The following is a 50,276-nucleotide window of genomic DNA, read 5'->3' as shown; positions in this document are numbered from 1 at the left end:
GCCGGGGGATTGGATGCCGCGGCAACGCCCCCTGGGAGGGGTTCAGGGGGTCTCCCGCGAACCCACCCCGCCCGGCCAAGCACGGCTTTTGCTTTACGCGACCAACCGCCCACCCACGAGGGGCTGCGCCGTTCGCCGGAACCTACGCCGAAGGCGCCGGCTTCTGCCGAAGCAGACTGACCGCCAGGCCGCCCACTACCAGCACACCCAGACCCAGCAACGCCCACAGCAACCAGGACTTCCAATCGTGCTGCGGTTTCAGCGCCGCGTCGCCGGCCAGCGGCTCCGGGCTGCCTTCCAGGCGCGCCAGCGTCGGCTGCCACGACGGGTCGTTGCGCAACCGCAGTTCCTCGATCAGCACGCCAATCGGCGCCTCCGTGCGGCGCGCGGTCGAGCTGCCCACCGCCAACGCGTAGGGCGCCGCGCCCTGGCTCAGGAATACCAGTACTTCGGGCTGGTAACCCAGGCGCAGAGTCGGTGCGGTGGCCGTTTCGGCGGGGTTCGCCACCAGCTTCCAATAGCGATCCCGATGCACCCCGCCCAGCGGCTGCGCGGCCGATTGCTGCCGTTGGCCCTGCGCACCCTGCTGCAGCTGATAGGCAATCCACGGTGCACTGCGGCGCTGCCATTCCGCGCTCTGGTCATCACGGCTGAACAATGTCCACTGCACCAGGCTGTTGTCGGTGCTGGCCACGTCGGCACGTGCCGCCGGGAAGCGGCCATCCATCTCGAAGGTGTATTCGCCCTTGCCCTTCGAGGTCGGTTCCAGCGACAACCATTCCCACGGCAGCGTCGCCGGTGCCGGCGGCAGCTCGGCCAGTACGCTGCGCAGCGTCGGCAGACGCGCATCGCCTTGCGCCAGCACGCGCAGATAGCGCGCTTCACCATCCACCTGCAGGCGGCGCTGCAGCAGGCGCTTGCCGGCGCGCTGCAGATCCACCAGCGGAATGTCGCGGCCAATCGCACGCCAGTGCTGCAGGTCGTCGCTGGCGTCCAGCTGCACCTGAGCCTGCAACGGCTGGCCACTGTCAGCCCAATCCAGCACCAGCGCCGCCAGCGGCTGCTGGCCCAGCACACTGGCGTCGATCAGCCAGCCACCCTGCCCGCTTGCCGCCGCACCCCCACTCACGCGGGCTTCCACGCGACGCACACGGCCATCGGTATCGCGCTCGGTCAGCAACTGCAGGTCGTTGCGCTGTGCTTCGGCCAGTGGCGGCAACGCGAACCACGGCAGCTCACGCTGCACCGGCGGCTGTGCCAGCGGCTGATCCGGCGCCAGCAATGCCGACGGCAACGATTGGCCGGCGGCATTGAACACCTGCACGTCACCCAGGTCTGCGCTACCGGAGCGACGGTAGATCGCCGGTTCCAGCACGACACGGTAGGCACCCGATTGTGCGCTGGACAACGTCAGCGGCCACTGTTCGGCGTACTGGGTACGGTAATCGGCAGCCTGTGCGGTGATGGCGGCCAGCATGCCGAACATCGCCGGCAGCAGCGCCCTGCTCCACGTCTTCATTTTTTTTCCTCCACGGTCGGCGCCGCGCTGGGCGGTGCCGGTGCCAGATAACCCACGACCGTGCACAGCAGGCCGTAGGCGATGAACGATGCGATGCCCAGCAGGTTGCCCAGGTGCTGGCGATCGACAAGCACCAGCTTGGCCAACACCACGCCCATCAGCACCGCTCCCACCATCCACAACACGCGCTGGCCACGGCGCGAACCCCAGACCCAGGCGATCACGCCGAGCACGCTCCACAGCACGGTCAGGCTGGTCTGCGCCAGGCTGGAACGCAACATCGACGAACTCCACGATAGGCCGCCCCACTGATGCACGCCATGCAGCACCAGGCTGGTCAGCGCGACGAAGATGGCCAATGCCAACAGCGGCAGCCGGATCTTCACCAGTGCCTGCGGCGCCTGTCCGCTGTACAGCCACCGCGCCAGCAGCGCCAGGCTCAACCACTGCCCCAGCTCGGCCGGGTTCAACACCGGCAGCCACGGCAGCGGCGCTGCGTCACCCGGCAGCAACTGGCCGAACAGCCAGCCTGCGGACAGCAGGACGAACAGCACGCACTGCAACGGTAGGCGCACGCTGTCGAAGGCAGCCCCCAGGGGCCACCGCAGTGCGTCCCAGCGCCACAACGACAGCGCCGCCATCAGCAGCCACGGCAGCGTGAACAACAGCAGCGTCCAGCCCTGTGCCAGCCCGGCCTCGCCACCGCCCCACAGGGCCAGCAACGAAAGCAGCGACGGCCACAGCAGCCACCACAGGAACTGCGCGATACGTGCCACGGTGTTGCCGCCCTGGCGCAGGCACAGCAACGTACGGACGCCCAGCGCCGCGAACACCGCCCAGGCCAGCGCGCCATAGCCGGCGAACGGCTGCTGGTGCGCATCGCTCTGCATCAGCGCCAGCGGGAAGCCCAGGGCCAGCATCGCCAGCGCGGTGACGCCCAGCGCGCGTGCCGGCTGGCGGCGCTGCATTTCAGCCGCCAGCCAGGCCGTGGCTGCGACCAGCACAAGCAGCGCGTCGGCCTGGGTACGGTGCGGGAAGAAGCGGAAGATCTCGTGCACCAGCCCCCCCAGCCACCACAGCAGGCCCCACAGGTAGTAAACCAGTGCGATCTCATGGCGCACCCTGCGCTGGTAGCTCCACGCCGAGGCGAACCCGGCCAGGGCCAGCAGCAACGCACCGATGGCGGTCGGGTTGAGCAGGAAGCGGGCGTCGTCGAGCCAGTGGTCGGCGCCGGCCACAAAGGCGAACGCAGCACCGATCTGCAGCAACGCGCCGGACACCTGCGGCAGCCAGCGCTTCTGGCGCAGGCCCAGCCAGGCCAGGCCCGCACCTTCCAGTGCGAACACCGCGCCGGTGGCACGCGCAGACAATGCCAGCGGCACCGCCAGCGTGGCGAAGCCCACCGCCAGCACCGCATGCGACTGCGCCAGCACGGTGTAAGACGCGCGCGCGATCAGTGCCCGCGCCAGTACGGCGTAGATCGCCGCCAGGCCCAGCGCGCACAGCGCCAGCGTCATCGGCTGCTCGTGCAGCATGCCCGCCTGCATCGAGAAGGCAACCAGGGGCGTGCCGAACACCAGGCTGCCGTCGACCAGGTCACGTCGCCCGGCGGGCTGCCGGCGCGCGTACAGCAGCGGGATCAACAGGTAGAAGGCGAAGAACAGCAGCAGGAACGGCTCGGTGCTGCTGAACTTGTCCGGCGCGTACTGCAACACGCCCCAGAACGTACCGATGCCGAAGGTAAAAGCGAAGCCAAGCAGGTTCAGCGCACGCCACGGACGGAACCAGGCGATGGCGAAGATGCCAGCGTTGAGGACCGCGTAGTAGCTGAACAGCCCCACGTGGTTGCCACTGCCGGTGGACAGCCACAGCGGTGCCATGAAGCCGGCGAGGATGCCCAGCACCGCCAACGTGCGCGAGTTCTGCACCACCGCCAGCACGCACAGGCCGGCCACCAGCGCGACCGAACTGGCGAAGGCAAACCCGGGGTTGAGCAGCTCGAACCGTTTGAAGGCGGCGAAGATGGTCAGCAGCAGCACGCCGATGGCACCGCCCTGCAGCGCCAGCGCGAACAGGCGCCGGCGCTCGCGCTGATGCCAGCCGAACGCCAACAGGCCCAGCGCACCCACCGTGACGCCGGCCAGGCGCAGCTCGATCGGCAACACCAGCCAGCCTTGGTCGCTGACGTACTTCAACAGCGCAGCAACACCGGCCAGCAGTACCAGCATGCCGATCTTGACCGGCACGTTGCCCTCGGTGAACCAGCGCTTGACCGCGCCGATGCCGCGCTCGATGAAGTTGGGCAGTGCCGGTTCGGGGGGCAACGGCGGCTGCACCGGCGCGAGTGGCACCGGCGGTGGTGCGACCGGGCGCGGCGCCTCCACTGCCGCAGACACCGCTTCGCGCACCGGCGGTGGCGTTGGCTGGGGCGGAGGCGGTGCGGCAGCCGCCACCTGCCGCAGGAACGGCGGATCGGCGCCGGCCACAGGCAGGGGCGCAGACCGTTCCGGCGCAGGCTCGGCTGCAACCGGCCGGGCGGCCGGCGCGGCAGCCATGGCGGCTTCCAGCGCGGCCACACGGCGGCGCAGGCCAGCAATCATCACCAGCGCCACCACCAGCAGCAGCGGGATGGCCAGCAGAACCAGTACCACCAGGGCTATCAATGCTTCCATTGCATGCTTCCATTGCAATCCCGCGCCCCAGCGGCAGCGGTCGACCGGGCCATGCTACGACAGGGCCGGCCCCATAAACGACGAACCCCGGCCAGGCCGGGGTCCGCGTGCGATCTTCGCCGGCCTTACTTGGCGGCGACGACCTTGGCCATTTCCAGGCACTTGTTCGAGTAGCCCCACTCGTTGTCGTACCAGGTGACCAGCTTGACGAAGGTGCCGTCCAGGGCGATGCCGGCCTCGGCGTCGAACACCGAGGTGCAGGTCTCGCCGCGGAAATCGGTGGCCACCACCTTGTCTTCGGTGTAGCCGAGGATGCCCTTCAGCGGGCCTTCGCTCTGTGCCTTCACTTCGGCGCAGATCTCGGCGTAGGTGGCTTCCTTTTCCAGCTCGACGGTCAGGTCGACCACCGACACGTCCGAGGTCGGGACACGGAAGCTCATGCCGGTCAGCTTCTTGTTCAGTTCCGGAATGACCACGCCGACAGCCTTGGCCGCACCGGTGGACGACGGAATGATGTTTTCCAGGATGCCACGGCCACCGCGCCAGTCCTTGTTGGACGGGCCATCGACGGTCTTCTGGGTGGCAGTAGCCGCATGCACGGTGGTCATCAGGCCACGCTTGATGCCCCACTTGTCATTGATGACCTTGGCCAGCGGGGCCAGGCAGTTGGTGGTGCACGAAGCATTGGAGACGATCGCCTGGCCGGCGTAGGTCTTGTCGTTCACGCCGTAGACGAACATCGGCGTATCGTCCTTCGACGGGGCCGACATGATGACCTTCCTGGCGCCGGCATCGATGTGCTTCTGCGCGGTTTCCTTGGTCAGGAACAGGCCGGTGGACTCGATCACCACGTCCACGTCCACTTCGTTCCACTTCAGGTTGGCCGGGTCGCGTTCCTGGGTCAGGCGGATCTTCTTGCCGTTGACCAGCAGGTCGTTGCCCTGCACCGCCACGTCGGCCTTGAAACGACCGTGCACGGAGTCGTACTTGAGCATGTACGCCAGATAGTCCGGCTCCAGCAGATCGTTGATGGCCACGATTTCGATGTCGTCGCCGAAGTTCAGCACCGCCGAGCGCAGGACGTTACGCCCGATGCGACCGAAACCGTTGATACCAACCTTGATTGCCATGTTCTCAAGCTCCTGCGGCCGCGACGGGTGCGGCGGGATGGATAGGGCCCACAAGTCTAGCAAACCGGGGCTGGCCACCGCGGGCCAGCCCCGGCGGGCAGCGGGCCGGCAGACAGGATTTGATCCGGATCAAAGCGTTAGCGCGATGTGAGGCCGAAACTGGCCACATCCACCCAGCAACGAGATCACCCCCATGCGCAAGACCTCCCCCCTGATCGTGGCCAGCCTGGCCGCCGCCCTGTCGCTCGCCGCCGCCCCGGCCATGGCCCAGTCCAAGGGCGACTGGACCCTTTCCGCCGGCGTGCACCAGGTGGCCCCGAAGTCGAACAACGGCTGGCTGGCCGGCCACACCCTGAAGGTCGACGTCGACAACGACGTCAAGCCGACCATCACCGGTGAGTACTTCATCGCCGACAACCTGGGCATCGAAGTGCTGGCCGCGCTGCCGTTCAAGCACGACATCAACATCAATGGCCTGGGCCGCGTGGGCAGCACCAAGCAGCTGCCGCCGGTGGTGACCGTTCAGTACCACTTCAACAGCAAGGGCAAGGTGTCGCCGTTCATCGGTGCCGGCGTGAACTACACGACCTTCTTCAGCGAAGACACCACCGGTGCGCTGAAGGACAGCCGCCTGAAGCTGCAGGATTCGTGGGGCCTGGCCGCGCATGCGGGCGTGGACTTCGCGATCGGCGAGAAGGGCGCGCTGCGCGTGGACATGCGCTGGATCGACATCGACAGCAAGGTGAAGTTGAACGGCGAGAAGATCGGCACGGTCAACATCGATCCGCTGGTCTATGGCGCTTCGTACGTCTTCAAGTTCTAAAGCGGTGTGTTGAGCGCGGGGGCTTCGCCCCCGCGCCCCCGCCGCACGCAAAACCCTCGCAGCATGTTGCCCCGGTGATTGCCGGGGCTTTTTTGTGCGTGGGACTGAAGCGGTTCCGGAGCTGGGGCAAGGCGGGGAGCGGAGCCGGGACACGCCGTAAACCCATTCCTCTGCGCTCCCACTTCGGAACAGGAACGCGCCGCTCTTCAATCCACCTACCCCGCTAGAATGTGCGCATGAAAGCCCTGCACTCCCTGTTCCTCGCCGCCGCCCTGGCGCCGGCCCTGCTGTCCGTCTCCGCCCCCGCACAGGCCTGGGGCGCGCAAGGCCACCGCCTTGTCGCCGAAGTCGCCGACGCCCGCCTCAACCCCACCGCCCGCGCCGAAGTGGACCGCCTGCTGGCCACCGAACCGGACGCCACGCTGGCCAGCATCGCGCCGTGGGCCGACCAGCTGCGCGCCAAGGACCCGGGCCTGGGCCGCCGCTCGGCCGGCTGGCACTACGTCAACATCGCCGAAGACAACTGCCACTACGAAGCACCGAAGCACTGCAAAAACGGCAACTGCATCGTCGAGGCCCTGAAGGCACAGAGCGCCATCCTCGGCGATCGCAGCCTGACCGACGGCGAGCGCCTGCAGGCGCTGAAGTTCGTGGTGCATCTGGTCGGCGACATCCACCAGCCGATGCACGCCGGTTACGCCCACGACAAGGGCGGCAACGATTTCCAGCTGCAGTTCGGCAACCGCGGTACCAACCTGCACTCGCTGTGGGACAGCGGCATGCTCAATACCCGCAAGCTGGACGATGCGGGCTATCTGCCGCTGCTGCAGAGCCAGCGCGCGCCGAAGCTGGCGCGCCAGTCCAACCCGCAGCGCGACCCGCAGACGTGGGCCGAGGCCAGCTGCCGCATCTCCATGCAAGCTGGCGTTTATCCGGCCACGCGTAAAATCGGTGACGAATACACCGAACGCTACCGGCCGCTGGCCGAAGCGCAGCTGCGACTGGCCGGTGAGAACCTGGCGCAGTTGCTGAACCGCGTGCTCGGCACGCGCTGAGGAGAGTTCCGATGTCGGTCCAGGTGCAGTCGTTCTTCCACCGTGACAGCAACACCTTCAGCTACTTGGTCAGCGACCCGGCCAGCGGCGAGGCGGCGCTGATCGACCCGGTCCTGGACTACGACCCGGATACCGATGCCAGCAGTGAAGCGCCGTTGCAGGCCGCGTTGCAGGCCATCGAACAACAGGGCCTGCAGCTGCGCTGGCTGCTGGAAACCCATGCCCACGCCGACCATGTGTCGGCCGGGCGCCGGCTCAAGCAGCGCTTCCCGCAGGCCACGCTGGCCATCGGTGAAGGCATCCGCGCGGTGCAGGCCACGTTCGCACCGCGCTATGGCCTGCAGCTTCCCGCGGCCGATGAGATCTTCGACCACCTGTTCAGCGATGGCGAGACCTTCGCTTTGGGTGAACTGCGCTGCCAGGTGATCGCCGTGCCCGGCCACACCAGCGACAGCATCGCCTATCTGATCGACGATGCGCTGTTCACCGGCGACTCGCTGTTCATGCCCGACGGCGGCACTGCCCGCTGCGACTTCCCGGGCGGCGATGCCGCGCAGTTGTACCGCTCGATCCAGCGCCTGCTGGCCCTGCCCGATGCGACGCGCGTGTTTGTCTGCCACGACTACGGCCCCGGTGGCCGCGGGTTCGCCAACGAAACCACCATCGGCCAACAGCGCGCGCACAACATCCACGTGCACGACGGCGTAGCCGAGGCAGAGTTCGTCAGCGTGCGCCAGGCCCGCGATGCGACGCTGGAAGAACCGAAGCTGATGCAGCCCGCAGTGAAGGCCAACATCCAGGGCGGGGCCTGATCCACGCCGCTGCGCCCGCCGGGCATGGCCCGGCGCTACCCCGGTCATCGCGAGCGATCATTTTCCCTGCGTGCGCACCACGTGCTGGCCCTTCACGATCTCGAAGGTAAAGGCATATTGCAGGGTGACGGCCACCGGTTCGACACGCTCGGCGCCGCGGCAGTCACCGCGATTGGCAGGCACCTTGCCGGCCGCGAAGTGGCATACCGCTGCGGACGAGTACTTCCACATCGCCACGGCTTCCTGCGCAGCCTGCAGCAGGGGCGCATTCTCGCCCGCAGCACCTGCCGCGCACTCCGGGCGATCGGTCAATGGCAGGCTGCGCTCGACGTCGCCGTTGGCATCAACCACCACCTGCAGGCAGATGGTGGTCGGCGCCAGTTCCGCACGCGGGTCGCGATCACCGACCTCCGGGTCCGGTGCCGCGTACAGTTGCGGCATCCGGTAGCCCTCGGTCGCACCCAGCGAATACACCTGCAGCTGCCCACTGCCGCCGCCCGCCTGCGGCTGCAGGCGCTGGTGACCGACATTCTCGCTGCGGGTATCGACGGTGGTCAGGCGATCCTGGGTTGCACACCCCACCAGCAGCGCCGCCATCATCAACAGCGGCGCGGACTTCACTTCGCGTCCTCGGTGTCATCCATGGCGTAGGTGATCGGAATGCGTACGGCACCGGCCACCGGCTTGCCGTTCTTCACCGCGGGACGATAGGTCCAGCTGCGCGCGGCGGCGACGGAGACGGCGTCGAACACCCCCGGATTGGTCGCACTGAGTACCCGCACATCGGTCGGATGGCCCTGTGCGTCCACTTCGATGCGCAGATTGACCACGCCTACCTGGCGTTGCTCGAAGGCGGACTTCGGATAGGACGGCGGCGGCATCTTGTCCACCTGGATCGGCCGGTCCAACCCCGCCTTGGCCGCATCGTCCTGCGCATGTTCGAACGGCTCGACACCGATCCGGGTGCCACCGGCCGCACCGCTTTGGCTGGCCCATGCCACCGCCCCCATGCCCACACACAACCCGACCACCAGCACCTGCCCGGACACCCACGGCAATGCCTTCCGCTTGGACTGCTTCAACATGGCGATACGCTCCTTCAACACGGGTTGGCTGCGCCAATGGCAGACCGCGGGCGCAACCGGGTGGACCAGCTGCGCCTTCAGCAGCGTGCTGGCATAGAGGCCGCGCAGCGCAGGCTGCGGACCGATGGTGCGGGCATCGCAGGCCAATTCCTGATCGCGCAGGAAGCGGCGTGCCGCCCATGGCAGCAGCGGGTGGAACCAGAACACCGCGCGCGCCAGCAGCAGAGCGCCGTTGGCCCAGTGATCGCCATGGCGGCGATGGCTGCGCTCGTGCTGCAGGATCAGCCCCTGTTCCTGTGCGCTGAACTGCTGGTCGAATGCCGGACCGACCACGATGCGCGGCCGCCACAGGCCAACCAGGGCCGGCAGGCCGGGGTCGCCGCTGGCCTGCCAGCTGCCATCGGCGCGCGGCTTCAGTGGGCCCATCCGCCGTTCGAAACGACGCTGTGCGCGCAGGTCGCGCAGCAGGCACAGGCCCGTGCCCAATGCCCACAGCACCAGCAACAGCCCGGCCCATGGCAACGACGGCCCGTTCAGGGCATCGATGGCACCGGGCATCACTTTCAGCGGCAGCGTGGGCACCTGCTGCAACAACGCAACCTGCGGCAATGGCAGCATCAGTGCCACCAGCAGCATCGGCAGCAGCCACCAACTGCGGTAGGCCAGCCCCGCGCCGCCCATCCGCACCAGCAGCGGTCGCATTACTGCCAGCAGGACCGCGCCCACCGCCAGCCACAGGCTGGCCTGCCACAATCCGTCGAGCAGCTCAGTCATGGTCCAGCTCCTGGATCAGCTTCTTCAGTTCGGCGATGTCCTGCGCGCTCAACTGGCCGCGCTCGCTGAAGTGCGCGACCAGCGGCGCCACGCGCCCCTCGAAAACACGCCCGATGAAGTCCTGGCTCTGCGCCTCCACCCATGCCTGGCGCTGCAGCAGCGGCCGGTACAGGTAGCGCCGTCCATCACGTTCGGCGGCGATCGCGCCCTTGGTCAGCAGGCGGTTGAGCAGGGTCTTGATGGTCGGCTCGGCCCAGTCGCGGTGGGCCAGCGCGGCGACCACTTCGTCGGCGCTACGCGGTGCCTGCTGCCACAGCACCTCCATCACAACGGCTTCGGCTTCGCTGATCGGGGTCATGGTTTACATCCGTAATCGACAGCCCGATTACGCGCGTAATCGAATCATCTGTCAAGCCCCTCGACTCCGGGTTCATCCCGGCTGCGCCAGCATCGATTCCTCCCGCCCCAGGCCCCGGATGAAAGCGCTGTCCAAGAAGGATTTCCCGGTCCAGCAGGCGCGCCGCTTCCTCGAACCCGGCCCGATCGTGCTGGTCAGTACCGCGTGGCAGGGCCAGCGCAACCTGATGACGATGGGCTGGCACATGGTGATGGGCTTTTCGCCGTCGTTGGTCGCCACCTACCTGTGGAATGAAAACCACAGCCATGCACTGGCCGTCAGTAGTGGCGAGTGCGTGATCAACGTACCCGGCGTGGAGCTGCTCGATACCGTGGTCGACATCGGCAACTGCAGCGGCCGCGAGGTAGACAAGTTTGCGCGTTTCGGGCTGGATGCAGTACCTGCGCGCGAGGTTGGCGCGCCGCTGGTCGGGCAATGCCATTCGTGCTTCGAATGCCGTCTTTACGACGACAGCCAGGTGCAATCGAGCAACCTGTTCATCTGGGAAATCGTGCACGCACACGTCGCGCCACGGCCGAAGCTGCCGCGCACGGTGCATTACCGAGGCGATGGGCAGTTCATGGTGTCCGGCGCGGAAGTCTCGCGTCGACGGCGGTTCAAGCCCGACATGCTGTAATGCCAGCACTCCCCCACACGCAGGACCGCCCCGCATGACCGAACACGTCACCGACCTGGACGCCGCCGTCGACTGGTTGTTTGCGCGCGTGGACGGGCCGTTGCGGATCGGAGCACCGCTGGCGCTGGGCAAGCCGCACCGGCTGCTCAATGCCCTCTACGCACGCGTCGAGCACGACCCTTCGCGGCCGCTGCAGCTGTATACCGCGCTGTCGCTGAACCCGCCGAAGGCCCGCGGAAACGGCCTGGAAGCGCGCTTCATGGCACCGTTCGCGCAGCGCCATTTCGGCGACGATTTCCCGCGCCTGGCCTATGCCGATGCGATCGCGCGCGACGCGTTGCCGGCACATGTGCAGGTGGAAGAGTTCTACATGCAGTCCGGCGCCCTGCTCGGTTCGCGGCAGGCGCAGTCCAGCTACACCAGCCTGAACTACACCCACGCCGCCGATGCGGTCGCCCAGCGCGCGCCGCAGGTGATCGTGCAGAAGGTGGCGATGCGGCCGGATGACCGCCGGCTGTCGTTGTCGTGCAACAACGACATCACCCAGGACACCCTGGATGCGATGACCGCGCGCGGCCTGCCGCGCCCATTGATGATCGCCGAGATCGATCCGCAGCTGCCCTATCTGGGCGGCTCGGCGACGGTCGATGTGTCGTTCTTCGATCTGGTGATCACTCCGCCACCGCCGTACCCGGCGCTGTTCGGGCTGCCGCGGCAGCCGGTCGGCGATGCCGACTACGCCATCGGCCTGTACGCCAGCACGCTGGTGCGCGACGGCGGCACCCTGCAGATCGGTATCGGCACGCTGGCCGATGCACTCAGCCACGCACTGGTGCTGCGCCATACCGACAACGCCCGCTACCGCCGCGTGCTGCACGCGCTGGATCCGCAGCTGGCCAGCCACCCGCTGGTGCAGGAGATCGGCGGGCTCGATCCGTTCGAAGTGGGCCTGTACGGCTGCAGCGAGATGCTCAACGAGGGCTTCCGGCGGCTGGTGCAGACCGGGGTGATCAAGCGCAAGGTGCATGACGACCTGGCGCTGATGCAGCGCATCGAAAATGGCAGCACGCTGTCCATCGACCACGCCACCTTGGCCGCCGAGGGCGAGTACCTGCACGGCGCGTTCTACCTGGGCTCGCCGGAGTTCTACGAGTGGTTGCGCACGCTGCCGGAAGATGAGTGTCGTGCGATCGGCATGCGCCGCATCAGCGAGATCAACCAGCTGTACGGTGGCAACGAAACGCTGGAACGCCTGCAGCGCCGGCACGCGCGCTTCTTCAATTCCTGCATGATGGCCACCGCGCTGGGTGCAGCGGTGTCGGACGCGCTGGACGATGGCCGCGTGGTGTCCGGCGTGGGTGGCCAGTACAACTTCGTGGCGATGGCACATGCCCTACCGGAAGCGCGCAGCGTGCTGATGTTCCGTGCCGCGCGCGATGACAAGGGCCGGCGCGAGTCCAACGTGCGCTGGAACTACGGGCACACCACCATCCCGCGCCACCTGCGCGATATCTACCTGAACGAGTACGGCATCGCCGACCTGCGAGGTCTGACCGACGAGGACTGCGTGCATGCGATGACCGCGATCACCGAAGCCCCGTTCCAGGGCGATCTGCTGCAGCAGGCACATGCCGCGCGCAAGCTGCTGGCGACCGCGCAACCGCACCCGGCGCGCCTGCAGCGCAATACGCCGCAGGCATTGGCGGCAGCGCTGGCACCATTCCGCGCCGATGGCAGCCTGCCGGACTATCCGCTGGGCAGCGACTTCAACGAGATCGAGCAGGTGCTGGTGAAAGCGCTGGGTTGGTTGAAGGCCAACACGCAGACCCGTGGCGACAAGCTGCGTACCGTCTGGGCAGCGTTGCGGCAACCGGCCGGCGACGGCGATGCGGTGTACCTGCAGCGCATGGGTCTGCAGGCTCCGACGGATTTCGCAGAGCGCCTGGACGCGCGACTGCTGCGCCTGGCGCTGGCACGCACTGCCTGAGAAAGGGGGACGGAGGGGATCAAGTCGTTCATGCACAGACGACTTGATCCCCTCCGTCCCCTTCTTTATTCATGCATGGCGCGGATCTACTGTCCGATCCTCACTGCATCCTCAAGATACAGGCGGGCAATGGGCGGATGCTCTCGATGCTCGACCTGCCACAGGTCATAGGCCGCCTGCATCGCCAGCCACATACGAGCACTGCCGAGGCCCGCAAGTTCAAGACGGTACGCGAGTTCAGCAGAGATGCCGGCGTGCCCGTTGATGATGGTCGACAGCTGTCCACGGGAATAACCAAGGTGCTGCGCCAGCGCACTGATGGACATGCTGATCGCCGGCAGGATGTCTTCGCGCAGCGATTCTCCTGGATGCGGCGGATCATGCAACGGCATCGAGCAGACTCCTAGTGGTAATCAAGGTAATCGACCAGTTCGACGTCGAGCCCACGAAAGCGGAACACCAATCGCCAACTCGCCGAGACATTCACAGCCCAGTAGCCGCTATAGCTTCCGTGCAGGGGATGCAGGCGATTTCCGGGCAGCCCCATGTCTCCAGGCAGCCGGGCTTGATCCAACTGCAGAAGCAAACGCCGCAACCGAGCCACATGATCGGCACGGACTCCGGAAATGTCGCCCCGCTCATAGAGCGCCTTCAGGCCCTTATGCCTGAAGCTGACGATCATGCAGCACCAGTGTAAGGCCACACCTTACACTCCGCAAATCCAGTATAGGTTTCTGCGCCGCGCTTGTTGACCATTTTTACTATTGAGGTTGTCTCGGCAGACTCTCCTTTTCGCAAGGAACGCAGGCCAGATGAAGAGGCCAACGCGACAGCGGCGCCGTCGGGCGGAACACGCCGTCCCCTTTTCTCGTCCACGCATGGCGTGGATCTACCCAGGAAAACGAGAAAGGCCGGCGTGCGCCGGCCTTTCCTTCATCACGCTGCGATGCTGCTTACAGCGCCTTGGCAGCTTCCACCACGTGGGCGGTGGTGATGCCGAAGTGCTTGTACAGCTGGTCGGCCGGGGCCGAAGCACCGAAGGTGTCGATGCCGATCACGGCACCGTCCAGGCCGACGAACTGGCGCCAGAAACCGGTGACGCCAGCTTCCACGGCCACGCGCTTGCGCACGGCGTTCGGCAGCACCGATTCACGGTAGGCCGCATCCTGGCGCAGGAACACGTCCGTGGACGGCATCGAGACCACGCGGGTCTTGAGGCCGGCCGCGTCCAGCTGGGCCTTGGCTTCGGTGGCCAGCGAGACTTCCGAACCGGTGGCGATCAGGATCACGTCCGGGGTACCGGCGGCATCGGCCAGCACGTAGCCACCGCGCTCGATCTGGGCGATCTGCTCGGCGTTGCGCGGCTGGTGCGGCAGGTTCTGGCGGCTGAACACCAGGCAGCTCGGGCCGTCCTGGCGGGTGATCGCGGCCTTCCAGCTCACCGCCGACTCGACCGCATCGCACGGACGCCACACGTCGTTGTTCGGGATGTAGCGCAGCGAGGCCAGGTGCTCCACCGGCTGGTGGGTCGGGCCGTCTTCGCCCAGGCCGATCGAATCGTGGGTGTAGACGTGGATGGCGTGGGCCGGGATCAGCGCGCTCATGCGCACGCCGTTGCGGGCGTAGTCGCTGAACACCAGGAAGGTGGCATCGAACGGAATGAAACCACCGTGCAGGGCCAGGCCATTGGCAATGGCGGTCATGCCGAACTCGCGCACGCCGTAGTACACGTAGTTGGCGTTGGCGTCGTCGCTGGCAACGGACTTGCTGCCCTTCCACAGGGTCAGGTTGGAGTGCGCCAGGTCGGCCGAGCCGCCGACGATTTCCGGCAGCAGCGGGGCATAGGCTTCAATGGCCAGCTGCGAGGCCTTGCGCGAGGCGATCGTCGGGCCTTCAGCCGCCACCTGGGCGATGTAGGCATCGGCCTTGGCAACGAAGTCGGCCGGCAGTTCGCCGTGCGAACGACGGGTCAGTTCGGCGGCCTCGCCCGGGTACTGGCTGGCATACTTGTCGAACAGCTGTTCCCACTCGGCCTGGCGCAGGGTGCCGGCGCCATTGGCGCGCCAGCCGTCGTAGATCGCCTGCGGGATCTCGAACGGACCGTACTCCCAGCCCAGCTGCTTGCGGGTGGCTTCCAGTTCGTCCTTGCCCAGCGGTGCGCCGTGGCTGGATTCCTTGCCCGCCTTGTTCGGCGAACCAAAACCAATGGTGGTGCGGCAGCAGATCAGGGTCGGCTTGTCGCTCTGCGACAGCGCGGCCTCGATGCCGGCCTTGATGCTTTCCGGGTCGTGGCCATCGACGTCACGGACCACGTTCCAGCCATAGGCTTCGAAACGCTCCGGGGTGTTGTCGGTGAACCAGCCCTCGACGTTGCCGTCGATGGAGATGTGGTTGTTGTCCCAGAAGCAGACCAGCTTGTGCAGGCCCCAGGTACCGGCCAGCGACGCCGCTTCATGCGACACGCCTTCCATCAGGCAGCCATCGCCCATGAACACCCAGGTGCGGTGGTCGACCACTTCCAGCTCCGGGCGGTTGAAGCGCTGTGCCAGCAGCTTCTCGGCCAGAGCGAAGCCCACGGCATTGGCGAAACCCTGGCCCAGCGGGCCGGTGGTGGTTTCCACGCCCGGGGTCTCGTGGCGTTCCGGGTGACCGGCGGTGTGGCTGCCCAGCTGGCGGAACAGCTTCAGCTGCTCGATCGGCAGGTCGTAACCGCTCAGGTGCAGCAGCGCGTACTGCAGCATCGAACCGTGGCCGTTGGACAGCACGAAACGGTCGCGGTTGAACCAGTGCGGATTGCTCGGGTTATGGCGGAGGTAGTCGTTCCAGAGGACTTCGGCGATGTCGGCCATGCCCATGGGCATGCCGGGGTGGCCGGACTTTGCGGTTTCAACCGCATCGGCGGCAAGGAAGCGGATGGCGTTGGCCAACTGGCGACGGGTAGGCTGCGTCATGGTTCTGTCGGAATCGGGAGGCGGCCGCGGACGTGCGGGCGGCCTATTGTCCCATAGTCGCCGGGCGGGGGGTCGGTTCACCTTGTCCGGTCGTGCCGGCCGCTGGCCGGCACTTTCATGATCTCCGCCGGATTCCGCATGTGAAAAGGGGTCGGATACCTTTCCCTGCGGAAAGGAATCCGACCCCGATCAGGTCGCCAGCAGTGGCCTTGGACTCAGTCCTGGTGGGGCGTAAGCGCCGGGCCGTCGTGGGACTCGCCCTTGGCCACCAGGGTGGTCAGGGCCAGGTCGCCGGTCACGTTCAGGGCGGTACGGCACATGTCCAGGAAGTGGTTCACGCCCAGGATCAGGCCGATGCCCAGCGGGTTCACGCCCACCATCGCGCAGATCATCGCCACCACCGGCAGCGAGCCCGACGGCACGCCGGCCGTGCCGATGCCACCGAGGATGCAGACCGCCATCACCATGATCTGCTGGCCGATGCTCAGGTCCACGCCAAAGAACTGGGCCAGGAAGATCACCGTCACGCCCTCGAACAGCGCAGTGCCGTTCTGGTTGGCGGTGGCGCCCACGGTCAGCACGAAGCGCGACACGCGCTGCGGCAGGCCCATCTGGTCAGCCACGCGCAGCGCGGTCGGCAGGGTGGCGTTGCTGGAGGCGGTGGAGAACGCCATCACGGTCGCTTCCTGGGTATCGCGGAAGAACGACAGCGGCGAGCGGCCGGACAGCCACACGGCGGTGCCGTAGGTCACGATCATGTGCAGGCCCAGCGCGAGCACCACCACGCCCACGTAGGCGCCCAGGCGGATGATCAGCTCGAAGCCGAACAGCGCGGCCAGGTTGAACATGAAGCAGGCCACCGCATACGGGGCCAGGCGGATGACCAGGTTGATCAGGGTCATCGAGATTTCGAACACGCCTTCGATGGCGCGGCGCAGCGGTGCGACCTTCTCGTTGTCGGTCAGCACCATGCCGATGCCGAACATCAGCGCGAAGAACATCAGCGACAGGATCGCACCGTTGTCCGATGCAGCCTGCAGCACGTTGCTCGGCACGATCGACAGCAGCATGTCCATGCCCTTCGGCGTGCCATGGATGCCTGCAACGATTTCCTTGCTGCGCTCGGCGTTCTCCGAAAGCATCATGGCGGCGACCTGCGGGTCGACGCCGGCACCCGGCTTGAGCAGGTTGACCAGCACCAGGCCGATGCCCACGGCGATGCCGGACAGCAGCACGGTGTAGGCAAGGGTCTTCCAGCCGATGCGACCGAGGGCGCGGATGTCGCCCATCTCCGACACGCCCATGATCAGCGCCGAGAAGATCAGCGGCACGATCAGCATGAAGATCAGGTTGAGGAACAGGCCCGACGCCGGGGTGGTGATGTAGTCCATTACCCACTTGGCACCGGCCTGCAGACCATCGACGCTGCCACCCAGGGCGTGCACGATCAGTCCCAGGATCAGGCCGATCGCAAAGCCGATGCCCATCTTCCAATGCAGGGGCAACTTCTTCTTGTCGGCAGCAGCTGCTGTCATGCGCGGGTTTCCTCGAAAAATGAATGCACTCTAACAAAGCGCGCAAGCGGCGCCGGTTCAGGTTCGCCGCGGTGGATACAGCGGCGCCAGGCCAGTGTCAGCGGTGATCGCCGCCGCCGACCAGTGCGGTCCGTCACGGAAGACCCCGCGCAGGCGCGTGCGCAGCGGCCCCAGATCACCCTGCCCGCCCCAGCGCGCCTGTTGCAGGTCCTGCAGCACCTGGCGCTGGGCCGGGTCATCCAACCGCGCGATGACCTGCTCGATGCGTTCAACGCCGGCCATCGCGCACAGCTGAGCTTCTACCTGATCGAAGCCTTCACCATCCAGCGCGCGGCGCAGTTCGGCCAGGCCGGCACGTCCAGTCGCCACAGCCGGCACAGCCCCCCTGCCCGCCTCAGGCGACGCCACGCGCGGGCGACGGCCACGCTGCCAGCCCCACAACAGGGTCAGCAGCCACAGCAGCGCCAGGCCGATGGCGGCGCCCATCCATGGCCACGGACGCTCGGCCAGGCCGCTGGCGCGCGGATCGGTGGCCGCGATACGACTGTCCTGGCCATCGCCCCCCGGCAGCGCAGCATCGGTGTCGATCGGCGGCAGCGGCGCAGGTGAAGCACTGCCACCGCCATTACCGGCTGCGACGGCGAGTGTCAGGTCCGGCAGCTTCGCTTCCTGTGGCTTGCCGTTGCGCACGTCCCACCACGGCAGGCGCGGCCCCGGCACCACCAGCGAACCCGGCTGGCGCGGCACGATCGAGTAACGGCGGGTGATCTTCAGCCGCGGCGTGCTGCCGTTGAAGGTCTCTTCGTACTGCGCCGGTTCGGCGAACACCTGCGCGGCGCTGCCAACGTCGGGCACCGGCAGGTCGGTGAACTGCGCGCGGGTGGCACCGTCGGCAATCGCCTCGACCACCACGTTGGCCGCCTCACCGGTACGTGCGCTGGTCGGTGCACTGGTGTAGCGCAGCTGCAGGCCCTGCAGCGGCAGCCACGGCTGCGGCGCCTGTGCCGGCTGTGCCTGTACCTGCAACGTGCGGTCGGCGCCGGTGGCATTCATCCGCCCGTCGCCGCCGCCAAAGAAGTCGTCGAAGAAGCCACCGGCACTGCGCCCACTGAAGCGCGCACCGGCCAGCCGAAGTGCACCGCTGCGCTCGGGGATCAGCAGGAAGCGCCGCTCGACCACGTTGTAGCGGCGGCCATTGACCTGCCGCACATCGGTGCGGTCATCGCCCACCCGCTGCAACGACGCACCGGCGGGGGTATCCAGCACCAGTTCGCCGGAGGCCAGCTGCGAGGCGAAATACAACCGCACCACCACGCCTACGCTCTGCTGCACATACGGCGTCTGGTCATCGACAACGGTTTCGATGAAGGCCACCGCGTTGCTGTCGGGGCCGGCCACGGCAGCGGCATCCACCTGCAGGGTCAGCGGCGCGGTACGCACGCTGCCCACCTGCAGGCCCGGCACCACCAGTGCACCGCTACGCCGCGGCGTGAGTGCCACGCCATACAGATTGCGCTGCTGCATGCTGCCATTGCTCCACTCCACCTGGCGGCTGCTGGTCTGGCCGCTGAGATCGAAGTCGGTACGCAACGGCGTGAAGTCTGGCGCGCCCTGATCGCTCTCGACATTGAGAGTGACCGTGTCGCCCATCGCGATGCGGTCGCGGTCCAGCCACGCGCGCGGCTGCGCCCACGCCAGCAGCGGCAGCCACAGCAGCAGTGTTGCCAGTACCTGCAGTGGCCAGCGCCCGTGCATGTTGATCGCCCGCGTCATCGCCCTTCCCTCTTCCTGCGTTCGTTTTCCAGCTGGAACTTGGCCCGCAGCAATGCGCCCGGATCATCCGGTACGCGCCGCATCCACGCCTCCACCGCCTGTTGCTCCTCGCGTTGGCGCGGGGTGGTGCCGTCGCTGCCTGGCACGGGCTTGCCATCCTGTTCGCCCTTGCCCTCACGTGCCTGCTGCATTGCCTGCTGCATGCGCTGGCGCTGCTGCTCATCCGCCTGCGCCTGCGCCTTGGCATCCTCCACCTGTGGTGGCGCCTGCTGTCCATCGCGGCCACGCTCGCCGGGCTGCGGGCTCGACGGGTTCTTGTCGTCACCGGGCCTGGGCTGCCCCTGCTGGCCCGGTTGCGGCTGGCCCTGGCCGGGATTCTGCTGGCCCTGCTGCGGCTGCTGGCCCTGCGGATTCTGCTGCCCCTGGCCGTTCTGCGGTGGCTTCTGCTGCCCGTTCTGCGGTGGTTTCTGCTGATCCTGGCCTTTGCCACCCGACTGCTTGCGCTTGCGCGCGGCATCGACCACGGCACGGTTGGCGACCGCGTCGGCCATGCCGGGATGCAGTGCCAGCGCGCGGTCGTAGGCGGCAATGGCTTCGTCGTAGTTGCCTTGGCGGGCCAGTGCATTGGCCAGGTTGTACCAGCCCGCATCGCTGTCGATGCCCTCGAACTGCTTGCGGGCACTGGCGAAATCGCCATTGCGGTACGCCTGCGCACCTTCGGCCAGACGCTGGTGCTGCACCTGGTCGGCGCGCTTCCACAGTGTGCCCTGCACCGGCGGTGAAGCCGGCACGGCGGGTGCCTGCGCCTGCACATCACTCATCCACGGCAGCAGGCCCACCGCCAGCACCGCCGCCAGCAGCGCGCGGCGGCGGAAGGCCAGCAGCGCCAGCAGCATCACCGGTGGCAGCAGCCAGAACCCTTCATCACGCCATTGCTTGCCCTCCCCGGGCCGCTGCGCCGCAGTACCTTCGCGTGCATCCAGTACACCCAGTGCGCGCAGATCACTGTCATCGGCGGCGATGCGGGCATAGCGGCCACCACCGCCCGTAGCCACCGCACGCAGGCTGCCTTCATCCAGCGTGGCCTGGCGGATCTGCCCACTGCCATCCCGGTACGCCGCACCGGCAGATGTGCCCAGGCCCAGTACCGACACCTGCAGGCCGAGGCTGCGCGCCTGCGCAGCGGCCAGTGCCGCTTCATCATCCGCCTGATCGCTGACCAGCAGGATCTGCCCCCGCAATGCCCCGATCTGGCGCATCAACCGCGTCGCCCAGTCGATACCGCGGTCGGCACGCTGGCCGTCGCGTGGCATCACATCCGGCGACAACGCGTCCAGATACAGCGCAACGTTGCTGCCGTCGTCGGTCAGCGGCGCCACGGTGTAGGCATCCTCGGCGTAGACCACCAGGCCCACCTGTCCGCCCTGGCGGGCACGCAGCAGCTCACCCACTTTCGCCCGGGCCTGCAGCAGGCGCGACGGCGGCAGGTCGGTGGCATTGATCCGGCTGGACAGATCCAGCACGACCAGCAGCGGTGCGCTGGCCTGGAACATCGGCTGTGCCTGCTGGCGCCAGCTCGGCCCGGCCATGGCCAGCGAGGCCAGCGTCCAGCCCAGCAGCACGGCCCAGGGCAGGCGTGCACGGCGGCGCGTGCCCGCAGCCAGCAGATGCGGCAACAGGTGGGCATCGACTGCTGTTCGCCACACATCGCTGCGCCGCTGCCGGTACAACGCCAGCGCGAGGATCAGCGGCAATGCCAGCAAGGCCCACAGCCATTCCGGGCGCAGGAAGTGCAGCGCATTCCAGTCGGGAAGATGGGATGCCAACGCGATCATCGGCGGCGCTCCGGCCACACCCATGCCAACGCACCCAGCAACAACGCCAGGCCCAACGGCCAGGCATAGCGCTCCTCGCGCGGTCGCAGGCTTGGCCCCTTCGCCGCGATCGGCTCCAGCCGGTCCAGTTCGGCGTAGATGCCGGCCAGCTGCGCGGTATCGCGGGCGCGGAAGAACTGGCCACCGGTCATGCTGGCAATCTTTTTCAACGTGGCCTCGTCGACCGGATCCTGGTCGGCGGAAATGGGAATGCCGAACAGGCGCATGCTGCCATCGCCACCAAACGCGACGGTGTGGATGCGTACACCTTCGGCGCGGGCCACTTCCGCCGCACGCAGCGGCTCCAGCACCCCGGCGTTGCTGACGCCGTCGGTCAGCAGGATCAGCACGCGCTGTCCCTCGGGTTGGCTGCGCAGGCGTTTCACTGCCAGGCCGATGGCATCACCGATGGCCGTCTCGCGCCCGGCCAGGCCGACCACGCTGTCGCGCAGCTGGTCGCGCACGCTGGCCAGATCGGCAGTAAGCGGCGTAAGCGTGTAGGCGCGGTCGCCGAAGATCAGCAGGCCGATGCGATCACCGGCACGACGATCAAGGAAATCGGCGAGCACGGCCTTGGCCGCGGTCAGGCGATCCACCGCCTGCCCGCCCAGCACCATGTCGCCCTCGCCCATGCTGCCGGACACGTCCATTGCCAGCATCATCTGCCGGCCCTGCTGCGGCGGGGTGATGGCCTCGCCCAACTGCTGCGGGCGCGTGAGTGCGATGCACAGCGCGCACCAGCCCAGCCACAACAGCAGCGTGCGCAGCCACGACACATCAACGCGGCCGCCACCGGCCAGCGCTTCCAGTTCCGTCGCTGCATAGGGCACGCGCAGTGCAGCGCCGGGGTCGGCACGACGCTTCCACCAGCGCATCAGCAACGGCAACGGCAGCGCCAGCAGGGCCAGGGGCCACGCCAGCTGCAGGTCCGGCCATGGCCAGTAACTTGCCAGCAGGTTCATCGGCGGCGCTCCAGCAGCATGGCCAGGTAGCGCTCGCGCGCCCAGCTGCGCAGCGCCGCCACATCGTTGGCGTCCACCCGTGGGCGATAGGCACCTTCCGCCAACAGGCTGCGACGTGCTGCGGGCAGCGTGCCTTCCGGATCCACGCGCTGCCACCAGGCGTCATCGCGCAGGGATTCACTGCCGGGCTGTGTCTGGCGTGCGGCGCGACGCAGCAGCCCTGCGATCGCCGCCAGTTCGGCAGCCGCATCGGCGGTGGTTGCCAGCTCCTGATCAAACACCTGCAACCAGCGTTGGCGGCGTCGGCGGCGCTGCCACCACAGGAAGGCCATCGCCACCAGCAACAGCAGCACCACGCCGCCGATCATCAGATAGCCCGGTGCCGGTGGCCACCATGATGGGGCCGGCGGCAGCTGCACATCGCGCAGCGGCAGGTTCGCGCTCATGCCGGCACCTCGGTCGGGGATGGTGCCAGCCAGGCATCGCTGGGCGCATCGGTGGACAGCACCTGCACATCGACGCGACGCGCTCCCAGCTGGCGCCGCAGTTCCTGCAGCGGTTCGACGAAGTGGGCCTGCCAATGAGCCTGCACCTCGCTGCGCCGCAGGTCGAGGCCGATGCGCTGGTGCAGGGTCTGGAACTGCAGCGCGGCCGACGGAGGCTGCAGTTCCAATGGATCGACCAGCAGCACCAGGCTGAGGTCATGGTGCTGGGCCAGCGCACTCCAGCGCGCAGGCGGAATACGGATGACCTGCTGCGGATCGGCCAGCACCAGCACACGTGCACCCGGGCGCAGGACGCGACCGGCATGGTCCAGCGCGCGTTCCAGGCCAAGGTCATCGGCCGGGGGCTGCGCATACCAGCGGGTGAGCGCATCCAGCACGCGCAGCACGCCGCGCGGGCCTCCTGCCGGTGCGATCGGTGGTTCACGGTCGCTGCCACGCAGGGCTCCGATGCGATCGCCACGACGTTGCGCCGACCACGCAGCGACGGCGCCTGCACGTGCGGCCTGCACCGATTTGAAGCGCACGCGGGTGCCGAAGTACAGGGCCGGCGAGGTATCAGCCACGATCAGGCTGACCCGCTCGCGTTCGGCCTGGAACAGTTTGGTGTGGGCACGACCGGTCCGTGCGGTCACCCGCCAGTCGATATGCCGCGCATCATCACCGGCCACGTACTCGCGTGACTCGGCATATTCCATGCCACGCCCACGCAGCGGTGACGGCGCCTGCCCGGCATTGCCGGCACGGCCACGGCGTGGCGGCGGCGGACGCTGTGCAAGGCGGCGCAAGGCCACCAGTTCGGACAGCTGCGGGCGCAGCCCGTCACCGTCGCTGACGGAGGAGGCGTGGTGCAGGGATGGATCGGTCATGCGCAGGCTCAGGGTGCCGGCACCCGGGCCAGCAGCTCCTGCACCAGGCGTTCGCCATCCCAGCCTTCGGCAGTAGCTTCGTAGCTGGGCAGCACGCGATGGCGCAGCACGTCGGCGGCAACCGCACGCACATCATCAGGGGTGACAAAATCGCGGCCGGCCAGCCAGGCGCGCGCACGCGCGCAGCGTTCCAGTGCGATGGAACCGCGCGGGCTGGCGCCCCAGGCAATGCGGCGGCCAAGGCCAGCGTCATAGCGCGCCGGATCACGCGAAGCCAGCACCAGCTCGATCAGGTAGCGTTCCAGCGCCGGCGCCATGTGCAGGTCCAGCACTTCGCGGCGGGCATCGAACACATCCTGCATCGGCAGTTTTTCCGGCGCTGGTGCGGCTTCGCCCAACGCGCCGCGGGCACGCTCGCGGGCCAGGCGCAGGATCTCCGATTCGGCGGCCTGGTCCGGGTAGCCGATGCGCACATGCATCAGGAAGCGGTCCAGCTGTGCTTCCGGCAGCGGGAAGGTGCCTTCCTGTTCGATCGGGTTCTGCGTGGCCATCACCAGGAACAGCGGCGGCAGCGCGTAGGTGTGGCGGCCAACGGTAACCTGGCGCTCGCCCATCGCTTCCAGCAGTGCGGACTGCACCTTGGCTGGCGCGCGGTTGATTTCATCGGCCAGCAGGATCGGGTGGAAGATCGGTCCGGGTACGAATTCGAAGCGGCCTTCCTGCGGGCGCCAGATCTCGGTGCCGGTCAGGTCGGCCGGCAGCAGGTCCGGGGTGAACTGCACGCGGGCGAAGTCAGCCTCCAGGCGCGAGGCCAGCGCACGGATCGCCGTGGTCTTGGCCAGGCCCGGAGCGCCCTCCACCAGCAGGTGGCCATCGGCCAGCAGCGCGATCAGCAGGCGTTCGACCAGTGCCGCCTGGCCGACGATCTCGGCCGACAGGGCATCGCGCAGCTGGGTGAAGGCGCCATGCAGGCGCGAGGTGGCCGGCGCGGGCGGCGGCGAGACGGTTTCGGGCATCGGCGGTGGCAGGTTCATGGGGGCCTTTGACCGGCGCGGGACGGCACGGGTTCCCGACATCATCGCAGGGTGCCCTGCGATTGGCATCAAGAACGGCTGAACGGCGCATCCACGCATGGCGTGGATCTACGGGTGGAAACGAAGAAGGGCCGCGCATGGCGGCCCTTCTTCGTTTCGCGGGTGGCGCGGGCTCAGTTCTGCTTGGCCACGCGCAACACCTTCGGCGTCACGAACACCAGCAGCTCGGCCTTGTCCTTGTTGCGGCCACGCTTCTTGAACAGGTTGCCCAGGAACGGCACGTCGCCCAGGAACGGCACCTTGCTGATGCTGCTGCGGTCGGTGAACTCGTACACACCACCGATGACCACGGTCTGCCCATCCTCGACCAGCACCGCGGTGTTGACCTCGCGGCGGTTGATCGACGGCACCGTGCCGTAGCCCTGCAGCTCGATCAGGCGGTCGACTTCATCCTTCTTCACCTGCATGTTGAGGAACACGCGGTTGTCGTTGGTGATGGTCGGGGTCACCCGCAGTTCCAGCACCACTTCCTTGAACTGCACGTTCGGGGTGGAACCGGCGCCACCGGCAGCACCGGTGCCGCTGATGGTGACGTAGCCGATTTCCTTGCCCTGCTTGATCATCGCCTCGCGCTGGTTGGTGGTGACCACGCGCGGGTTGGAGATCACCTCACCTCGCGACTCTTCCTGCATGGCCGACAGCTCCACATCCAGCAGGTAGCCAGCGTTGAGGATCGACAGCGCCAACGAACCCGGATTGCTGGCCGTAGCCACCGGCAGGTTCCAGTTCAGGCCGCGCTTGATGGTCGGGCCACTGGGAACCGGCGCCGGGCCGACGCTGCCACCCGCCTGCCACTCACGGACCGCCTTGGCGTTGGCCAGTGCCGTATCGACCTGCGACTTGCGGGTTTCCTCGTTGGCAGCGAGGCTGCCGCTGAAGTACACGTTGTCGCGGCTGCCGCTGATGCCGAACTTCGCACCCAGCTCGCGGGCGAAGGTATCGGTGGCGATGACAATGCGGCTTTCGATCAGCACCTGGTCGACCGGGCGGTCGATCACGCCGATCAGCTCACGCATGCGCGCGATCTTCTTCGGGATGTCGCTGATCATCAGCGTGTTGGTGCGCTCGTCGGCCACGATACGGCCGCGCGAGGACAGGAAACCACTGTCTTCCTGCGACGAACCGCCACCACCGCCATTGCCGCCACCACTCCCGCCACCGATGCCCTTGGCCTCGGTCAGCGCTTTGAAGATCTGCGTGGCGCTGTGGTAGTTGATCTGGACGTAATCGGTGACCAGGTCTTCGCGGTTCTCGATGGCGATGCGCGCGTCTTCCTTCTCCTGCTCGAACTTGGCCAGCTCAGCCTGCGGAGCGACCCAGATCACGCTGCCATCGCGACGCTTGTCCAGGCCCTTGGCACGCAGCACGATGTCCAGCGCCTGGTCCCACGGCACGTTGACCAGGCGCAGGGTCACATTGCCCTGTACCGAATCGGACGCCACCACGTTGAGATTGGATTCTTCGGCGATCAACTGCAGCACGGTGCGCACCGGCACGTCCTGGAAGTTGAAGGTCACCGGCTTGCCGGTGAAGCCACGCTGCCCCACCGCCTTGGCGGCCTGGGTGACGCTGCCGGCGGTGACCGCGCCCACCGCGGCGGGCGCCTGCCGCGGGCTGATCTCCACCACGTACTCGTTGCCGCTCTGGTAGGCCAGCGATTCCACTGCACCACCGGTGCTCAGCACCAGCTGGGTACCGGCACCGGACGGCTTGGCGTCGATGCGCTGCACCGGCGTGGCGAAGTCGGTGACGTTCATCGGCTTCTGCAGGTTGGCCGGCAGTCGGGCGTTACCGACATCGACCACCACGCTGTTGCCCTGCGTACGCAGGTCCGGGACCGCGCCCTGGCCGTCGAACTGGACGATCAGGCGCCCGGCGCCATCATCGCCGCGCTTGAAATCGATCTTGGCCACCGACAGGCCCGCCGGCGCTGCCGCCGGTGCCACGGTGGCGCCCACCGGCTTCTCGGCCGGTGCGGCGGCCAGCGCCGGAGCGCAGGCCAGCATCAGCGCGACTCCCAACGCGCTGACACGGTTCAAGGTAGAGCGCCGGATGGGACGCAGCCCCTTGGCTTGGTGAAAGGTCATCGTGCTATCCCCAGTAAACGATCATTGATCTTCAAGCGAGAGCGTTGCCGGCCGTTCCAGCCAGCCGCCCGCGCCATCCGGCACCAGTTCGATCAGCTCCACGTGGTCCTCGAAGACCGCCGTGACCCGCCCGTCGCTCTGCCCCAGGTACCCGCCCGGGCGTACCCGGTAGGTCACCTTGTCCGGCCCCATCACCAGCGCCACGGTAGCGGCGCCGGTGCCGATGGTACCGACCATGTCCAGTGCATCCAGCGGGAAGCCTTCCAGCGGCTCCTTGCGCCGGTTCGGATCCGGACGCAACCCGCCATTCCCCTGCTGCGGATTGGTCCAGGCATCGGTGAACGGGTCGCGCAGACCCTGTGCGGAGTATTCGAAGGTCTCGAACTGCTGCATCACCGGCAGCGGCTCCAGCGGCTGCGCCGGTCGGGCACGCTCGCCTTCCACCCACTTTTCAAGGTTCGGCGCATCACCCGGCGTGCTGGTCACATCGCGGCCGCACGCGGCCAGCATCAGCACGATGGCTGCCATCCCACAACGCGCAAAGAGGGAACGGATCACTTCTTCTCCTCCTTGCCGGCATCAGCCGCCTGCTGTGCCTGCACCTCGGTCTCGTCCAGATAGCGATAGGTCTTGACCGTGCCGGACAGCTCCAGCGCACCGCTGCGGGCGTTGCCGGTGGCCTTGTCCTTGGGCTTGAGGTTGATGTCGTGCATGGTCAGGATGACCACGCGCGGCAGCGACGCCACGCCACTGACGAAAGCACCGAACTGGTGGTAACTGCCCACCATGCGCAGCTTGATCGGCTTTTCGGCGTAGAACTCCTTGACCTGCTCCTGCTCCGGCTCGAACAGCTCGTTGGTCAGGCCGCTGGACAACGCCGTCTGCGAGATGTCGATGATCAGGTCAGGCATTTCGGTCTTGCTGGGCAGCTGCCGCAACATCTGCTGCAGCACCTGTTCCATCTGTGCCAGCTGCTGCTTCAGCGGTGCCAGGTTCACCGCGCGCTCCTGCTGCTTGGTGAACTCGGCACGCAGATCGACTTCCTTCGATTCCAGGCCGGCCAGTTCCTCGCGCTTGCCACTGATCAGCAGCATCCACGCAACGAACATGATCACCAGCGCCAACAGCGAGCAGAAGACGATCTTGGCCTTCTGCGGCCAATTGCCGATGTCGTTGAAATCCAGGTTCTTCAGATCGATTTTCTGGCTCATGCGCGATCCCCCTGCAGCGGGGCGTTGAAGGCCTGCGGCGGCTGCGCCAGGCGGCTGCCCTCGGGCTTCGGCGCAGGCTTGGCAGCCGGGGCTGCCGGCTGGTTCGGCGCGGCCGGGGTGGCAGCAGGTGCGTTGACCGGAGCGGCGGCGGGGGCGGGTGCAGCCGGAGCAGCAACGGGCTGGCCTGCGGCCGGTGCAGCAGGCGCCGCTGCATCCGGGCCGGCGGCAAGCGGGGCCACTGCGGGCGGCGCCGGCGTTGCCACCGAACCATCGGCGTTGAGGCCTGGCGTTCCGGCCACTTCCTCACTCTGTGCCGGCAGCTTCACCTTGACCACGAACACATAGGGCAGCGCCTTGATGTCGGCCAACGGGCCAACCTTGCCGTCCTTGTCCTTCTCGGGATCACGCGCTTCGATGATCGACAGTTCCGGGTTGGTCATCCAACCGGAGGTCTCCAGGTTGCGCATGTACGCCGAAACACGGGCGTTGGACTGGGTGCGGCCTTCCAGGGTCAGCACGTCGCCTTCCTGCTTCAGCGCGGTCAGCACCAGGCCATCGGGAATCGTGCGCACCAGCGCATCGAACAGGTGCACCATCTGCGAGCGCTTGGCCTGCAGTTCCTCAATGACCTTCTTGCGGGCCAGCAGGCGTTCCTTCTGCGCGTCGAGGCGGTCGATCTCCTTGTTCTGTTCCTTGACCTTTTCGATCTCGGCTTCCAGATAGGCGTTGCGGTCCATCTGGCCGCTCACCTGGCGGTCGTAATAGAACCAGATCACCAGCGACAGCAGCAGGCCACCGATCGCGGCCATGCCCAGCATTGCGTAGAACTCGCGCTGGCGTTGCTTGCGCCGCTCGGCGCGCCAGGGCAATAGATTGATGCGTGCCATCAGTCGAAGCTCCTCAGCGCCAGACCGGTGGCGATCATCAGCGCGGGGGCATCCTGGGCCAGCGCATGTGCGTTCACCTTCGGCCCCAGGGTCATCTGCGCCAGCGGGTTGGCGACCACGGTCGGCACGCCCAGCTGTTCCTCGACCATTTCCGGCAGGCCACCGAGCACGGCGCAGCCGCCGGCCAGCACGATGTGGTCAACGCGGTTGAACTCGCTGCCTGCGTAGAAGAACTGCAGCAGGCGGCTGATCTGCTGGACCGTGGCTTCCTTGAACGGCTCCAGCACTTCCATCTCGTAGCTTTCCGGCAGCCCACCCTGGCGCTTGGCCAGGCCGGCTTCCTCGTAGCTCAGGCCGTAACGGCGCATGATCTCGTCGGTCAGCTGCTTGCCACCGAACACCTGTTCGCGGCTGTACAGGCTGCGGCCGCCGCGCAGGACGTTGAGGGTGGTCATTGTGGCGCCGATATCGACCAGCGCGACCACGCCCTCGATGGACACCGGCAGCTCGCTGGCGACCAGGGCGTAGGCGTTCTCGACCGCGAAGGCCTCCACATCCATCACCTTGGCCTGCAGGCCCCCCAGTTCCAGGGCCGACTGGCGCAGTTCCACGTTCTCCGAACGCGACGCGGCCAGCAGCACCTGGACCATCTCCGGGTTGTTCGGGATCGCCCCGATCACCTCGAAGTCCAGGTTCACTTCCTCGATCGGGTACGGAATGTAGTTGACCGCTTCCAGCTCGATCTGGGCTTCCATGTCGTTTTCGTCGAGCTCGGCCGGCATCGGGATCACCTTGGTGATCACCGCCGAACCGGCGACGGCGGCAGCGGCCAGCTTGGCCTTGCTCCCCGAGCGGTTCATCGCACGGCGGATGGCCTCACCCACGGCCTCCACTTCCACGATGTTCTTCTCCACCACCGCGTTCGGCGGAAGAGGTTCCACGGCGTAATGTTCCACACGAAAACGGTTGCCACTGCGGGACAGCTGCAAAAGCTTTACCGCAGTCGAACTGATGTCGACGCCTACAAGCGGCGACTGACTTTTTGGGATGAGCCCCACGGTTTCTCCCCTGCCGACGGGCACTTGGACGCAAGACCTGCGCCCGAGCATTAATAACGTATTCTTAGCAAATGGCAACGGCCCTGCTGTGAAGTCCCTCACGGATTCACCATGCAGCCCCTGACTGTTCCCCTTGCGCTCCCCGGCGACGACCCCAGCCGCCACCTTGCGTAATCTATACTCTGCGACCACGAAATTCGCAATCGGAATCTGAACCCGATGACTCGACTCCGCCGCTGGCTGCGCTGGATCTTCCTGATTGTCCTGGTCCTGGCGCTGATCGGCGCGGCCGCCGTAGGCGGTCTGTACTACGCCGTGTCCTCCAAGCTTCCCGACGTGCAGACCCTGCGCGACGTGGAAATGCAGGAGCCGATGTACGTCTACGCTGCCGACGGCAAGCTGATGGCGGTGTTCGGCGAGACCCGGCGTACCCCGATCACCATGAAGGACGTGCCCGAGCGCCTGAAGCAGGCCTTCCTGGCCACCGAGGACGCCCGCTTCTACGAGCACGGCGGCGTGGACTACATGGGCATCGGCCGTGCGGTGTGGCTGCTGGCCACCACCAACGACAAGCGCGTGCCGGGTGGCTCCACCATCACCCAGCAGGTGGCCCGCCAGTTCTTCCTCAGCTCCGAGTACAGCTACACCCGCAAGCTGGCCGAGATCCTGCTGGCGCGGAAGATCGAGTCCGAGTTGAGCAAGGACGAGATCTTCGAGCTGTACCTGAACAAGAGTTTCTTCGGCAACCGCGCCTACGGCGTCGCCGCCGCCGCCGAGTTCTATTACGGCAAGAAGCTGAACGAGCTGGACCTGGACGAGATGGCCTCGCTGGCCGGCATCCCCAAGTTCCCCTCGTCGGGCAACCCGATCTCCAACCCGGAGCGCGCCCGCCAGCGTCGTGACAACTATGTGCTGCAGCGCATGGCCGACCTGAAGTTCGTCAGCCAGGCCGAGGCCGACGCGGCCAAGGCCGTGCCGATGCACGCCACCGCGCATGAGCCGCCGGTGCAGGTCGATGCCCCGTACGTGGCCGAGCTGGTGCGCCAGGAAATGATCGCCCGCTTCGGCGGTGACGTGGTCAACAAGGGCTACCACGTCACTACCACTATCGATTCGACCCTGCAGACCGCCGCCAACCAGTCGGTGCGCGACGGCCTGCTGCTGTACGACCACCGCCACGGCTGGCACGGCGTGGAGAAGCAGGTCCAGGTGGGTGCCGGCGAAGACGCCGCCGCCCTGGCCGAGCACCTGCGTGGCCTGTACGGCCAGGCCGGCCTGCTGCCGGCCATCGTTGCCAGCACCGGTGCCGATGGCAGCGCCACCGTGGTGCTGGCCAACCGCAGCGAGATCGTGCTGCCGGCCGGTGCCGCCAAGTGGACCAACAAGACCCCGGGCAAGCTGGTGCAGCGCGGTGACATCGTGCGCGTGCGTGCCGGTGCCAAGGAAGGTGAGTGGCTGCTGGATCAGCTCCCGCGCGGCCAGTCCGCGCTGGTCTCGCTGGATGCCCACAGCGGCGCGCTGAAGGCGCTGGTTGGCGGTTTCAGCTTCTCCGGCAACAAGTTCAACCGTGCCACCCAGGCCCGCCGCCAGCCGGGTTCGAGCTTCAAGCCCTTCATCTACGCCGCGGCCTTCGACAAGGGCTACAACCCGGCCTCGATCGTGCTCGACGCACCGGTCGTGTTCCGCGACCGCCGCGGCAAGACCTGGGCGCCGCAGAACGACGGCGGCGGCTTCCGCGGCCCGATGCGCCTGCGTGAAGCACTGGTGCAGTCGCGCAACCTGGTCTCGGTGCGCCTGCTTGATGGCATGGGCGTGGACTACGCGCGCAAGTACATCAGCGAATTTGGTTTCGCCGAATCGGAACTGCCGCCGAACCTGTCGATGTCGCTGGGTACGGCGTCGCTCACCCCGCTGTCGGTGGCCCGTGGCTACGCTGTGTTCGCCAACGGCGGCTCGCGCGTGGACACCTGGCTGATTGATCAGGTCAATGACCGCGACGGCAACCTGGTGTTCAAGGAAAATCCTGCCCTGGCCTGCCGCGACTGCGCCGGCAGCAGCGACCAGCCGGTGAACCAGGTGGTGGACGGCTTCAACTTCGGCGCCCCGGCCCCGAAGGTGGACCCGGCCGCTGCGGCCAAGGCCGAAGCCAAGGCCGAGACCCCGGCCGCGCCGGTCAACCCCGATGCCCGCACCGCCCCGCGCGCGATCGACGCCCGCACCGCCTACCAGCTGGTGTCGATGATGCGCGACGTGGTCCAGCGCGGTACCGGTGCCCAGGCCAAGGTACTCGGCCGCGAGGACGTGGGCGGCAAAACCGGCTCCACCAACGACCACCGTGACGCCTGGTTCTCCGGCTTCGGCGGCCCGTACGTGACCACTGTGTGGGTGGGCCGCGACGACTTCCGCTCACTGGGCTACCGCGAATACGGTGGCAAAGCCGCCCTGCCGATCTGGATCGACTACATGCGCACCGCGCTGAAGGACACCCCGATCGCGCAGAACGATCCGCCCAGCGGCATGGTCCAGGCCACCCTCAATGGCGCGACCGAGTGGGTGAAGGTGGAAGACATGGACCGCCTGACCGACTACGACCTGAACCTCAATACGCCGCAGGCCGACGCCGCCGCGTTCGATATCTTCTGAGGAAGGGACAGGTGGGTGCCAACCTTGGTTGGCGCTGCCCTTTGTAGAGCCGAGCCCATGCTCGGCTTCGGGGGCCCGCGGTAGAGCAGCCGAGCATGGGCTCGGCTCTACAGGATCAACGGCACCCGTTTGCCGTGGTAGCTGCCAACCGTTGGTTGGCATCGCCGCGCCATACCCACGCAGATGTCACATCCCTGCGCTACTCTGTACCCAGGTCGCAACAGGGAGTCATCGCATGCACCGCGCCCGTCAGCATGCTGCCAGCCAGACCCGCGAGCGGCGCCACCGCCTCGCCCACGAAGCCGCCCGCCTGATGGCCGAAGGCGGCATCCGCGACTACCACCAGGCCAAGCTGAAGGCCGCCAGCCGGCTCGGCATCCACGACGATGCCTCCCTGCCCCGCAATACCGAGATCGAAGACGCCCTGCGCGAGTACCAGCGGCTGTTCTCCGGGCCCCAGCACGGCAACGAACTGCAACGCCGCCGCGAGGCCGCGATGCGTGCGCTGGAGTTCCTGCACGGCTTCTCCCCACGTCTGGCTGGCCCGGTGCTGGACGGCACCGCCGACGCCAACAGCCCCGTGCAGCTGCACCTGCACAGCGACGACCCGGAGGCCGTGCATCGCTTCCTGGACGAGCACGGCATCCCCGCCGAATCACGGACGCGCCGCCTGCGCATGGACCGCGAACGCTGCCTGGATGTACCGGTGTGGGTGTTCAGTGCCGAGGAACTGACCTTCGACCTGGCCGTACTGCCGTACGACGCCCTGCGCCAAGCACCGCTGTCACCCGTGGATGAGAAGCCGATGCGGCGCGCGTCTGTCGCGCAGTTGCGGCAGGTGCTGGCCGAGGCGGAGATCACCGCGTACATCGGCGGATGACGGTGGCGCCGGCCCATGGCCGGCGAGCGTAGCGGTACCTGTCTTTGGTGGGTGCGGACCGTTGGTCCGCACCGTGCTTCAGGCAACCGATTGCCGACCGAAGAGCAGTCGAGCGCGGCTCGACTCTACAAAAGCTGCGCTACCTGCTCTGGCAGATGGCGCCCATCATGCTCCCGCTACCAGACGAAACGGGTATCGCGCAGCGGGTCGCTGAGCAACCGCGGCAACCAGGGCGCGGGGGCCCGCTGTGGATACTCCCGCATCATCTGCGCATGCATGGCCTGCAGGTCCCGCAGCAAGCCGGCCTGAAAGTAGACGTCGTTGAACGTATCCGACCACCCACTCTTCACCCGCTCACGCTCGCCGCCCTTCAAGAGCGGCATCTGGTCCAGCGGCACGTCCAGGATCGTCGCCAGTGAGGCGTTGATCTGCGCATTCTCCACAGCGGCCTTGCGCACGGGATCCAACCGATCCCGAATCTGCCGGCAGTCGTAGGGAAAGCACCCGCCTGTGACGTTGATGTAGTCAGCGATGTCCGCCAGCATGTCGGCCTTCAGCCGCCACACCACTTCGCTGTCCATCACCTGCCGTACCCGCATCGTGCGCAGCGTACTCGCCCGCACGTCCTCCGGCGTGGTGAACTCGGCCCCCCGCGTGCTGCCAGCGTGGCGCACCAGCACGATGCGATGGATCGCCTCGTGGGTGACGCCCTCGATGCGCAGCGCCGCTGTATCCGGATGTATGCGCGGCGGCGGCACGCCCAGCATCTGCCACATGTACCACAGGACCAGCAGTAGACCGACGATGCACAGACCGCTCATCAGCGTCCACAGATCCAGGTTCCGTGTGTAGTAGCGATAGCGCGCCCGCCAGATATAGAACGTGCGATAGCTGATGAAGCCGCTTACCCATCTGTACATTGCCATCTCCTTGGCCAGGACCCCGGCGCGACGGGGTGGATTACGCGCGTCACGCCGGGGCTCCATCGCTTACCAGCCGATGCCCACACCCACGCCCATGCTGCGTTCACCGCTATTGGTGAACGCACCATTGAGGCTGAAGGTGGCTGAGCCCTTTTCGTTGAGCACGCGCTGGTAGCCCACCGCCATGGCCGATTCGCCTTCGGCGTAACCCACGCCCGCGCCGAGGCGGTTGTAGGTGGCCAGGCCGGCGGTGTTCATGGCCATGGCCGTCTGCGCACTGCTCATCGCGGCCATGCGGTTGAAGCGCTTGTCCATCTTGTCCAGGCGGCGTTCGAAGTTGCTGATGGCACCATCGGTGTATTCGTTGGCGCGGGCCAGCATCTTCTCCAGTTCGGCGGTATCGACCTGCGGCGTGGGCGACGGCGCGTCGCCCTTCTTCGACTTCGGCTGCGGCGTGGGCGACACGCCCTCGCCCGCCGAGGCCACCTGCGGTGAATCGCTGGCTTCCGGCGTTGGCGTGACCTGCTCGGTGGGCGCGGCCGAAGCCGTGGACAGCGCACGCGACTGCGGCTGGCCATCCACGCGCTGCTCCAGGCCATCCATGCGGCCATTGAGCTGCTGCTGCACGGCGTGCAGCTGGCCGCCGTTGACGGCCTCGCGGCTGCCAGCGGCGATCAGGCCGTTGGCCACGTTGGAGATGACCATGCCGTTGGCGCCGGCCAGGGTGAGCTGGGCGGTGCCGTCGTTGCGGGTGGAAGGCGTTTCCTGGAAGACCGAGCGGAGCTGGGTTTCGACGCGGTCCATGCGGGAGCCTGTGCTGACTACGGCGGAGTCCAGCGTGGTAAGTGCGTCGTTGATGGTGTTCTGGTGCTGGCCCTGGACGTTGAAGCCGGGGGTGGTGACGTTGCCGTTGGCGTCGATGTTGCCGCCGAGCGTGGACAGGGCGCCGCGGAGCTGGCCGATGGTGGCTGCGTCGTTGGTGTTGCGGCCGTTGGCTACGTTGACGAGGCGACGCTGGAATGTCGCGTGACCAACTGACACAGTACCAAACTCGTCAGCCACCGAGAGACTGCCTAGTGCAACGCTATACTTAGCACCTGCAGAAACTCGGCTTTCGGCACCAATAGCCATACTGGCATCAGCTTCCACCAATGATCGCGTGCCGACTGCAAACCCGTCGTTAACTCCGTCTCGAATAGAAGCTGCGCGACCGAGAGCAATCGAGTTCATTCCCCCTGCGTAGGCGTACGCGCCGATAGCAACGCCCCCCTCGTTTCCCTTTGCGGCCATCGCCGAATCGCCAACTGCGACGGAGAACGCCCCAGCAGATGCTGCATTCTGTTCTCCACCGCTTCCGATAGATACAAACCTATCCTTGCCCTCCATGTCATTCAGTCGCTGATTAGTCTCGAATAGCTGGCTCCCACGCACCACATCCGAACTATCCGCGGAGAGACGCGCATCGGCGACACCGGTCAGGCGTGCGCCGCCGAAATCGATGAGAGCTCCATCGCTAATCTCAGTCAGCAGATTCCTCTGATCCAAACGCCAATCGCGCCGCATTGCATCAATGTCGCGTCTGTTGTGCTCGATCTTCTGCTCCGCAGCATGCAGCTGATTGCCAGTCACCGCATCACGGCTGCCTGCCGCAATGCGTCCATCGGCCAGATTCGACAGAACCATGCCCTGCGCACCTGCCAAGTTCAGCTGACCAACGCCATCCGCCCGGGTCGAGGGCGACTGTTGGAACGTCGCACGCAGCTGACCTTCGAGGCCATCTACGCGGCTGTCTGACCTGACCACCGCCCCATCGAGTGCAGCCAGGGCGTCTCCGACATTGTCCTGCTTGCCACCTTGCACGCTATAGGTGGGCCCAACAACGTTCCCAAGAGCATCCATCCCTGCACTACCTCCGAAGCCGGCAAGAGTTTCGTTGAGCTGTGCGATTGTGGCGACGTCACCCTCCGCGATACCTCGACTTACATTCACCAGTCGGCGCTGGTACAGACTCGTCCCAAAGGAGACGGTGTCAGATTCCCTTGCAATTGATCCAGCGCCCACGGCGACGGACCTTGCGGCACTGGCTTCAACCCTACTATTCGCGCCAAGCGCCGTTGTCTCAACTGCTGCTGCGCGTGTACCAGCACCGAGCGCGAAAGAATTCTCCGCCCCCTTCTCCACAAGTGCCCCTCTGCCGAGGGCTACAGAGTTCTTGCCACCCGCGTTGGCATATGCACCTACTGCGGTTCCTCCCTCATGTTCAACGCTTGCCTGCGCCGAATCGCCGATGGCCACACCAAAGGCACCTGACCTAGCGGCTTCGCTGAGGCTGTCGCTTCCAATACTCAGGAACATTCCGGCACTCTCGATCGCATTGACGCGCTCATTAGTCGCAAACAACTGCCCGCCATTCACCGCATCCGTGCTGGCCGCAGAACTAATATCTCCGGCAGCCACACCCGATACACGCGCGCCTTCCATGTCCACCAGCAGGCGATCAGCACTGAACTTAACCACGCCATCCAGATCCGGATCGAAGTTGTCGAAGTCCGCACGCAGCGCATCCAGCTCGACCCGGTTGTCGGCGATACGCCCGTCCTGATCCGTCAGCTGCTGCGCATGCCCAGCCAAAGCCTGTCGCTGCGTCTCCACCGTGGCATTGGTCGCAAACAGCTGCTGCCCGGTCACCGCGTCTGTGCTGCCTGCACTCAGCGTGCCGTTGGCGATGTTGTAGATGCGTCGCTTGGCTCCGGTCTTGTTTGCGACATCCACGATGGTCCCAGTGTTCTCTGCACCCAGGCGAACATTGCCGCTGGCAGACACCTGGCCCACCAGTCCGCCCAAGACATCAGCCTTCTGCACAGCGCCATCGGCTACACCACGGGCGGCATCGGCCGCCGTCTTCGCTGCGGTTGCCGCCGTGCGCACACTGGCCACTTCGCTGTTGGTGGCATTGAGCTGCTGCCCGGTCACTGCATCCGTGCTGGACGCACTGAGCACGCCATTGGCCAGATTCTGCAGTTTGCGCTTGGCGCCACTCTTGTTGGCAACGTCGACGACGGTGCCGGTGTTGTCTGCACCCAAGCGCACGTTGCCACTTGCCGACACCTGCCCCACCAGGCCATCCAGTACCGCCACGCGCGCCTGCGCACCGTCAGCGGTCGCCTTCACAGCAGCCACGCTGGTGTTGGTGGCATGCAGCTGCTTGCCGGTCACCGCTTCACTGCTGGACGTACTCAAGGCGGCATCCGCCACGTTGACCACTTTGCGCTTCAACGAGTCATTGCCCACCGAGACCTGATTGGTCCCAGTCGTTGCTGAGCCATTACCCAGCGCAACCGCGCCTGCATGTGCCGCATTGGCGCGATCACCTAGGGCCAGCGCGCTCTGTGCCTTAGCACTCGCCTGATTACCCAGTGCCGAGGCATACAGGCTGCTGGCAACCGCCCCGCGCCCGACCGCCGTGGCCTGGTTGGCCGACGCGTTGCTCTGGAAGCCCAGAGCGGTGGCGTGCGTGCCTTTACCAGACGCCTCATGGCCGACGGCAACGCCTCGATCACCCGTTGCGACGGCATCCAATCCAAGCGCCACCGCACCGTTGCCACTGCGGGTTCCAGCACCGATGGACACACCCGCGTTGCCACTGATCTTGTTACCCGCGTCATCCACCGTCGCGCGAGCGTCTGCGCCCATGGCGACGCTCTTGCCGTTGTAGGCTTTGGCGTTGTTGCCCAGCGCCGTACTGATGCCGTAGCTGGCCTGCTCCGCGACAGCTCCCGCGCCCAGCGCCACGGCGCTGGCGTTCAGCCGCGCAGCCGTCGCGTCGGCTGCTGCCTGCGCCTTGCTGACATTGGCGTTGGTGGCGTTGAGCTGCTTGCCCGTCACCGCCTCGGTGCTGGTCGTGCTCAGCGCCCCATCCTTCAGGCCAGTGATAGTGCGAACAGCATTGGACTTGTTGCGGGCATCCAGCACCGTGCCGGTGTTCTCACCGCCAAGACGTACGTTGCCACTGGCTGATACCTGGCTGACCAGGCCACTGACCGTATTGGCCTTGGCCAGCGCCGTGTTGGCGTTGGTGTTGGCCGTAGTGGCCGTGGTCTGCGCTGCCGTGGCCGTCGTCTTCGCCGCGTCGGCCGCCGTCTGAGCAGTCGCCACATTGGCGTTGGTTGCACTGAGCTGCTTACCCGTCACGGCTTCAGTGCTGGATGTAGAAAGCGCCCCATCCTTCAAGCCGGTGATGCTGCGAACAGCATTGGACTTGTTACGCACATCCAGCACCGTACCGGTGTTCTCACCACCCAGCCTTACGTTGCCAGCGGCCGATACTTGGCTCACCAGGCCACTGACCGCATTGGCCTTCGCCAGCGCCGAGTTGGCATTGCTGTTGGCCGTGTTGGCGGTGGATTGTGCCGCCGTGGCCGTCGTTTTCGCCCCATCGGCCGCGGCCTGGGCCTTGGTCACGTTGGAGTTGGTGGCATACAGCTGCTTGCCAGTGACCGCATCACTGCTGGTCGAGTTCAGCCCCGCATCGGCCACATTGACTACCCGCCTTTTCACGCTGGCGCTACCGACCGAAACGGTGTTGGCCTCTGTGGCAAGCGATCCACGACCAAGTGCCACAGTGCCATTTGCCGATGTCTTTGCACCATAACCAACAGCCACACCGTCGTACTCTGCGAGCGATTCCCCGCCCAGTGCGATTGCACCCGTCCAGCCACTACTGCCCGCGTACGCATCACCACCGATGGCAATCTTGGAGATGCCTGCGCCGGGATTCGTCATGGAACCACTTCCCACGGCAATGGAGTTTTCGGTTTGAGCCTTGGCATTCTGCCCAAGCGCCGTTGCTCCAATCCCGTTGGCCCTACTGTAGGTGCCTACAGCAGTGCCATATCCACCGTTCTCGGTGACCGCATAGTGACCGAGCGCAATGCTGTTATCTCCCCATGCCTCCGAGAGACTCCCAAGTGTCACGCTTCTCGCACCCGCGGCACGGCTGCTGATACCTGCCGCGAGACTATGTTCACCGCTGGCACGTGCTTCCGACCCAAGTGCCATGGACTCCTTGCCGTCGATGACACTCCAGTTGGCCCGCGACGTGTTGCTGTACACATCGCCACGATTGACTGCCCGGGTCTCGAATGCGCGCCCACTGTCGCCAGCCGTTGCGACGAAGGCACTCATTGTCTGTCGTGCCCACCAGGCTGTGTCATCTTCGTCATCCTCGCGCGCGCCAGCAGTCGGCACCACCAGCAACGAAAGAAGCACAAGACCCCCTGCACGAACGGTGGAAGACGCTTTTCCGCGGGATGGCGCCAGCTCGCTGGCCACCACCCAGCACTGACGGACGCGACTCCATAGACGGCGATAGATACGATTCATTGGATCTCCTTAACAAAGCTGTCAGAAAGAACCCCGCCAGCACCGCTGGCGGGGCTGGGAAGTCAACCGGCGTTGGGCGCCAGGGTTTGTACGTGCTCGCGATAACCATCGCGGGTCAGCCGGTAGCGCAGTTGCAGCGTGTGTCCCGGCTGCACGGGGAAAGGCAGTTCCAGTGCACTGCCCGGATACAGGCTTCGCGACACGTCGTGCGCGGTGCAGCGCGCACCATCGCAGTCCGCGATGCTGGTGATGCCCACGCGCACCGTGCCGGTGTTGCGCAGGCGATTGCCTTCCACCTGCACCGCCATGGCCGGCTGTGCGGGCAGCACATTGACCAGCGCGCCCCAGACCAGGCTGACGCCGATGTTGGCCTGTGCACGCTCACCCTCGCCTGCGCGTTCAATCCCTTCAGGGCCACGCACACCTTCGAAGTACACGCGGTAGGCGGTTTCCTTCTCGACTGGCTGCAGCGGAATCACCCGGATCAGGCGATTGCCGCCACCGGCCAGCGCGAACTTGCCGGGGGTGATGGCGATGGCGGCTTCGCCGGGCTCGACCTCGACCTCGTGTTCCTCTGCACCGGCGGGATTGACGATGCGCTTGATCGAGGCCTGCACGTACTGCGGCTGGGTGGACTGCGAATAGATGCGGATCTGCGCGCCCTTCTTCACGTCTACCGATGTGCGCATGGGGTGCACGGTGAGATTGGCGTGGGCAGGCATCGCCATCAGCAGCGACAAGGGAAGCAGGCAGCGAATGAGAGGCTTCATCGGGGGCTCCATGGGAATCAGGGCGTGACAGTGGGAACGCGCAGTTCCACCTTGAGATCGCCGTCGTAATAGCCGGGGCGCTTGCTGCTGACCGGCACGCGGGGGGTATCCAGCGCCAACGGCGTGGGCACGCAGAACACGGGTTGCGTCATCCCAGGCAGCAGCACCAAGCGCAGTTTTGCGGTGTCGATGCCGTGCAGCAGCTGCTCCACGCCGTTTCGAAGGGGAACGGCGCTGCCGTTGTGATCGAGGGTGACGGTGTAGTCCACGCGTTGCGTAGCGTCACTGCCGCCGTCGGTATGCCAGACCGAATAGCCGGAAGGTCCCGGAGGACGCGGCCCGCTGTCGCGCACGGTGACGCCCAGGTACTGGCTCTGCGAGCCCAGTCCGTCGTACAGACACATGTCGAGTTGGGCGCGACCGCCGACGGTCTGCGCGATCGGGTCGTACTGCAGGTTCAGGCCGACGTGCGGGGTGACCTGGTCGAAGAGCGGGAAGTAGATGGAGACCGCGCTGTAGTCGGTGATGGTGAAGTCGAAGGTGATGACATTGGTCAGCACCGTCCCTTGTGCTGGATCCACTTTGAGATCGAGCTGGAGCTCACCGTGCCACTGACCCGCTACCAGTCTCCTGAGTTCCTCTTGTGGAAGTACAAGCCTTACTCCGGTACCTAGCGGCTCATCAACATTGCATTGGTCCCAGGCTGCTGAGTACAGCGGATATACGTGCTGGGTCCAGAAATCGCCAGTGCATGCACGACCCGACACGATCCGTCGCAACCAACCGTTCAATCTAACTTCTGTTGGAAGACCGGATCGTTGTTCGATCATCCTGAGTACGATTTCCGACGACCCGAACAGCACATCCTCATCGCCAGAGGTTCGGCAGCTGCCTTGCGAAGGATCCACACTGGATCGGCAGGTCAGATGTATCTGGCCAAGCTTGCGCGACACGTCACGACTGAAGCCCAGAACCGTCCTGTCTGGCCAAATCTCCAGATCACCTGGCATGGAAGATCGATCCCACCCAAGCGTCACCTGCTGAACTATCGGACTGGGGTCGGTCTCCGGCGGTTGCTGCGCCATCGCCCTCGGCGCCAACACCACCAGCGAGCACAGCACCGCCATTAACCACCACAACCGGCGGCTCACTGCGCACCTCCTGCGGCCGCGGTCTGCGGCGTGGCGGCAATCAAGGCCTGCTCCTGCAGCAGTCGCGTCACCCGTGCCTGATGGCGGATGTCGGCGGGCAGCTGCGCCACGGCCAGCGGTTCGCACTGCACGGCGCCCACCAGCATCACCACGCTGCGGCGCTCGCGCACCTGCAGCGGGCAGTGCAGCAGGCGGTCGTCCTGCAGCAGGTACAGGGTCTTTTCGCGTCGTGGGAAGTCGGCCACGAAGCCTCCATTGCTGCCGGTGCCGGGCACCGGCGCGTTGAGAATGCGGGCGCCGCGCAGCGGTGCACCGGCGATGTCGTGGGCGTTGCCGATGAAGGTGTAGGTCACTTCAATCGGCACCGGCATGCGCACCAGCCGCCCGGGCGAAAGGAACAGCGGACGCGCGCCACCGACGCCGCTCACACGCACAGCGGCGATGCTGTCCAGTGCGCTGGCGTCCTGCACTTCGGCGCGGTGCGATTGGTAGGCGGACACCGGCAGCAGGCGGCGTTCGCCCAGCTTCAGGCGCTGCCGGCGCAATCCACCCACCTGCAGTTCGGCGGCCACGCCGGTCAGGTCCAGGTCGTCGGTGCCGTCCACCTGCACCGCCAGCCCGGCGTCGGCACCCACGCCTGCGCCCCAGTACAGCCCGCGCGAGCCGATGGCCAGGCCGGAACTGTGCGTAGCGCTGTACGCCACCTCATTGCCACCCTGGTGCTGGTAGCGCGATACCGTGGCACCGGTCTGGCCGATGCGGTTCTGCAGCTGCCCGCTCAGCGTGGCGCTGTAGCGTTCGTTGTTGTTGCCGCGTAGTTCGCCAGACACTTCGCGGTACTGGTCTTCGTATTCCTGGCGCAGGGTCTGGCCGGCGCTGTAGTTGACGTCCGGTCGTGCATGTTGCGGCTGGCGCACATCCAGGCCGTAACGCCGCTGCGAGCTACCGCGGTCACCGCGCTGCAGGCGGTTGAGGCTGACGTTGAAATAGATGCCGCGGTCACGACCATCGCGCAGGCCGCCGCCATTGGTCTGCTGCCATACGCCGATGCGGCTGGAGACACTGAACTCGCCCCAGCGCTGGCTGCGGCTGTAGCTGGCCTGCCAGGTGCGGCTGAGCTGCGGCACGCGCGTGGGCTGCGGAATCCACGGCGGCAACAGCGGGTCGAGCCCGGCCAGCGGGTCATCCCCCAGCCCTGGTTGCACGGTGCCTGCGCGCCATGTCTGGCGGCGGGTGTAGGCCACGTAGGCATTGCCGCCCGCCACTGGCAGCGCCATCGAGGCGCTGAGCGAGTCGGCACAGCCGAGCCGGTCGCGCGCGTCGTCCTCGAACTGGCAGGCACGGCCGCGCATGCGCTGGTGGTACACATTCCACGAGGCGCGGCGACGGTAGGACAGCTGGTGCTGCTGGCCACGGCTGCCGTCGCTGCCGTGCATGCCGCTGAAGGTGCCGCGGATCTCCTGGGTGGCGAACACATGGCGCAGGTCCAGCCGCAGTTCGCCATAGCTGAAGCCGCCGAGGTCGGCGACACCGGCCGTCACTGCCACGTTGCGCGACACCGGCACGCGCAGGCCGGCCATCGCTGCCAGCTCGTCGTTGAAACGGTCGCTGCGGCGCTCGTTACGGCGGCCGCCCTGCATGAACCACTGCACGCTGCTGTCGGTCCAGTCGCCGCCCTTGTCGAACGGCGCATCCTCGCTGCGCACCAGCACGCCGTCTTCGTAGATGCGCAGGGTGACGGTGTAGTTGCCCAGCGGGAACCGGCGCGTATCGAGCTGGTTGATGCCGGCCTGCAGGTAGAAGGTCTGCAGCAGGCGCTCGCCATCGAACGCGTCCACCCGTGCATCGCGTGCCAGCAGCACGGTGAGCGGCGTGGCTTGTACGGCGGCCGCCGAATCCACGTAGGCCTGCGTGGTGCCCAGGCGCAGGCCCTGGAAGCGGTCCATCGGCAGCATGCTGAAGCTGAACGTGCCGCCCTGCGGACTGCTCAGGTTGCGGCGGTCCATGCGCCCGGCCTGCAGGTAGTGCTGCTGCCCCAGGTCATGGCGGTAATAGGCGTTGTCCAGCTGGAAGTCGCGGTTGGCGTGGCCGCCGCGATAGTGCTGCTGGCTGAAGGTCCAATCGGCAGACAGGTGCCCGCGCTGCAACACGCCCAGCGCGCCCATGCCCTGCGCGGCCAGCGACTGGTAGCCGCGGCCGCCGCTGACGTTGAGCGTGTGCTGGTGCAGGAAGGCATTTTCGGCATTGGCGCTGACCTGGTGGTAGCGCTCGGCGGCCGGTTCGCCGGGAATCCATTGGCGGGCGACGAACAGGCGCACGGCGCCCTCGCCTTCGTCATACAGCGCGCGCACGGCGGTGGGCTCCTCGGGGGGATCGATGTAACCGCAACCGGCGCTGGCGCCGCCGTAACGGCAGGCCAGGTGGCTGTTGCGCGGCAGCGGCTGCGACAGCGCTGGCAACAACGCGGCCTGTGCCTCGGCGGGCAGCTGCAATGCCTGCAGCGCCTCGGCCGGGGCTTCCAGCTGCACGTGTTCCAGAGTCACGCGCACCGGCACCAGCCCGGTCGAGCGACCGAACAGGCGCACCTCAAGTTGTTCGGTCTGGCCTTCGACCAGATCCTCGAAACCGGCGGGAACGCCTCGCGCCGCGACCAGGGGCGTGGCCAACGACAGGGCGAGCGCGACCGCCAGCCGGGTGACGGCGGGTGCGGGAGATTTCATGGGGGTGTTACCGGAAGCGGCCGGCCCGGCATGCGGGCCGGCGCGGGCGCCTTACGGGCTGGTGGTCTTCTGCTGCATGGCGATGGTGACGATGCCTTCGTAGGTACCGCCCTTGGTGATCGGCGCCTGGTTGGTCTGCGCAATGCGCAGCGGCATCGGGATCGATGCGCCCGGCAGCGCGCCGTCGAACAGGTCGGAGGCGGTGAAGTCCTGTGCGGCCACGGTCAGCGCCTTGCCGTTGAGGCTGACGGTCAGTGGTACCGGGGCGCCGCTGCCATCGGTATTGAGCAGCTGCGGGGCGCTGCCGACGCGCACTTCGATGTCCTTGTCTTCGTCGTTGGAGTAGATGCGCACCTGCTGGGTCCAGGGCACCAGGCCGCTGACCGGGTTGTGGACCAGGTTCACGACGGAGTCCAGCGCGGTGCCATCGGCCTTCAGCAGGGCCAGGGTCGGGTCGACGTTGGCCCAGACCTTGATGTCGGCGTCGAACGCGTTGGCGGACAGCGAAACGGTGGCCAGCGCTGCAGCGAGCGTGGCCTTCTTCAGAATGGCGTGCATGTGTGTCTCTCTCGGACAGGGGGAATTTGAAAGCCCCCCTCCCCAAGGAGAAAGGGAGGGAGGCGCCGCCCGTGGAGGTGGTCACGGGCGACGAGAGAATGGTAGGTAGGCCTACCGCACGCAGGCCATGCAACAATTCCTAAATAGCTGGACGTTAAGAAGAATTCTTGAGGGCTTTCAATGTTTGAGGATTATGCAAATTTCCTCACGACTTGAATGCAAGAAACCTCATTGCGTTGCATTTGTAGCGTCGAGTGATACTCGACTATCGCTTGAGGCGCACCGTGTGCGCATGAGTCGAGCACGGCTCGACGCTACGTGTAGAAATCGCGAACGACCTTCAACGCGCGGGCACCACGGCGACGTGCTCCACGTCGATGTCGGTGGGCTTGAAGCGGTGCGTATCCACCTCACCGTGCAGCTCCACCACGGTGGTCGCGCTGACGGCCTGGTGGCTGGGCAGATCCTTGTCGTCGATTTCCACATCGATCTCGCCGGTGGCGTCCTTGAAGCGGTAGCGCTCGTGGCCGATCCTGGCCACCAGCGTGCCCCGCAGCACCACCGGCTGGTCGTCACGCTGGGCGCGCGCCTCGGCAACCGTGGTGACGGCATGGGTGGCGCCCGGGCCGGTGTACTGGGCAAAGGCCCCAGCGCTGAGCAGGCTCAACGTGGTGGCGATGAGCGCAAGGGTGAGTCGTCGGTTCATGGTGTTCTCCATGCAGGGATAAGTGCCCTCAGCTTCCTTCGCCTCGACTGTGACGCCCATGCAATAACTCCGAAAAGATGTGAAAACGACATCCCATGTCAGAAACCATTCATCGTGGACCCGACGCGTCTTTCAGGATCAATTCCGAGCGCATTTTCTGCGGCGTTCCGGCGTGCGCTGGGGTGTTCGCCGAGCCGGTGCGCGGAGTCGTAGTTCAGCTACCGAGGCTTGCTTTTGTAGAGTCGAGCAGGGCTCGACGCTGCACACATGCTCACGCACGACGGGATGGCATCAGGCCGCCTTACGGCGGCCTGACGGGTCCCACTCAACGATGCAATCTCAGAAGAAGATTGCGTACAGGATCAGCAGCGGAATCGGCACGCCCAACAGCCAGAGCAGAATCATTTTCATGGCAGGTCTCCTTGCATGGAATGCGGGTTACAGGTCGCGGCGGCGGCCGCCCCAGGTGGCGCTGAGGCTGGCGAAGAACGCGCCAATCAGCAGGGTGATGAACAGCCACAGCGCGGCATACGCTGCGGCCTTGCGGGCATCGTCGGCCGCCTGCTTGGCGGTGGTCTTGGCTTTCTCCAGCGCGGCACGCATGCGCGTCTGCACATCGGTCACACGGGCCTGCGCTTCGGCCTGGCTCATGCCGGTTTCGCGCGCGATGAGCTGCGACAGGTACTGGGTGTCGGCCGGGTCGAGGCCATCGCCCTGCAGGCTGTTGACGATGATGCGGTTCACTTCGGCGCGCAGTTCGCGACGGTCGCCGGCCGGTGCACGGCCCGGCATCGGGCGCGGCGGCGCCATGCCGGCCTCGCGCGGGCCCGCATTCGGTGCCGGCGGCGGAGCCGCGTTCGGATCCGACGGCGCGCCCGGCGGTGGCGGTGCCGTGGGATCGGCAGCACCGGCGTTGGTGGCATTGCGGAACAGGGAATCCACCCAATAGTTGAGGTCGCCTTCCGGTGCGGCCGCGACGGCGCTACCGGCACCTGCGGCCGCAACGCCGGCCGTGGATGCGGCAGCGCCTGCAGTGGCACCCGCCACCTTCGCGCCCGTGCCGAGCACGCCGCCGATGGCCGAGGTCAGCAGGCCCGCAGTCAGCAGCGTGGCCACGGCCCACGACACGAAGCCGTGCGCGGTATCGCGGAAATAGGTTTCATCGCCATGGATCTGCGTCCATTTGGTGCGCAGGCGGCCGGCCAAATAGCCGCCCAGACCCGATGCGGCCAGTGCGGTGAAGGTGAGCCAGGCGATGCTGGACCAGCCGAAGGTTTCCTTGCTGACGCCTTCGAACGACCACGGCGACACCGAGGAGAGGCCAAGGCCGACACCGAGGATGAGCAGGATGAGGGAGAGTGCGGCGGCAGCGGCGGCACCTGCGAAGATCGCGCCCCAGGAAACGGCGCTTTCTCTGGGAGGGGCGACGATGGGGGCGGTGACGACAGTGGCGACGTCGGGACCAAGCGGGCCGCGCTCGGGTGGGTCGAATCGGGTACTCATCGGGATGGACGCTCCATTTCAGGTGCTGCGGATGCAGCTGGCGTCCTGAGGCTGCGCGAGCGGTCGTGAAGCTGGCGAGACCCTTGAATCACGCGGTCTTGGCGCGATGAAGCGCGTGCCAACCAAGGTTGGCACCTACCGAAGGCGGATGCGGTGGTAGATCCACGCCATGCGTGGATGATTTTTCGCGGGCGCCGAAATCGTGCGGACCAACGGTCCGCACCTACCAGGTCCGCGCAAAAAAAACGCCCCGCGGATGCGGGGCGTTCTCAGCACAACCTACGCGGGCGATCAGCCCTGGTAGTCGCGCACGTCGCTGCCGGTGTAGACCTGGCGCGGACGGCCGATCTTCATTTCCGGATCAACCTGCTGTTCCAGCCAATGCGACACCCAGCCGGAGGTACGGCCCAGGGCGAACATGACGGTGAACATCTCGGTCGGGATCTGCAGCGCCTTGTAGATGATGCCGCTGTAGAAATCGACGTTCGGGTACAGCTTGCGGGCGACGAAGTACTCGTCCTGCAGCGCGGCCTGTTCCAGCTTCACGGCCACGTCCAGCAGCGGATCCTGCACGCCCAGCTGCTTGAGCACCTTGCTGGTCATCTCGCCGATGACCTTGGCGCGCGGGTCGAAGTTCTTGTAGACGCGGTGGCCGAAGCCCATCAGGCGGAAGCCGGAGGTCTTGTCCTTGGCCTTGACCACGGCGGACTCGACGTTGTCGGCAGTGCCGATCTCTTCCAGCATCTTCAGCACGGCTTCGTTGGCACCGCCGTGGGCCGGACCCCACAGCGCGGTGACGCCAGCGGCGACCGACGCGTACGGGTTGGCACCGGTCGAACCGACCAGGCGCACGGTCGAGGTCGAGGCGTTCTGCTCGTGGTCGGCGTGCAGGATGAACAGCAGGTCCAGCGCCTTGACCACGTCCGGGTTCAGATCGTACTGGCCGTCAGCCGACTCGAAGGTCTGCTTCAGGAAGCGGCTGACATAGTCCAGCGAGGTGTCCGGCTTGTTGGCCGGCAGGCCCTTGCCGTGGCGGTAGATCAGCGCCGACAGGGTCGGCACCTTGGCGATCAGGCGCACGGCGGCCTGGCGGCGCTGTTCGGCGTCGGACAGGTCCAGCGAGGCGTGATAGATGCCCGACAGCTGCGCGATGGCGGCGGTCAGGATCGCCATCGGATGGGCATCCTTGGCGAAGCTGCCGATCAGGGTGTTGATCGACTCATCGACGTTGGCTTCGGCAGCCAGCTCATCGGTGAAGGCCTTCAGCTGCTCGGCGCTCGGGCGCTCGCCGTTGATCAGCAGGTAGGCCACTTCGACGTAGCTCGACTTTTCCGACAGCTGTTCGATCGGGTAGCCGCGGTACAGCAGCACGCCCTTGTCGCCGTCGATGTAGGTGATGGCGGACTTGCAGCTGGCCGTCGCGGTGAAGCCGGAATCGTAGGTGAAATACCCCGTTTCCTTGGTCAGCTTCGCGATGTCGACGCAGTCGTTGCCAAGGGTGGGTTTGATGACGGGCAGAACGACCGACTTATCGCCGGCGTTGAGCGTGACCTGATCAAGATCGGACACTGTGTGCGCTCCTTCATGGGAAGGCGCCTGCCCAAGCGCATTGGTCAGGCACGTGAATGACGTCCTCGGCCTGTGCCGGGGATCAGGTCATTATCGCACAGCAGCATTTGCCCGGCGCTAGACAGAAGTCGTATACGACAGGCGACCAGACGCCGGCCGTTGAGCGGCCCGGATCGGCAAAAGTGTTGTCACACGAACGCAGTGTTCCGTCCATCCAAACGCCCGTTGGGTTGGCGTTGGGGAAAAACAAACGGCCGCGCAGAGCGCGGCCGTTGGTTCGAAGCTGGATCGACAGATCAGCGCGCGTAGCGCTTCTGGAACTTGTCGATACGGCCCGAGGTGTCGATGACCTTGTGCTTGCCCGTGTAGAACGGGTGCGAAGCCGAGGAAATTTCAACCTTCACCAGCGGGTAGTCGTTGCCGTCTTCCCACTTGATGGTTTCCTTCGTCGCCATGGTCGAGCGGGTCAGGATCTTGAAATCGGAGGTGACGTCATGGAAGACGACGTCGCGGTAGTTCGGATGGATATCGGCCTTCATGGGCTCACACCGTAAATGGGCTGGTGGTCAAGAGCGGCATTATAAGCACCGGTTGCCGCTCGGGGCAACCGGTGCGGGTCAATCGGCTTCAGTCCGCGCCCAGGGCCTGGCGCACCAGGGCCTCGAAACGCTGCTGGTCGTAGGCCATCAGCAGATCGCAGTTGTCCGGCTGGCCGGTCTGGCGGTTCCAGTCGACGATGGTGGCGCCGCGGCTGAACGTGCCGTTCAGCTCCACGTTCAGCGGGCGCGACTCGACCCGCAGCTGCCCTTCCGGGTTCAGCGCCCAGGCCATGGCCACCGCATCGGCGGTGTACCAGCGGCCGCCCTTGCTGTCTTCGGACAGGCCACGGGTCTTGCGCGAGATCAGCTCGTAGAAGCGGGCGCGATCGGAATCGGCCTGCAGCCACTTCTCGGCGTCCTGCAGCGGCAGGCCATGGGCGACGGTAGCTTCCCAGTCCGACACCAGCAGGTGCTTGAACGAAGTGAACACCACGTGCGCCGCTTCCGGGTCGAAGGCGATGTTGAATTCGGCCGCCGGGGTGATGTTGCCGTGGCAGGTGACCGCGCCGCCCATCACCACGATGCGCTTGATGCGCTGTGGCAGGGTCGGGTCCAGCTTCAGCGCCAGGGCCAGGTTGGTCAGCGGGCCGAGCATCACCAGCATCAGTTCGCCAGCGTGCTCGTGCGACAGGCGCAGGATGGCCAGCGCGGCGTGCTCGGCTTCGGCCTGGCGGCTCGGCGGCGGCAGGTCCACGTCGCCGTAGCCGTCACGGCCATGCACGTGGGCAGCGTCGACGGAGGGATGCAGCAGCGGATCCGGGCTGCCGGCAAACACCGGCACGTCGGCGCGGCCGACGATGTCGCAGAGCTTGAGGGCGTTGCGGACGGTGTATTCGAGGCCGACATTGCCGGCGGCGATGGTCAGGGCGACCACGTCGTGCCGTTCATCGGCGAAGGCCATCAGCAGGGCCAGGGCGTCGTCCACACCGGGGTCGGTGTCGATCAACAGCGGGATCTTGTGGGTCATCGTTGCCGTCTTCAGATCGGCAACGAAGTGTGGACCGGGATGATGACCGTTGCAAGTACGGGGTGTTGGGGCTCTGGCAGGGCTGCGCCCTGCACCCGCAGAGGCAGGAGCAACGGCAACGGCAACAGCAACGTCGAAAGCTGGTTTCCTGGGGTATGGCGGGGTGGGTCCGGTGGCGGGGGACGCTGCAAGTACGTCCATGTAAGCTCG

Annotated in this window: 39 protein-coding genes; 7 read left to right on the top strand and 32 right to left on the bottom strand. The window is 66.5% G+C overall.

Annotated features, from left to right (window positions below; genetic code table 11):
• Positions 1-142: 142 nt before the first annotated feature.
• From G5A07_RS15695 to gap, 3 genes are all read right to left on the bottom strand, one after another.
• Entirely contained in the window at positions 143-1,519 is a 1,377-nt protein-coding gene (locus G5A07_RS15695) for a DUF3999 domain-containing protein (RefSeq protein ID WP_191863588.1), read from the bottom strand.
• A complete protein-coding gene (locus G5A07_RS15690; RefSeq protein WP_191863587.1) occupies positions 1,516-4,191 on the bottom strand; it encodes a DUF2339 domain-containing protein in 2,676 nt (891 codons plus the stop codon). Before G5A07_RS15690 ends, G5A07_RS15695 begins: the two co-directional genes overlap by 4 nt.
• 125 nt (positions 4,192-4,316) lie before the next feature.
• On the bottom strand, positions 4,317-5,321 hold the full coding sequence (gene gap / locus G5A07_RS15685) for a type I glyceraldehyde-3-phosphate dehydrogenase (protein ID WP_010484083.1): 1,005 nt from the start codon (positions 5,319-5,321) through the stop codon (positions 4,317-4,319).
• A 193-nt stretch (positions 5,322-5,514) separates the two neighbouring features.
• Between gap and G5A07_RS15680 the strand changes: the two genes are divergently transcribed.
• The 3 genes from G5A07_RS15680 to G5A07_RS15670 all read left to right on the top strand — a co-directional run bounded on the left by G5A07_RS15680 (position 5,515) and on the right by G5A07_RS15670 (position 8,011).
• Complete coding sequence (locus G5A07_RS15680) at positions 5,515-6,144, top strand: OmpW family outer membrane protein (RefSeq protein ID WP_191863586.1); 630 nt, start codon at positions 5,515-5,517, stop codon at positions 6,142-6,144.
• Between the two features lie 236 nt (positions 6,145-6,380).
• The gene (locus G5A07_RS15675) at positions 6,381-7,199 is read left to right on the top strand and encodes a S1/P1 nuclease (RefSeq protein WP_043403133.1); all 819 of its coding nucleotides are present in this window, start codon (positions 6,381-6,383) and stop codon (positions 7,197-7,199) included.
• Positions 7,200-7,210: 11 nt separating this feature from the next.
• Positions 7,211-8,011, top strand: coding sequence for an MBL fold metallo-hydrolase (locus tag G5A07_RS15670; protein ID WP_043403130.1), 801 nt, complete (start codon positions 7,211-7,213; stop codon positions 8,009-8,011).
• 57 nt (positions 8,012-8,068) lie between these two features.
• On the opposite strand, the gene G5A07_RS15665 is transcribed toward G5A07_RS15670, so the two are convergent.
• Genes G5A07_RS15665 through G5A07_RS15655 form a run of 3 tightly spaced genes read right to left on the bottom strand, consistent with a single transcriptional unit; the run spans position 8,069 to position 10,228 of the window.
• Positions 8,069-8,632 carry a hypothetical protein gene (locus G5A07_RS15665; protein WP_010484079.1) on the bottom strand — a complete coding sequence of 188 codons (564 nt, stop codon included), beginning with the start codon at positions 8,630-8,632 and terminating at the stop codon, positions 8,069-8,071.
• Positions 8,629-9,870 carry a TonB family protein gene (locus G5A07_RS15660; protein WP_143993922.1) on the bottom strand — a complete coding sequence of 414 codons (1,242 nt, stop codon included), beginning with the start codon at positions 9,868-9,870 and terminating at the stop codon, positions 8,629-8,631. Before G5A07_RS15660 ends, G5A07_RS15665 begins: the two co-directional genes overlap by 4 nt.
• Positions 9,863-10,228, bottom strand: a complete 366-nt coding sequence (locus G5A07_RS15655) for a BlaI/MecI/CopY family transcriptional regulator (RefSeq protein WP_012481135.1) — start codon at positions 10,226-10,228, stop codon at positions 9,863-9,865. Before G5A07_RS15655 ends, G5A07_RS15660 begins: the two co-directional genes overlap by 8 nt.
• Positions 10,229-10,346: 118 nt before the next feature.
• Between G5A07_RS15655 and G5A07_RS15650 the strand changes: the two genes are divergently transcribed.
• Together G5A07_RS15650 and G5A07_RS15645 are read left to right on the top strand one after the other, a co-directional pair.
• Positions 10,347-10,904, top strand: a complete 558-nt coding sequence (locus G5A07_RS15650; protein ID WP_191863585.1) for a flavin reductase family protein — start codon at positions 10,347-10,349, stop codon at positions 10,902-10,904.
• Between the two features lie 34 nt (positions 10,905-10,938).
• Positions 10,939-12,891, top strand: coding sequence for an acetyl-CoA hydrolase/transferase C-terminal domain-containing protein (locus G5A07_RS15645; RefSeq protein WP_191863584.1), 1,953 nt, complete (start codon positions 10,939-10,941; stop codon positions 12,889-12,891).
• An 86-nt stretch (positions 12,892-12,977) separates the two neighbouring features.
• Here the strand turns inward: G5A07_RS15645 and G5A07_RS15640 are convergent, their stop codons facing one another.
• The 15 genes from G5A07_RS15640 to G5A07_RS15570 form a co-directional block, all read right to left on the bottom strand.
• Positions 12,978-13,283 carry a HigA family addiction module antitoxin gene (locus tag G5A07_RS15640; protein WP_010484074.1) on the bottom strand — a complete coding sequence of 102 codons (306 nt, stop codon included), beginning with the start codon at positions 13,281-13,283 and terminating at the stop codon, positions 12,978-12,980.
• Between the two features lie 11 nt (positions 13,284-13,294).
• Positions 13,295-13,573, bottom strand: a complete 279-nt coding sequence (locus G5A07_RS15635) for a type II toxin-antitoxin system RelE/ParE family toxin (protein WP_010484073.1) — start codon at positions 13,571-13,573, stop codon at positions 13,295-13,297.
• 271 nt (positions 13,574-13,844) lie between these two features.
• Positions 13,845-15,842 (bottom strand): transketolase, encoded by a 1,998-nt coding sequence (gene tkt, locus G5A07_RS15630; RefSeq protein WP_010484072.1) that lies wholly within the window; start codon positions 15,840-15,842, stop codon positions 13,845-13,847.
• A 215-nt stretch (positions 15,843-16,057) separates the two neighbouring features.
• Positions 16,058-17,377, bottom strand: coding sequence for a dicarboxylate/amino acid:cation symporter (locus G5A07_RS15625; protein ID WP_043403118.1), 1,320 nt, complete (start codon positions 17,375-17,377; stop codon positions 16,058-16,060).
• A gap of 57 nt (positions 17,378-17,434) precedes the next feature.
• Positions 17,435-19,150 carry a BatD family protein gene (locus G5A07_RS15620; protein WP_191863583.1) on the bottom strand — a complete coding sequence of 572 codons (1,716 nt, stop codon included), beginning with the start codon at positions 19,148-19,150 and terminating at the stop codon, positions 17,435-17,437.
• Positions 19,147-20,985: a tetratricopeptide repeat protein gene (locus G5A07_RS15615; RefSeq protein WP_191863582.1), complete on the bottom strand. Its 1,839-nt coding sequence runs from the start codon at positions 20,983-20,985 to the stop codon at positions 19,147-19,149. The genes G5A07_RS15620 and G5A07_RS15615 overlap by 4 nt, the downstream gene beginning before the upstream one ends.
• Positions 20,982-21,986 (bottom strand): VWA domain-containing protein, encoded by a 1,005-nt coding sequence (locus tag G5A07_RS15610; RefSeq protein ID WP_019338744.1) that lies wholly within the window; start codon positions 21,984-21,986, stop codon positions 20,982-20,984. The genes G5A07_RS15615 and G5A07_RS15610 overlap by 4 nt, the downstream gene beginning before the upstream one ends.
• Positions 21,983-22,432: a DUF4381 family protein gene (locus G5A07_RS15605; protein WP_143994412.1), complete on the bottom strand. Its 450-nt coding sequence runs from the start codon at positions 22,430-22,432 to the stop codon at positions 21,983-21,985. Before G5A07_RS15605 ends, G5A07_RS15610 begins: the two co-directional genes overlap by 4 nt.
• Complete coding sequence (locus tag G5A07_RS15600; RefSeq protein ID WP_191863581.1) at positions 22,429-23,358, bottom strand: DUF58 domain-containing protein; 930 nt, start codon at positions 23,356-23,358, stop codon at positions 22,429-22,431. The genes G5A07_RS15605 and G5A07_RS15600 overlap by 4 nt, the downstream gene beginning before the upstream one ends.
• An 8-nt stretch (positions 23,359-23,366) precedes the next feature.
• Positions 23,367-24,392 carry a MoxR family ATPase gene (locus tag G5A07_RS15595; RefSeq protein WP_019659996.1) on the bottom strand — a complete coding sequence of 342 codons (1,026 nt, stop codon included), beginning with the start codon at positions 24,390-24,392 and terminating at the stop codon, positions 23,367-23,369.
• Between the two features lie 173 nt (positions 24,393-24,565).
• Positions 24,566-26,539, bottom strand: a complete 1,974-nt coding sequence (locus G5A07_RS15590; RefSeq protein ID WP_049437119.1) for a type IV pilus secretin PilQ family protein — start codon at positions 26,537-26,539, stop codon at positions 24,566-24,568.
• A 21-nt stretch (positions 26,540-26,560) separates the two neighbouring features.
• Complete coding sequence (locus G5A07_RS15585; RefSeq protein WP_032127850.1) at positions 26,561-27,067, bottom strand: pilus assembly protein PilP; 507 nt, start codon at positions 27,065-27,067, stop codon at positions 26,561-26,563.
• Positions 27,068-27,093: 26 nt separating this feature from the next.
• Positions 27,094-27,750, bottom strand: coding sequence for a type 4a pilus biogenesis protein PilO (pilO, locus tag G5A07_RS15580; RefSeq protein ID WP_010484063.1), 657 nt, complete (start codon positions 27,748-27,750; stop codon positions 27,094-27,096).
• The gene (locus G5A07_RS15575) at positions 27,747-28,637 is read right to left on the bottom strand and encodes a PilN domain-containing protein (RefSeq protein ID WP_143994413.1); all 891 of its coding nucleotides are present in this window, start codon (positions 28,635-28,637) and stop codon (positions 27,747-27,749) included. Before G5A07_RS15575 ends, pilO begins: the two co-directional genes overlap by 4 nt.
• Entirely contained in the window at positions 28,637-29,695 is a 1,059-nt protein-coding gene (locus G5A07_RS15570; RefSeq protein WP_010484061.1) for a pilus assembly protein PilM, read from the bottom strand. Before G5A07_RS15570 ends, G5A07_RS15575 begins: the two co-directional genes overlap by 1 nt.
• Before the next feature lie 219 nt (positions 29,696-29,914).
• Here G5A07_RS15570 and G5A07_RS15565 point away from each other — a divergent pair, with 219 nt between their 5' ends.
• Complete coding sequence (locus G5A07_RS15565; RefSeq protein ID WP_191863580.1) at positions 29,915-32,338, top strand: penicillin-binding protein 1A; 2,424 nt, start codon at positions 29,915-29,917, stop codon at positions 32,336-32,338.
• Positions 32,339-32,573: 235 nt separating this feature from the next.
• Positions 32,574-33,218, top strand: a complete 645-nt coding sequence (locus G5A07_RS15560) for a hypothetical protein (protein ID WP_010484059.1) — start codon at positions 32,574-32,576, stop codon at positions 33,216-33,218.
• Positions 33,219-33,394: 176 nt separating this feature from the next.
• Here G5A07_RS15560 and G5A07_RS15555 read toward each other — a convergent pair whose 3' ends face one another.
• From G5A07_RS15555 to G5A07_RS15505, 11 genes are all read right to left on the bottom strand, one after another.
• The gene (locus G5A07_RS15555; RefSeq protein WP_049432669.1) at positions 33,395-34,138 is read right to left on the bottom strand and encodes a hypothetical protein; all 744 of its coding nucleotides are present in this window, start codon (positions 34,136-34,138) and stop codon (positions 33,395-33,397) included.
• 69 nt (positions 34,139-34,207) lie between these two features.
• The gene (locus G5A07_RS15550; RefSeq protein WP_191863579.1) at positions 34,208-39,523 is read right to left on the bottom strand and encodes an ESPR-type extended signal peptide-containing protein; all 5,316 of its coding nucleotides are present in this window, start codon (positions 39,521-39,523) and stop codon (positions 34,208-34,210) included.
• Positions 39,524-39,585: 62 nt separating this feature from the next.
• Complete coding sequence (locus G5A07_RS15545; protein WP_191863578.1) at positions 39,586-40,293, bottom strand: pilus assembly protein; 708 nt, start codon at positions 40,291-40,293, stop codon at positions 39,586-39,588.
• Between the two features lie 17 nt (positions 40,294-40,310).
• Entirely contained in the window at positions 40,311-41,444 is a 1,134-nt protein-coding gene (locus G5A07_RS15540; protein ID WP_223107693.1) for a CfaE/CblD family pilus tip adhesin, read from the bottom strand.
• Positions 41,441-44,164 carry a TcfC E-set like domain-containing protein gene (locus G5A07_RS15535; RefSeq protein ID WP_191863577.1) on the bottom strand — a complete coding sequence of 908 codons (2,724 nt, stop codon included), beginning with the start codon at positions 44,162-44,164 and terminating at the stop codon, positions 41,441-41,443. The genes G5A07_RS15540 and G5A07_RS15535 overlap by 4 nt, the downstream gene beginning before the upstream one ends.
• Positions 44,165-44,215: 51 nt before the next feature.
• Positions 44,216-44,722: a CS1 type fimbrial major subunit gene (locus tag G5A07_RS15530; protein ID WP_019338759.1), complete on the bottom strand. Its 507-nt coding sequence runs from the start codon at positions 44,720-44,722 to the stop codon at positions 44,216-44,218.
• Between the two features lie 340 nt (positions 44,723-45,062).
• Positions 45,063-45,428, bottom strand: a complete 366-nt coding sequence (locus G5A07_RS15525) for a NirD/YgiW/YdeI family stress tolerance protein (RefSeq protein ID WP_029550882.1) — start codon at positions 45,426-45,428, stop codon at positions 45,063-45,065.
• A gap of 438 nt (positions 45,429-45,866) precedes the next feature.
• Entirely contained in the window at positions 45,867-46,931 is a 1,065-nt protein-coding gene (locus G5A07_RS15520; RefSeq protein ID WP_191863576.1) for a hypothetical protein, read from the bottom strand.
• A gap of 291 nt (positions 46,932-47,222) precedes the next feature.
• Positions 47,223-48,500, bottom strand: a complete 1,278-nt coding sequence (locus G5A07_RS15515) for a citrate synthase (protein ID WP_049437152.1) — start codon at positions 48,498-48,500, stop codon at positions 47,223-47,225.
• Between the two features lie 296 nt (positions 48,501-48,796).
• The gene (locus tag G5A07_RS15510; protein WP_010484049.1) at positions 48,797-49,039 is read right to left on the bottom strand and encodes a type B 50S ribosomal protein L31; all 243 of its coding nucleotides are present in this window, start codon (positions 49,037-49,039) and stop codon (positions 48,797-48,799) included.
• A gap of 88 nt (positions 49,040-49,127) precedes the next feature.
• Positions 49,128-50,066 (bottom strand): nucleoside hydrolase, encoded by a 939-nt coding sequence (locus G5A07_RS15505; protein WP_010484048.1) that lies wholly within the window; start codon positions 50,064-50,066, stop codon positions 49,128-49,130.
• Positions 50,067-50,276 lie beyond the last annotated feature (210 nt).

Source organism: Stenotrophomonas sp. AS012628 (assembly GCF_010608305.1).
GTDB lineage: Bacteria > Pseudomonadota > Gammaproteobacteria > Xanthomonadales > Xanthomonadaceae > Stenotrophomonas > Stenotrophomonas geniculata.
The sequence above is the reverse complement of the archived record's forward strand: the minus strand, read 5'-3'. Positions and strand labels throughout refer to the sequence as shown.

Bases quoted from the DNA above. Each gene is read 5' to 3' on its own strand.
- G5A07_RS15575 (WP_143994413.1), bottom strand. From the start codon at position 28,637: ATGGCACGCATCAATCTATTGCCCTGGCGCGCCGAGCGGCGCAAGCAA.
- G5A07_RS15640 (WP_010484074.1), bottom strand. From the start codon at position 13,283: ATGCCGTTGCATGATCCGCCGCATCCAGGAGAATCGCTGCGCGAAGAC.
- G5A07_RS15660 (WP_143993922.1), bottom strand. From the start codon at position 9,870: ATGACTGAGCTGCTCGACGGATTGTGGCAGGCCAGCCTGTGGCTGGCG.
- G5A07_RS15585 (WP_032127850.1), bottom strand. From the start codon at position 27,067: ATGGCAGCCATCGTGCTGATGCTGGCCGCGTGCGGCCGCGATGTGACC.
- G5A07_RS15525 (WP_029550882.1), bottom strand. From the start codon at position 45,428: ATGAACCGACGACTCACCCTTGCGCTCATCGCCACCACGTTGAGCCTG.
- G5A07_RS15535 (WP_191863577.1), bottom strand. From the start codon at position 44,164: ATGAAATCTCCCGCACCCGCCGTCACCCGGCTGGCGGTCGCGCTCGCC.
- G5A07_RS15590 (WP_049437119.1), bottom strand. From the start codon at position 26,539: ATGACCTTTCACCAAGCCAAGGGGCTGCGTCCCATCCGGCGCTCTACC.
- G5A07_RS15520 (WP_191863576.1), bottom strand. From the start codon at position 46,931: ATGAGTACCCGATTCGACCCACCCGAGCGCGGCCCGCTTGGTCCCGAC.
- G5A07_RS15670 (WP_043403130.1), top strand. From the start codon at position 7,211: ATGTCGGTCCAGGTGCAGTCGTTCTTCCACCGTGACAGCAACACCTTC.
- G5A07_RS15595 (WP_019659996.1), bottom strand. From the start codon at position 24,392: ATGAACCTGCCACCGCCGATGCCCGAAACCGTCTCGCCGCCGCCCGCG.
- G5A07_RS15555 (WP_049432669.1), bottom strand. From the start codon at position 34,138: ATGTACAGATGGGTAAGCGGCTTCATCAGCTATCGCACGTTCTATATC.
- G5A07_RS15690 (WP_191863587.1), bottom strand. From the start codon at position 4,191: ATGGAAGCATTGATAGCCCTGGTGGTACTGGTTCTGCTGGCCATCCCG.
- G5A07_RS15600 (WP_191863581.1), bottom strand. From the start codon at position 23,358: ATGACCGATCCATCCCTGCACCACGCCTCCTCCGTCAGCGACGGTGAC.
- G5A07_RS15625 (WP_043403118.1), bottom strand. From the start codon at position 17,377: ATGACAGCAGCTGCTGCCGACAAGAAGAAGTTGCCCCTGCATTGGAAG.
- gap (WP_010484083.1), bottom strand. From the start codon at position 5,321: ATGGCAATCAAGGTTGGTATCAACGGTTTCGGTCGCATCGGGCGTAAC.
- G5A07_RS15635 (WP_010484073.1), bottom strand. From the start codon at position 13,573: ATGATCGTCAGCTTCAGGCATAAGGGCCTGAAGGCGCTCTATGAGCGG.
- G5A07_RS15530 (WP_019338759.1), bottom strand. From the start codon at position 44,722: ATGCACGCCATTCTGAAGAAGGCCACGCTCGCTGCAGCGCTGGCCACC.
- G5A07_RS15655 (WP_012481135.1), bottom strand. From the start codon at position 10,228: ATGACCCCGATCAGCGAAGCCGAAGCCGTTGTGATGGAGGTGCTGTGG.
- G5A07_RS15550 (WP_191863579.1), bottom strand. From the start codon at position 39,523: ATGAATCGTATCTATCGCCGTCTATGGAGTCGCGTCCGTCAGTGCTGG.
- G5A07_RS15680 (WP_191863586.1), top strand. From the start codon at position 5,515: ATGCGCAAGACCTCCCCCCTGATCGTGGCCAGCCTGGCCGCCGCCCTG.
- tkt (WP_010484072.1), bottom strand. From the start codon at position 15,842: ATGACGCAGCCTACCCGTCGCCAGTTGGCCAACGCCATCCGCTTCCTT.
- G5A07_RS15615 (WP_191863582.1), bottom strand. From the start codon at position 20,985: ATGATCGCGTTGGCATCCCATCTTCCCGACTGGAATGCGCTGCACTTC.
- G5A07_RS15565 (WP_191863580.1), top strand. From the start codon at position 29,915: ATGACTCGACTCCGCCGCTGGCTGCGCTGGATCTTCCTGATTGTCCTG.
- G5A07_RS15560 (WP_010484059.1), top strand. From the start codon at position 32,574: ATGCACCGCGCCCGTCAGCATGCTGCCAGCCAGACCCGCGAGCGGCGC.
- G5A07_RS15510 (WP_010484049.1), bottom strand. From the start codon at position 49,039: ATGAAGGCCGATATCCATCCGAACTACCGCGACGTCGTCTTCCATGAC.
- G5A07_RS15645 (WP_191863584.1), top strand. From the start codon at position 10,939: ATGACCGAACACGTCACCGACCTGGACGCCGCCGTCGACTGGTTGTTT.
- G5A07_RS15675 (WP_043403133.1), top strand. From the start codon at position 6,381: ATGAAAGCCCTGCACTCCCTGTTCCTCGCCGCCGCCCTGGCGCCGGCC.
- G5A07_RS15620 (WP_191863583.1), bottom strand. From the start codon at position 19,150: ATGACGCGGGCGATCAACATGCACGGGCGCTGGCCACTGCAGGTACTG.
- pilO (WP_010484063.1), bottom strand. From the start codon at position 27,750: ATGAGCCAGAAAATCGATCTGAAGAACCTGGATTTCAACGACATCGGC.
- G5A07_RS15650 (WP_191863585.1), top strand. From the start codon at position 10,347: ATGAAAGCGCTGTCCAAGAAGGATTTCCCGGTCCAGCAGGCGCGCCGC.
- G5A07_RS15545 (WP_191863578.1), bottom strand. From the start codon at position 40,293: ATGAAGCCTCTCATTCGCTGCCTGCTTCCCTTGTCGCTGCTGATGGCG.
- G5A07_RS15505 (WP_010484048.1), bottom strand. From the start codon at position 50,066: ATGACCCACAAGATCCCGCTGTTGATCGACACCGACCCCGGTGTGGAC.
- G5A07_RS15610 (WP_019338744.1), bottom strand. From the start codon at position 21,986: ATGAACCTGCTGGCAAGTTACTGGCCATGGCCGGACCTGCAGCTGGCG.
- G5A07_RS15605 (WP_143994412.1), bottom strand. From the start codon at position 22,432: ATGAGCGCGAACCTGCCGCTGCGCGATGTGCAGCTGCCGCCGGCCCCA.
- G5A07_RS15695 (WP_191863588.1), bottom strand. From the start codon at position 1,519: ATGAAGACGTGGAGCAGGGCGCTGCTGCCGGCGATGTTCGGCATGCTG.